At 33.6% G+C, this 57,671-nt stretch carries 51 protein-coding genes and 2 pseudogenes (1 of these 53 cut by a window edge); 36 read left to right on the top strand and 17 right to left on the bottom strand.

Going from position 1 to position 57,671, the window contains the following annotated elements; genetic code table 11:
- Positions 1-856: the 3' portion of a glycosyltransferase family 2 protein gene (locus tag AL499_RS04915; RefSeq protein WP_002459768.1), read on the top strand. Its footprint begins 167 nt before the window's first position; the window shows 856 of its 1,023 coding nt (coding positions 168-1,023); the start codon falls outside the window, past its left edge; its stop codon occupies positions 854-856.
- A 40-nt stretch (positions 857-896) separates the two neighbouring features.
- Here the strand turns inward: AL499_RS04915 and AL499_RS04910 are convergent, their stop codons facing one another.
- From AL499_RS04910 to queC, 4 genes are all read right to left on the bottom strand, one after another.
- The gene (locus AL499_RS04910) at positions 897-1,487 is read right to left on the bottom strand and encodes a hypothetical protein (protein ID WP_002493007.1); all 591 of its coding nucleotides are present in this window, start codon (positions 1,485-1,487) and stop codon (positions 897-899) included.
- Positions 1,488-1,585: 98 nt separating this feature from the next.
- A complete protein-coding gene (queE, locus tag AL499_RS04905; RefSeq protein WP_002459766.1) occupies positions 1,586-2,302 on the bottom strand; it encodes a 7-carboxy-7-deazaguanine synthase QueE in 717 nt (238 codons plus the stop codon).
- Entirely contained in the window at positions 2,302-2,721 is a 420-nt protein-coding gene (gene queD, locus AL499_RS04900; protein WP_002459765.1) for a 6-carboxytetrahydropterin synthase QueD, read from the bottom strand. Before queD ends, queE begins: the two co-directional genes overlap by 1 nt.
- 1 nt (position 2,722) lies before the next feature.
- A complete protein-coding gene (gene queC / locus AL499_RS04895) occupies positions 2,723-3,394 on the bottom strand; it encodes a 7-cyano-7-deazaguanine synthase QueC (RefSeq protein ID WP_002492964.1) in 672 nt (223 codons plus the stop codon).
- 335 nt (positions 3,395-3,729) lie between these two features.
- Between queC and AL499_RS04890 the strand changes: the two genes are divergently transcribed.
- The 7 genes and pseudogenes from AL499_RS04890 to tnpA form a co-directional block, all read left to right on the top strand.
- A complete protein-coding gene (locus tag AL499_RS04890; RefSeq protein ID WP_002479366.1) occupies positions 3,730-4,326 on the top strand; it encodes an anthranilate synthase component II in 597 nt (198 codons plus the stop codon).
- Positions 4,310-5,461: a chorismate-binding protein gene (locus AL499_RS04885; RefSeq protein WP_002459762.1), complete on the top strand. Its 1,152-nt coding sequence runs from the start codon at positions 4,310-4,312 to the stop codon at positions 5,459-5,461. Before AL499_RS04890 ends, AL499_RS04885 begins: the two co-directional genes overlap by 17 nt.
- Positions 5,462-6,067 (top strand): aminotransferase class IV, encoded by a 606-nt coding sequence (locus tag AL499_RS04880; RefSeq protein ID WP_002479365.1) that lies wholly within the window; start codon positions 5,462-5,464, stop codon positions 6,065-6,067.
- 332 nt (positions 6,068-6,399) lie between these two features.
- Positions 6,400-7,122 (top strand): 5-oxoprolinase subunit B family protein, encoded by a 723-nt coding sequence (locus AL499_RS04875; RefSeq protein ID WP_002492970.1) that lies wholly within the window; start codon positions 6,400-6,402, stop codon positions 7,120-7,122.
- Positions 7,104-8,108, top strand: a complete 1,005-nt coding sequence (locus tag AL499_RS04870; RefSeq protein ID WP_002479364.1) for a 5-oxoprolinase subunit C family protein — start codon at positions 7,104-7,106, stop codon at positions 8,106-8,108. Before AL499_RS04875 ends, AL499_RS04870 begins: the two co-directional genes overlap by 19 nt.
- Positions 8,109-8,659: 551 nt before the next feature.
- Complete coding sequence (ltaS, locus tag AL499_RS04865) at positions 8,660-10,597, top strand: polyglycerol-phosphate lipoteichoic acid synthase LtaS (protein WP_002479363.1); 1,938 nt, start codon at positions 8,660-8,662, stop codon at positions 10,595-10,597.
- A gap of 280 nt (positions 10,598-10,877) precedes the next feature.
- A pseudogene (gene tnpA, locus AL499_RS04860) lies at positions 10,878-11,291 on the top strand (IS200/IS605 family transposase); the annotation flags it as partial.
- Between the two features lie 215 nt (positions 11,292-11,506).
- Here the strand turns inward: tnpA and AL499_RS04855 are convergent.
- The gene (locus AL499_RS04855) at positions 11,507-12,322 is read right to left on the bottom strand and encodes a ZIP family metal transporter (protein WP_002479362.1); all 816 of its coding nucleotides are present in this window, start codon (positions 12,320-12,322) and stop codon (positions 11,507-11,509) included.
- Between the two features lie 111 nt (positions 12,323-12,433).
- Here AL499_RS04855 and AL499_RS04850 point away from each other — a divergent pair, with 111 nt between their 5' ends.
- The 7 genes from AL499_RS04850 (at position 12,434) to AL499_RS04820 (ending at position 22,549) form a co-directional block, all read left to right on the top strand.
- Entirely contained in the window at positions 12,434-14,317 is a 1,884-nt protein-coding gene (locus AL499_RS04850; protein ID WP_002492134.1) for an ABC-F family ATP-binding cassette domain-containing protein, read from the top strand.
- Positions 14,318-14,330: 13 nt separating this feature from the next.
- Positions 14,331-16,112, top strand: coding sequence for a DNA helicase RecQ (gene recQ, locus AL499_RS04845; protein ID WP_002459755.1), 1,782 nt, complete (start codon positions 14,331-14,333; stop codon positions 16,110-16,112).
- Positions 16,113-16,328: 216 nt separating this feature from the next.
- On the top strand, positions 16,329-17,297 hold the full coding sequence (locus AL499_RS04840; protein ID WP_002459754.1) for an ABC transporter ATP-binding protein: 969 nt from the start codon (positions 16,329-16,331) through the stop codon (positions 17,295-17,297).
- Positions 17,294-18,808: an ABC transporter permease/substrate-binding protein gene (locus AL499_RS04835; RefSeq protein WP_002492146.1), complete on the top strand. Its 1,515-nt coding sequence runs from the start codon at positions 17,294-17,296 to the stop codon at positions 18,806-18,808. The genes AL499_RS04840 and AL499_RS04835 overlap by 4 nt, the downstream gene beginning before the upstream one ends.
- Before the next feature lie 280 nt (positions 18,809-19,088).
- Positions 19,089-20,603 (top strand): peptide MFS transporter, encoded by a 1,515-nt coding sequence (locus AL499_RS04830; protein WP_002459752.1) that lies wholly within the window; start codon positions 19,089-19,091, stop codon positions 20,601-20,603.
- Positions 20,604-20,725: 122 nt separating this feature from the next.
- Positions 20,726-21,781 carry a histidinol-phosphate transaminase gene (gene hisC / locus AL499_RS04825; protein WP_002459751.1) on the top strand — a complete coding sequence of 352 codons (1,056 nt, stop codon included), beginning with the start codon at positions 20,726-20,728 and terminating at the stop codon, positions 21,779-21,781.
- Positions 21,782-22,018: 237 nt separating this feature from the next.
- Positions 22,019-22,549 (top strand): 5' nucleotidase, NT5C type, encoded by a 531-nt coding sequence (locus AL499_RS04820; RefSeq protein ID WP_002492147.1) that lies wholly within the window; start codon positions 22,019-22,021, stop codon positions 22,547-22,549.
- A gap of 303 nt (positions 22,550-22,852) precedes the next feature.
- On the opposite strand, the gene AL499_RS04815 is transcribed toward AL499_RS04820, so the two are convergent.
- The 4 genes from AL499_RS04815 to AL499_RS04800 all read right to left on the bottom strand — a co-directional run bounded on the left by AL499_RS04815 (position 22,853) and on the right by AL499_RS04800 (position 27,266).
- On the bottom strand, positions 22,853-23,767 hold the full coding sequence (locus AL499_RS04815; protein WP_002492138.1) for a diacylglycerol/lipid kinase family protein: 915 nt from the start codon (positions 23,765-23,767) through the stop codon (positions 22,853-22,855).
- A gap of 326 nt (positions 23,768-24,093) precedes the next feature.
- Positions 24,094-25,599, bottom strand: a complete 1,506-nt coding sequence (locus AL499_RS04810; protein ID WP_002492139.1) for a peptide MFS transporter — start codon at positions 25,597-25,599, stop codon at positions 24,094-24,096.
- A gap of 284 nt (positions 25,600-25,883) precedes the next feature.
- Positions 25,884-26,384: a preQ(1) synthase gene (queF, locus tag AL499_RS04805; protein ID WP_002479355.1), complete on the bottom strand. Its 501-nt coding sequence runs from the start codon at positions 26,382-26,384 to the stop codon at positions 25,884-25,886.
- Between the two features lie 12 nt (positions 26,385-26,396).
- Positions 26,397-27,266, bottom strand: coding sequence for a DMT family transporter (locus AL499_RS04800; RefSeq protein WP_002492137.1), 870 nt, complete (start codon positions 27,264-27,266; stop codon positions 26,397-26,399).
- Between the two features lie 873 nt (positions 27,267-28,139).
- Between AL499_RS04800 and nrdI the strand changes: the two genes are divergently transcribed.
- The 11 genes from nrdI to AL499_RS04745 all read left to right on the top strand — a co-directional run bounded on the left by nrdI (position 28,140) and on the right by AL499_RS04745 (position 40,439).
- Positions 28,140-28,538, top strand: a complete 399-nt coding sequence (gene nrdI, locus AL499_RS04795; protein ID WP_002459743.1) for a class Ib ribonucleoside-diphosphate reductase assembly flavoprotein NrdI — start codon at positions 28,140-28,142, stop codon at positions 28,536-28,538.
- Positions 28,501-30,606, top strand: a complete 2,106-nt coding sequence (nrdE, locus tag AL499_RS04790; protein WP_002459742.1) for a class 1b ribonucleoside-diphosphate reductase subunit alpha — start codon at positions 28,501-28,503, stop codon at positions 30,604-30,606. Before nrdI ends, nrdE begins: the two co-directional genes overlap by 38 nt.
- Before the next feature lie 239 nt (positions 30,607-30,845).
- Positions 30,846-31,814 carry a class 1b ribonucleoside-diphosphate reductase subunit beta gene (nrdF, locus tag AL499_RS04785; protein ID WP_002459741.1) on the top strand — a complete coding sequence of 323 codons (969 nt, stop codon included), beginning with the start codon at positions 30,846-30,848 and terminating at the stop codon, positions 31,812-31,814.
- 368 nt (positions 31,815-32,182) lie between these two features.
- The gene (locus tag AL499_RS04780; RefSeq protein WP_002459740.1) at positions 32,183-33,160 is read left to right on the top strand and encodes an ABC transporter permease; all 978 of its coding nucleotides are present in this window, start codon (positions 32,183-32,185) and stop codon (positions 33,158-33,160) included.
- Positions 33,141-34,100, top strand: coding sequence for an iron chelate uptake ABC transporter family permease subunit (locus tag AL499_RS04775; RefSeq protein WP_002459739.1), 960 nt, complete (start codon positions 33,141-33,143; stop codon positions 34,098-34,100). Before AL499_RS04780 ends, AL499_RS04775 begins: the two co-directional genes overlap by 20 nt.
- Positions 34,097-34,879, top strand: a complete 783-nt coding sequence (locus AL499_RS04770) for an iron ABC transporter ATP-binding protein (RefSeq protein WP_002492145.1) — start codon at positions 34,097-34,099, stop codon at positions 34,877-34,879. Before AL499_RS04775 ends, AL499_RS04770 begins: the two co-directional genes overlap by 4 nt.
- 114 nt (positions 34,880-34,993) lie before the next feature.
- The gene (locus tag AL499_RS04765) at positions 34,994-36,028 is read left to right on the top strand and encodes a ferrated catecholamine ABC transporter substrate-binding lipoprotein SstD (RefSeq protein ID WP_002492141.1); all 1,035 of its coding nucleotides are present in this window, start codon (positions 34,994-34,996) and stop codon (positions 36,026-36,028) included.
- A 560-nt stretch (positions 36,029-36,588) separates the two neighbouring features.
- The gene (locus tag AL499_RS04760; RefSeq protein WP_002492143.1) at positions 36,589-37,566 is read left to right on the top strand and encodes an ABC transporter permease; all 978 of its coding nucleotides are present in this window, start codon (positions 36,589-36,591) and stop codon (positions 37,564-37,566) included.
- A complete protein-coding gene (locus AL499_RS04755; RefSeq protein ID WP_037540663.1) occupies positions 37,547-38,506 on the top strand; it encodes an iron chelate uptake ABC transporter family permease subunit in 960 nt (319 codons plus the stop codon). The genes AL499_RS04760 and AL499_RS04755 overlap by 20 nt, the downstream gene beginning before the upstream one ends.
- Positions 38,503-39,285: an iron ABC transporter ATP-binding protein gene (locus AL499_RS04750; RefSeq protein ID WP_002492142.1), complete on the top strand. Its 783-nt coding sequence runs from the start codon at positions 38,503-38,505 to the stop codon at positions 39,283-39,285. The genes AL499_RS04755 and AL499_RS04750 overlap by 4 nt, the downstream gene beginning before the upstream one ends.
- Positions 39,286-39,398: 113 nt before the next feature.
- Entirely contained in the window at positions 39,399-40,439 is a 1,041-nt protein-coding gene (locus AL499_RS04745; protein ID WP_002492148.1) for a ferrated catecholamine ABC transporter substrate-binding lipoprotein SstD, read from the top strand.
- 496 nt (positions 40,440-40,935) lie between these two features.
- On the opposite strand, the gene AL499_RS04740 is transcribed toward AL499_RS04745, so the two are convergent.
- From AL499_RS04740 to AL499_RS04730, 3 genes are all read right to left on the bottom strand, one after another.
- On the bottom strand, positions 40,936-41,250 hold the full coding sequence (locus tag AL499_RS04740) for a CHY zinc finger protein (RefSeq protein ID WP_002459732.1): 315 nt from the start codon (positions 41,248-41,250) through the stop codon (positions 40,936-40,938).
- Between the two features lie 20 nt (positions 41,251-41,270).
- On the bottom strand, positions 41,271-42,197 hold the full coding sequence (gene murB / locus AL499_RS04735; RefSeq protein ID WP_037540664.1) for a UDP-N-acetylmuramate dehydrogenase: 927 nt from the start codon (positions 42,195-42,197) through the stop codon (positions 41,271-41,273).
- A gap of 115 nt (positions 42,198-42,312) precedes the next feature.
- The gene (locus AL499_RS04730; protein ID WP_002459730.1) at positions 42,313-42,843 is read right to left on the bottom strand and encodes a GrpB family protein; all 531 of its coding nucleotides are present in this window, start codon (positions 42,841-42,843) and stop codon (positions 42,313-42,315) included.
- A 105-nt stretch (positions 42,844-42,948) separates the two neighbouring features.
- On the opposite strand from AL499_RS04730, the gene AL499_RS04725 reads away from it, so the two are divergent.
- From AL499_RS04725 to AL499_RS12480, 4 genes and pseudogenes are all read left to right on the top strand, one after another.
- Positions 42,949-43,821: an EMYY motif lipoprotein gene (locus AL499_RS04725; RefSeq protein ID WP_002492144.1), complete on the top strand. Its 873-nt coding sequence runs from the start codon at positions 42,949-42,951 to the stop codon at positions 43,819-43,821.
- Positions 43,822-43,983: 162 nt separating this feature from the next.
- Entirely contained in the window at positions 43,984-44,304 is a 321-nt protein-coding gene (gene ytxJ, locus AL499_RS04720; protein WP_002459728.1) for a bacillithiol system redox-active protein YtxJ, read from the top strand.
- Positions 44,305-44,530: 226 nt separating this feature from the next.
- Entirely contained in the window at positions 44,531-45,646 is a 1,116-nt protein-coding gene (locus tag AL499_RS04715) for a glycerate kinase (RefSeq protein ID WP_002492140.1), read from the top strand.
- 353 nt (positions 45,647-45,999) lie between these two features.
- Positions 46,000-46,195, top strand: a pseudogene (locus AL499_RS12480) (IS5/IS1182 family transposase); the annotation flags it as partial.
- 126 nt (positions 46,196-46,321) lie between these two features.
- Here the strand turns inward: AL499_RS12480 and pepT are convergent.
- From pepT to gdpS, 4 genes are all read right to left on the bottom strand, one after another.
- Positions 46,322-47,551: a peptidase T gene (gene pepT / locus AL499_RS04705; RefSeq protein WP_002492743.1), complete on the bottom strand. Its 1,230-nt coding sequence runs from the start codon at positions 47,549-47,551 to the stop codon at positions 46,322-46,324.
- Positions 47,552-47,565: 14 nt separating this feature from the next.
- Positions 47,566-48,060: a threonine/serine exporter family protein gene (locus AL499_RS04700; RefSeq protein ID WP_002459724.1), complete on the bottom strand. Its 495-nt coding sequence runs from the start codon at positions 48,058-48,060 to the stop codon at positions 47,566-47,568.
- Between the two features lie 16 nt (positions 48,061-48,076).
- Positions 48,077-48,838 carry a threonine/serine exporter family protein gene (locus AL499_RS04695; RefSeq protein ID WP_002459723.1) on the bottom strand — a complete coding sequence of 254 codons (762 nt, stop codon included), beginning with the start codon at positions 48,836-48,838 and terminating at the stop codon, positions 48,077-48,079.
- A 253-nt stretch (positions 48,839-49,091) separates the two neighbouring features.
- Complete coding sequence (gene gdpS / locus AL499_RS04690) at positions 49,092-50,165, bottom strand: GGDEF domain-containing protein GdpS (RefSeq protein WP_002459722.1); 1,074 nt, start codon at positions 50,163-50,165, stop codon at positions 49,092-49,094.
- 319 nt (positions 50,166-50,484) lie between these two features.
- Between gdpS and AL499_RS04685 the strand changes: the two genes are divergently transcribed.
- Positions 50,485-51,543, top strand: coding sequence for a glycosyltransferase family 4 protein (locus tag AL499_RS04685; protein ID WP_037540533.1), 1,059 nt, complete (start codon positions 50,485-50,487; stop codon positions 51,541-51,543).
- Between the two features lie 52 nt (positions 51,544-51,595).
- Here AL499_RS04685 and AL499_RS04680 read toward each other — a convergent pair whose 3' ends face one another.
- Positions 51,596-52,237, bottom strand: a complete 642-nt coding sequence (locus tag AL499_RS04680; RefSeq protein ID WP_002492755.1) for a YigZ family protein — start codon at positions 52,235-52,237, stop codon at positions 51,596-51,598.
- A 397-nt stretch (positions 52,238-52,634) separates the two neighbouring features.
- On the opposite strand from AL499_RS04680, the gene fakB1 reads away from it, so the two are divergent.
- The 5 genes from fakB1 (at position 52,635) to AL499_RS04655 (ending at position 57,351) form a co-directional block, all read left to right on the top strand.
- Entirely contained in the window at positions 52,635-53,501 is an 867-nt protein-coding gene (gene fakB1 / locus AL499_RS04675) for a fatty acid kinase binding subunit FakB1 (protein ID WP_002459719.1), read from the top strand.
- A gap of 60 nt (positions 53,502-53,561) precedes the next feature.
- Positions 53,562-54,887, top strand: coding sequence for a DNA/RNA helicase (locus AL499_RS04670; protein WP_037540531.1), 1,326 nt, complete (start codon positions 53,562-53,564; stop codon positions 54,885-54,887).
- On the top strand, positions 54,850-55,524 hold the full coding sequence (locus AL499_RS04665) for a ComF family protein (protein ID WP_002459717.1): 675 nt from the start codon (positions 54,850-54,852) through the stop codon (positions 55,522-55,524). The genes AL499_RS04670 and AL499_RS04665 overlap by 38 nt, the downstream gene beginning before the upstream one ends.
- Before the next feature lie 58 nt (positions 55,525-55,582).
- Positions 55,583-56,155 carry a ribosome hibernation-promoting factor, HPF/YfiA family gene (gene hpf / locus AL499_RS04660; protein WP_002479342.1) on the top strand — a complete coding sequence of 191 codons (573 nt, stop codon included), beginning with the start codon at positions 55,583-55,585 and terminating at the stop codon, positions 56,153-56,155.
- A gap of 416 nt (positions 56,156-56,571) precedes the next feature.
- On the top strand, positions 56,572-57,351 hold the full coding sequence (locus AL499_RS04655; RefSeq protein WP_002492749.1) for a peptidoglycan recognition protein family protein: 780 nt from the start codon (positions 56,572-56,574) through the stop codon (positions 57,349-57,351).
- Positions 57,352-57,671 lie beyond the last annotated feature (320 nt).

The raw sequence follows: 57,671 nt of genomic DNA, 5'->3' as shown, positions 1-57,671 counted from the left end.
GCAATTGTCGTTAGAAGATAAACACGTAAAGTTTATTTCATTTAGTAGGAATTTTGGTAAAGAATCAGCGATGATTGCAGGTTTTCACCATAGTGTTGATGTAGACGCTGTCATTATGATAGATGGTGATTTACAGCATCCTCCTGAATTTATACCCAATATGATTGATGGTTATCTAGAGGGTTATGATCAAGTCATTGCCCAACGTGATAGAGAAGGCGAACAGCTATCACGTAAAATAGTGACAAAGATGTATTATAAATTGATTAATGCATTTGTTGAAGATGTCCAGTTTGTCGATGGGGTAGGAGATTTTAGATTGTTGAGTCAACGGGCTGTGTGTGCAATTGCTGAGTTGCAAGAGAACAATCGTTTTTCAAAAGGATTATTTGCTTGGATTGGTTATAATACAAAAGTCTTTTCATATAAAAATGTAGAACGTGAAGCGGGACAATCAAAGTGGAATTTTAGAAAGTTATTTAATTATGGTATTGATGGTTTAATTTCATTTAATAGTAAGCCATTACGGACAATGATTTATTTTGGATTATTTATTTTTGCAATTAGCCTTATCTATATTATTTATTTGTCTATAGGCATTATCGTAAATGGCATTAGTAATCCAGGTTATTTCACGACGATAGCTGCTATTTTGTTACTTGGTGGTATTCAACTTATCTCTATAGGTGTTGTCGGAGAATATATCGGACGGATTTATTATGAAGTGAAGCAAAGACCTAAGTACATTGTACAAGCTTCGAATTTAACCTATGAAAATGGTCATAGTCCCAATGCATATCAATGTAATATAAACCATGAGCATACCGTGAAAGATAAAGAAAAAGAGCATATATAATAAATAACCGAAACACGCCGACAAGTGTGTTCCGGTTATTTTAATAATGTTGAAATACTTTTTGCCAAATAATAAATGCTATAAATAATACATAGATTCCTAAAAATATGTACCAGAATGGTGTTAACATCATCATAACAACAAATGATAATGCAATAATAATTGTTCCTATCATGATAGGGGCTTGTATTCGTTTGAATAATGGCAAGCGATTGCGTTCGGTTGATTTAAATGTACCCGTAAATAAAATGATTGCCCCAATTAGAAAAATAGCTGGTGACAGATAAGGAATGGACATATAGACAGATTGGTCGCTCGAAATATCCATAATAAATGCTGATAAGCTTAAAATAATCGCAAATATGCTGGCAAGAAATTTTTGGTTATTAATTACAAAAGGATGTACCTTATAATTAACATACAGTTGCAGTAATAACCATATGATTAGTAATGCAGTGGTATAAGTTGAAATAAAATTATACTTTTGAATAATAAACATATTTATTGTTGTGTTAATGACAATCGCTAATAGTAGAGAACTAAATTTAAGTTGTTTATATTGCTGCCTATATAAATCAAACCCAACGATAGCCATAACTACAGCAATGTTTAATAGTACGTATATAATCATGATGAACTCCTATCGCAAATACTTCATTGCCATATTATAGCAATTTAACACAACTTAATCATTTCATAACACTTACAAAACATTTTATAGCGATAAATTTAAACACCTTTTTTGTTGCTCCATAATAATGTATGAAGTTGTGGTAAGACATAAGCGCGATTCATATCATTGCTATGCATTACTTTTTCAACCAATTGTTCATATCGTGACAATAGTTTTTCAGTGTGATTTGCTACGTCATCTGCTAAGTATGGGTTGCCTACTTGCAAATAGAAAGGTATGTCTGGATAACGATGATGAATCATTTTGGCAAAAGCATAATCTTCATCATCAAAAACAACCACTTTCAAATTTAAGGATTGTGGCACACATTGTGCAATGACTTGATCTAAAACTTCTAAATTAGGTGTCATTGAAGAGCTAGGTGGTTTAGGACTTATCGTCAAATCATTAATCTGTGTCATCCAAGGTTGGAATTTACTACCTTGTGTTTCTAAAGCAGTTGCGATATGCTCAGTTTCAAATAAATCGACAAGATCTTGTATACCTTTAATTAATGCAGGATTACCTCCTGATATCGTTACATGATCAAAACAATCACCACCAATTTCAATTAACTTTTCATAAATTTCTGTTGCGCTCATTAATTGAATTTGATCTTTTGCACTGCCATCCCAGGTAAATGCGGAATCGCACCAACTACAGCGATAATCACATCCAGCAGTTCGAACAAACATCGTTTTACGTCCAATGACACGGCCTTCACCTTGAATTGTGGGGCCAAAAATTTCTAATACAGGTATTTTAGCAGCCATTAATGTTGCACCTTCGGACGATAAACAACATAACTTGTTGGTGTTTCTCTTAAGTAGACTTGAACACAATGTGGACGATTTGTATATTGCATCAGATGATTTTCAATCATGTTATATATTGTCTGTGCCACAATTTCAGTAGAGGGGCTTTGGTCTTTAAAGTGGGGCAAATCATTCAATAAATAATGATCAAATTGATCGTGAATCAATGCTTTTAACTCTTGGAAATTGATAAGGAAACCATTATGATCAAGCGTGTCACCCGCAATTGTTAAATTTACGAAATACGTATGTCCATGAGTGCGTACGCATTTTCCAGCATCTTTACATGGTATAAAATGTGCTGCAGAAAAATTAAAGTCTTTATTGAGTTCGAATTGGTAAGGATGTGAGACAGACGGGTAAATTTGTTGTAACATATTATTTCGCTCCTTTAGAATTAAGATATTGTTGTAAACCACGTGCTCTTAAGTGACAAGCTGGACATTCTCCGCAGCCATCACCAATGATGCCGTTATAGCATGTTAATGTTTGATGACGGATATAGTCTAAGACACCAAGTTCATCACTTAGCGCCCATGTTTGAGCTTTGTTTAGCCACATGAGGGGTGTATGAATGACAAAATCTTTATCCATAGCTAAACTTAGTGTCACATTCATTGATTTAATAAAGTTATCTCTGCAATCTGGGTAGCCAGAGAAATCTGTTTCACATACACCAGTGATAATATGTTTGGCGTTGAGTTGGTAAGCAAGGGCACCTGCAAATGATAAAAACAATAGATTACGTGCAGGTACGAATGTATTAGGCATACCGTCTTCGTTGGTTTCAATTTTCATATCGTGTTGCGTTAATGCGTTTGGCGTTAATTGTGATAATAGCGACATATCAAGAATGTGATGTGCTAGTCCTTGTTCATGCGCTATGCTTTTGGCTACTTCAATTTCAGTATTATGACGCTGTCCATAATTGAACGTAACAAGTTCGACTTCGTCAAAGTGCTTTTTAGCATAAAATAAGCATGTAGTACTATCTTGACCACCGCTAAATACGACTATGGCTTTGTTATTGTTTAAAGTTGTTTCAGTCATTGTCCATCTCTCCAATTTAAGTGCGTTGAGGGTAATGCAACCTATTTTTAGACATAAAAAAAGCTATCTCTATAAAAAAGATAGACCACAGAATAAGTAAATGCATATGATGATAAGTTACTTTAAATATTGATTGAAACATTCGGTGTCTAGTTTTTTATAGAGGGTTTCGGCTAGGAACCTCTGATTATTTATTTTGAATACGCTAGCTAGAATAATACAGAAACTATGTAAAATCAAGAAATATTTTGGGATAATAGAAACGTAACCCCTTACATATATATTATAATAAAGTGGTAATTTTTACGAATGAAACTAAAGAAGGTAAGCATAAAATGATATTAGTCATAGATAATAACGACTCATTTACATATAACTTGATAGATTATTTTAAAACAGTTACTGATATAGAAATCATTGTTTATCGTATCAATCAAGTCACAATACAATCATTACAACAGCTTAATCCGTCAGCGCTAGTTATTTCCCCAGGCCCGGGTAAGCCTAGTGATTATCCGATAATCGCACAGATTATTGCAGCATTTAAAAAGCGTATTCCCATATTAGGTGTTTGCTTAGGATTTCAATGCATTTACGATTATTTTGGGGGCCGTATTATTCATGGTAAACGACCTGTACACGGCCACACAACAAAGCTTAATCATAATAATAAGGGGATTTTTGCTCAACTGCCACAACATTTTGAAGTGATGCGTTACCATTCTTTGATTGCAGAGCGTCAATCACTGCCGGCACAACTTGAAATTAGTGCTGAAAATGATGAAGGTATTATTATGGCAGTTCAGCATCGACAATGGCCTATTTATGCGGTGCAATATCATCCTGAATCAATTCTCAGTGAACATGGTCATGCACAAATTGAGCTGTTTATTAAAACTTTGGGGGTGAATCAGTGTGACAATACAATTTAATTATAGATATTATTTAGACGATTCACGCTACGAAACGCACCAACTTAAACTCACAGAAAGGTTAGGGCAATATCTAGCATATGAGATGAAAGATGTGGGAGACGTTATCAATTTTGCAGAACAACAGCAGAAAGAAGGGAAATATGTGGCGCTTTATATGACGTATGAAGCGGCACAATACTTTAATCCTGACATGGCTGTGCATCCAACTGCAGACGATGCAATATTAGCAGCGGCTTATAGTTATCAATCGGCACAGCCCATACAACAAGAGACGTCAATAAAGCATTATAATAATAAGCCACAACACCAGTTTGCCTTTCAAGTAAAAGAGGCAACTATGATTCAACATATCAAAGCAGTACAAGCAGCAATTATTGATGGCGAAACTTACCAGGTAAACTATACAACAAGAGTGAGTTCGCCAGTACAAATGCCAATTAAAGACCTGTATGATAAATTAACGCAAACTAAAAATGGCAATTACACCATGTTAATGGATACTGAAGACGTACAAGTCGCTTCTATTTCACCCGAATTATTCTTTCAGAAAGGGCCATTTGATGGTCAAGATAATGTAGTTGTGAGTAAGCCTATGAAAGGCACCATGCCAAGGTCAGATGTCAAACAGCAAGATCAATATAATTATAAATATTTACAACAATCATTAAAGGATAGAGCAGAAAATGTCATGATTGTTGATTTATTGAGAAATGATATTGCTAGAATTGCACGAAAAGGTACGGTACATGTGTATCGTCCGTTTTTTATTGAAACTTATGCCACTGTATATCAAATGACAAGTATGGTTGCAGGTCAACTCTCAAATGCAACATTACCATTAGCAACGTTATTTCATGCGCTATTTCCTTGTGGTTCCATAACAGGTGCACCTAAATTAAACACGATGTCATATATTCACAAATTAGAAGACCAACCGCGTTATATTTACTGTGGTACGCTTGGCATATTGATGCCAGATGACAAGATGATTTTTAATGTACCTATTCGCACAATTGAATATCGTGATAATAAAGCGATATACGGTGTCGGCGCGGGTATTACTATTGATTCTGATCCTGAAAATGAAGTGCAAGAATTTCGTGATAAAGCTAAAATTTTGGAGATGCTATAAATGAAAATATTTGAGACTATGCGGATAGAGCAAGGCGTAATCCCTCGTGTTTATTATCATACAAAACGTATACGTTCTTCTAGTGCAGCTTTAGGATTTTTATTTAACGAAACAGCATGGGAGTCGAAACTTAGCAGCATTCAAGCCACTTATAATCAAGGTATCTATAGACTCAAAATAGAGCTAAGTAAAGATGGCACATTTGAAATTAAAGTTGAACCATTAATGTACAAACCCTATTTCACAGCTAAATTACAGTCGATTGACAATGCGACAGAGACGTCGTTACTTATTAATAAAACATCACAACGACAACATCTAACACATAATCATACGACCGATTTAATCTTATTATATAACGAATATAAAATATTAGAGTTTGATATTGGTAATATCATGATTGAAGAACAAGGGAAATATTACACGCCAAGCTATCAGCATGATTTTTTACCAGGATGTAAAAGACAAGAGATGATTGATCAAGGGAAGCTTTTCGAAAAGGACTACACCGTGGATATGTTAAAAGAAGGTCTTCAAAAGCAAGAAATCAAAATATATTTAATAAACAGCTTGCGTGAGGTTGCCGATGTATCAATTTATCTATAAAATATAAAGGAATAAAGTATTAAAAATATATTTTAAAAAAGTGGGATAACAATGTTGGTAGTATGGTTGATAAGTATAGTGGTGATTGGGATAATAAGTAAATTCATATTTAATCATTATCATAAAACAGAACGCTTGATACGAGCAAAAGTAATAGCGACCGTGTCAATTTGTTGTCAATGTGTATGTGTATACTATTTCTGTCAGTCGCTTATTCCATATGTAGTTCGCATTATGGATGTTTTTTATCATTAATCAAGTAGTTTTGTAGTCAGTATGCCTGCACAATGATTGTCCGAAATTTACAGTCTAAAAATATTAGAGGTGTGTTTATGAAAATATATAGCCAAGGAGATCAAGCTATTATAGTGGCTATCCAAAAAGATGTGTCTAAAGATGTAACACAACAATTATTAATACTGAGAGATTATTTAGTTAAGCAAGACTTACCATTTATTGTTGAGATTGTGCCAACTGAATCTGATATGATGATTGTTTATGATGCCCGCGATATGATTAAACATCATCATATTGAATCCCCCTACCAGCACATGAAACATTTAATAGAACAGATAAGTCAAGCTGATTTAGAACAAACAGCTGCCACACAAACGAAACAAATTTGTGACATACCTGTTGTGTATGGTGGTACTTATGGTCCAGATTTAGAACCATTATTACAAGAATATGGGCTTGATTTTGAGACGTTTGTGAATTTACATACATCTGAAGCGTATTTTGTATCAATGATGGGGTATTCACCAGGTTTTCCTTATTTAAGTGGATTAAATGAAAGCTTATATGTAAATCATACGAGTGCAAACAAGAAAAAAGTACCTGCTGGGTCAGTAATTTTAGAAGGTAAAAAGTGTGGCATTGTGACTACAGACACTTACAATGATTGGCTAGTGATAGGGTATACTCCTCTACAATTATTTTATCCTGACCAAGCCGATTTCACATTAATCAAATTAGGAGATTCAGTAACCTTTAAAGCGATTGCTGAAGATGAGATAGAATTAGGAGCATATGAACCATGTCGATTAAAGTTATAAAAGAAGGACTATTTAGTAGTTTTCAAGATTTTGGACGTCGCGGATACGAGCATGATGGCGTTATTCCAGGCGGTGCTTTAGATGAGCTTGCCCATGAAATTGCCAATCGACTTGTCGCTAATGATAAGAATGAAGCGACACTAGAAATGACACATAAATTGCCAACACTTCAGTTTACTGAACCGACTTTAATTGCACTAACTGGTAGTAATTTTAAAGCACAGACAGAGCACCTTACCATCACACCTTATAAATTATATTTAATTCAAGCGGGCGACACATTAACATTCAATGAAACAAGCCGTACTTCTCGTGTGTATCTTGCAGTAGGTGGAGGCTTTCAATTAGATGAATGGTTGGGCTCTAGTTCTACCGACTTTAATACGCATATTGGTGGTTTTAAAGGAAGAACACTTCAAGCTGGTGATACGATACAATTAAAAAATAACTACTCACATCGACACACCAAGTTATTTGAAAATTTAGCCGAAAGCAATCAAACCGATTGGGGAATAGACGGATACGCATTATCATTTAACTATATTTCAGATGTCTTTCATGTAATTAAAAATAAAGGGACAGAAGATTTTGATGAAGCCACTGTACAGCGCTTTACATTAGGAGATTATAAAGTTACTAGTAAAGCTAATCGCATGGGAATGTATTTACAAGGAGAAAGTATCAAAGCCTATTACGAGGACATGCCGGCACATCAAAGTGTGAAGCGGGGAACCATTCAAGTTAAACGTGACGGTACGCCTATTATTTTACTTAATGATCATTATACGCTAGGAAGTTATCCTCAAATTGGCACAATTGCAAGTTATCATTTATCTAAATTAGCACAAAAACCACAAGGCGCAAGACTAAAATTTCAATTTATCGATGTTGAAACCGCAGAAAAGAATGTTGTCAAATATAGTCATTGGGTTAATCAAATCTTTCATGCGATTGAGTATCGCATGAAATTAGAAATGTTAAAATAACAGAGGTCAGCCTTTAGGCTGATTAAAACTAAAAGAAAAAAAGTTATAATATGGTATTGTCTTGTAGTTTATGCAGTGATATTATTTTCTTTTTACTTGAAAGATGGTCAAATATACTATATATTTATATATTGAACTATGCACTTTTGTTACAATTCAATTACAATGAATGAAATTTCTTAATAAAACATTAACAAAGTTAATGTTTTAAGTAGGGGATTTTTCGCTTATTCATAACTACAGTAAACAACAACGATACTACTATAGATTTGAACGGTCCATTTACAATCGTTATGATACGTTTTACATATAATGGGGTTAAACGCATCATTGATTAACGTGGGCACTGAAACCAGAGGAACACAACGCAATTTTAAAGAAATATTGAAAGTTGAAACAAGCACGATGCGTCTGTGATAGCACATCGTTTCATCTTTTTCCTAACTTTTTTAGCATGGGATAGTGAAGGCGAACGAAAGATAAAGCGCCTATCGCAAGTAATATGTACAGGTCTTTTAAAGTTGGAATAATTATAAACGGAGGAAACACACATGAGCATACGCAAAAAGAAAATAAGTCTTTTTACGTTTTTTATCTTAACTGTGTTAACAGTAACCCTGAAAACGTATTTTTCATACTATGTTGATTTTTCCTTGGGTGTTAAGGGATTAGTTCAGAATTTAATATTATTAATGAATCCATATAGTTTAGTAGCACTTATTTTAAGTGTCTTCCTATTCTTTAAAGGAAAAAAAGCATATTGGTTTATTTTTATCGCTGGTTTTTTATTAACTTTTTTACTTTATGCCAATGTGGTTTACTTCCGATTCTTTACTGACTTTTTAACATTTAGTACGTTGAATCAAGCTAGTAATGTGGAATCTATGGGGGGCGCAGTAACCGCATCGTTTAAATGGTATGATTTTGTATACTTTATTGATACTTTCATCTATTTATTTATCTTGATTTTCAAAAACAATTGGCTAGATAAACGCGTATTTAGTAAGAAGTTTGTACCTGTTGTGATGGCTGCTTCAGTCGCTTTATTTTTCTTAAACTTAGCATTTGCTGAAACAGACAGACCTGAATTATTAACGCGTACATTTGACCATAAATATTTGGTGAAATATTTAGGACCATATAATTTTACGGTTTATGACGGCGTTAAAACAATTCAAAATAATCAACAGAAAGCTTTAGCATCTGAAGATGATTTAACTAAAGTTTTAAACTATACGAAGCAAAAAAGAACTAAAGCAAATCCTGAGTATTTCGGGGTAGCAAAAAAGAAAAATATAATTAAAATTCATTTAGAAAGTTTCCAAACGTTTTTAATCAATAAAAAGGTAAATGGTAAAGAAGTAACACCATTTTTAAATAAACTATCTTCAGGTAAACAGGATTTCAGATATTATCCAAACTTTTTCCATCAAACAGGACAAGGTAAAACATCTGATTCTGAATTTATGATGGATAACAGTTTATATGGTTTACCACAAGGTTCAGCCTTTTCATTAAAAGGAGACAATACGTATCAATCATTGCCAGCGATTTTAGATCAAAAGCAAGGATATACGTCTAACGTGATGCACGGTGATTACAAAACATTCTGGAATCGTGATCAAATCTATCGACACTTTGGTATTGATAAATTTTACGATGCAACATACTATGATATGTCTGAAGATAATGTTGTGAACTTAGGTTTAAAAGATAAAGAGTTCTTTAAAGAATCAGCTGGTTATCAAAAGAAAATGAAAAAACCATTCTATTCACATCTAATCACATTAACGAACCACTATCCGTTTACTTTAGATGATAAAGATGCTGATATAGACAAACCAAATACGGGAGATTCTACAGTAGATGGCTATATTCAAACGGCACATTATTTAGACCAAGCGTTAGAACAGTATGTTAATGACTTGAAAAAAGAAGGTTTATATGACGACTCTGTTATTATGATTTATGGTGACCATTATGGTATTTCTGAAAATCATAATAATGCAATGGAAAAATTATTAGGTGAACAAATTACACCAGCCAAGTTTACAGACTTAAACCGTACGGGATTCTGGTTAAAAATACCAGGCAAAGAAGGTACAGTTGACAAAACATACGCTGGCCAAATGGACGTTATGCCTACGATTTTACATTTAGTTGGTATTGATACGAAGAACTATATTATGATGGGTACCGACTTGTTATCAAAAGAGCATAAAGATGTGATACCATTTAGAAATGGTGATTTCATTACCCAAAATTATAAATATGTTAATGGTAAAATATATTCTAATAAAGACAACAAACTATTAGAAAAGAAACCAAAAGACTTTGATAAGAATAAACAACAAGTTGAAAAAGACCTTGAAATGAGCGATAGTATTCTGAATGGTGATTTATTCAGATTTTACAACAATCCAGATTTCAAAAAAGTCAATCCAGCTAAATATGAATATAAGACGGGACCAAAAGGCAATCAAAAATAATTGGTTCTATAATAAATCGGACTGGTGATTTAAATCACTAGCCCGATTTTTAAATTTTGAATATAAAAATAGCGCAATTACCTCTATAATTATTACCGACCAAACAAAAGGCAGTCTGAACGAATGAAGTCAGACTGCCTTTTTATTGTAAAAAGAAAACCATACGCTATGCGTATGGTTCAGAAAAGGTTCTACCATTGTCACAAAAAATGCATCTCTTCGTACTAGAATTAATATTGGTCAGCCAACCAAAATAATCAACACGAGGAGATGCTATTTAATGTCATCCGACACAAACAGTTTAGCACATACAAAATGGAATTGTAAGTATCATATCGTCTTTGCTCCTAAATACAGAAGACAAGTGATATATGGAAAAATAAAAAAAGATATTGGAATGATTTTGCGTCAATTGTGCGAAAGAAAAGGCGTAGAGATAATTGAAGCAGAGGCATGTAAAGATCATATTCACATGTTAGTTAGTATTCCGCCAAAAATAGGTGTATCATCATTTGTTGGCTATTTAAAAGGAAAAAGTAGTTTAATGATATTTGATAGACATGCCAACTTGAAATATAGATATGGAAATAGAAAGTTTTGGTGCAAAGGATATTATGTAGATACTGTAGGTAGAAACAAAAAAGTAATTGAAAATTATATACGAAACCAATTACAAGAGGATATCGTTGCAGATTAAATCTCAATGGAAGAATACCTAGATCCGTTTACAGGAGAAGAAATTAAAAAAAGAAAGAAAAAATAGTAACCCTTTAGGGTTGCTGGAATAGTAGTGCAGTTGGCTAACTTATCAGTGCCCTTTTAGGGCTGGCCAGTATGAAAGGCTTATAGCCGCAGAACAAACCACCCGTTCACACGGGTGGTTTTGATTGTATTTTAATTCATATAATATTAACTCAAAGCAACATCTAATATCATCATGATTGTAAAGCCAATCATTAAACTCAATGTTGCTAAATCTGTGTTATTACCTGACTGTGAGTCTGGAATGAGTTCTTCCACGACAACGAATATCATTGCCCCAGCAGCAAATGCTAATGCATAGGGAAGAACTGGTGTCATAACTACTATAAGTGCAGCACCAAGTATAGCAAATATGGGTTCAACCAGTGCAGATGCTTGTCCATAATTAAAGGCTTTCCATTTTGAAGCACCAGCAGCACGAATAGGCATTGATAAAGCAGCACCTTCTGGAATGTTTTGAATGCCAATGCCTATAGCTAAGCCCAGTGCACCTAGAAAGGTCGCATGTTCATTACTAGAGGCAATACCTCCGAAGGCAACGCCAATTGATAGACCTTCTGGGATGTTGTGCAATGTGATTGCTAAAACGAGCAAAGTATTCTTATTTAATGACGTTTTTACACCTTCACGATAATGACTTTTATCGCCAATACGTTGATGTATATGAGGAATAATAGCATCTAGCAACCGAATAAATAAGCCACCTAGTAAAAAGCCAATTGCAGCAGGTAACCAAGGTAATGTAGTACCTTCTTTAAATTCAATCGAAGGTTGTAATAATGACCAGAAACTGGCAGCAATCATGATACCAGCTGCAAATCCTTGCATGGAAGCAAGAACTTTCCCGTTTACTTTATTAAAAATAAATACACCAGCTGCACCTAATGCTGTAAGAAGCCAGGTAATTATTCCAGCGATTAGTGCTTGGAAATAGGATGGTAAGCTTCCAAATAATTCTTCCATAAACGTGACTCCTTGTATCATTTACCTGTAAAAAGGTGTATAATATATAGAACTGAATTAAGCTTATCAAAATCATTTTGAAATTTCGATAGTAAAAGAGGAAATCACGTCATGGAAGCATATAAAATAGAACATCTTAATAAGTCATATGCAGATAAAGTTATTTTCGATGACTTGAGTTTAGCGATTTCAAATCATGAAAAAATTGGATTAGTTGGTATCAATGGTACAGGTAAAAGCACGCTACTCAAAGTGATGGGTGGTATAGATGATGATTTTACTGGCGATATCACACATCCTAATCAATATCGTATTCGGTATTCTTCTCAAAAACAAGATTTAGATGGTAATTTATCGGTGTTTGAAGCCGTGCTCAGTTCAGAGACAAGCACATTACAAATCATTAAACACTATGAACAAGCGGTACAACAATATACAGTTGAACAGACCGACCGAAATTTTCAAGCAATGATGGCTGCACAAGAAGCTATGGATCGACATGAAGCATGGGATTATAATGCGGAGATAAAAACGATTTTATCTAAATTAGGTATTCATGACACGACAAAACAAGTCAATTCTTTATCAGGTGGACAACAAAAGCGCGTCGTGTTAGCTAAAACGTTGATTGAACAACCTGATTTATTATTGTTAGATGAACCAACGAACCATTTGGATTTCGAATCGATTAATTGGTTGATTAATTATGTTAAACAATATCCATATACCGTATTATTTGTAACGCATGATAGATATTTTTTAAATGAAGTGTCAACACGCATTGTTGAACTTGACCGTGGAAAATTAACGACATACCCTGGAAATTATGAAGACTATATAGCGATGCGTGCCGAAAAAGAAGTAATTGAACAAAAGCAAAATGATAAACAACGTGCGCTTTATAAACAAGAGTTAGCCTGGATGCGTGCAGGAGCAAAAGCACGTTCTACGAAGCAACAAGCACGTATACATCGCTTCAACGATTTAGAGGCAAATGTAAAGCAGCAACAGACACAAGATAAAGGTGAGTTAAATTTAGCTTATTCTCGTTTAGGCAAACAAGTATATGAGCTTGATAGTCTAACAAAAACAATTAATGGCAGAACGCTATTTCAAGATATAACTCAAATTATACAGAGTGGGCAACGTATTGGTATCGTTGGACCTAATGGTGCAGGAAAGACAACAATGCTCAATATACTTAGCGGCGAAGATCAACAATTTGAGGGAACGTTAAAGATAGGTCAGACTGTTAAGGTGGCTTATTTTAAACAAACTGAAGAAACGTTAAATCGTGATATCCGCATGATTGATTACTTAAGGGAAGAGAGTGAAGTCGCCAAAGAAAAAGATGGAACGACAGTGTCAATCACTCAACTACTTGAGCGATTTCTATTTCCAAGTTCAACACATGGTAAAAAGATTTATAAGTTATCTGGCGGTGAGCAAAAGCGATTATACTTATTGCGCTTGCTTGTGCATCAGCCAAACGTGTTATTACTAGATGAGCCAACAAATGATTTAGATACTGAGACATTGACGATACTTGAAGATTATATTGCTTCGTTTGGCGGTTCAGTAATAACGGTTAGCCATGACCGTTACTTTCTGAATAAGGTTGCTCAGGAATATTGGTTTATTCATGATGGCATGATGGAACGTATTGTTGGTAGTTTTGAAGACTACGAAACATATAAAAAAGAAAAGGATAAACAGCTAGCAATAGAAAAGCAAGCAACCAACACATCAAAAACTCAGATAAAAGAACGTAAAAAAACAGGACTATCGTATAAAGAAAAGCGTGAATACGAGTCATTGATGTCGCGTATAGAAGAGACCGAAATACGCTTGTCAGAAATTGAACAAGAAATGATTGAGGCAAGTGCGGATTACGCTAAAATCAAAGATTTAACTATTGAACAACAACAACTAGAACAGACATATGATGAAGATATAACGAGATGGAGCGAGTTAGAAGAATTAAAAGAGGTATAAGGGGAATGCAGAAATGGAAGCAATATTATCGCATTATTTTGGTTATCAATCTTTTCGACCAGGTCAAAAAGAAATTATAACTAAAATTTTAGCTCATCATAATGTATTAGGTGTATTACCAACAGGCGGGGGAAAATCGATTTGTTATCAAATTCCCGGGCTGAAGTTAGGTGGTACAACTGTTGTTATTAGTCCGCTTATTTCATTGATGAAAGATCAAGTAGATCAACTTAAAGCAATGGGAATTCATGCAGCGTACTTGAACAGTAGTCTAAGTCAAAAGCAACAAAAGCAGATTGAACAGGAGTTGGCTTCTGGTAAAATTCAATTTCTTTACGTGGCACCTGAGCGCTTTGAAAACCAATATTTTTTAAGTATATTGCGTAAGCTGGAGATTCATTTAATTGCATTTGATGAGGCGCATTGTATTTCTAAATGGGGACATGATTTTAGACCGAGTTATCAGAATGTCATTCAAAAAGTAATGACACTACCTCAAGATTTTGTTGTTATTGCGCTTACCGCTACCGCAACAACTGAAGTGCAACGAGATATTATGGATAAACTTTATATTTCTGCAGATAATCGGGTTAAGACAAGTACTAAACGTCGTAATCTTATCTTCAAAGTTAATCCTACGTATCAGCGTCAAAAATTTGTCCTTGATTATGTGCAAGCGCATCGAGATGAAGCAGGTATCATATATTGTTCGACGCGCAAACAAGTTGAAGAACTGCAAGAGGCCATTCAAAGCATCGATCTTGAAGCAGCAATATATCATGCAGGATTGTCAAACAAAGAACGAGAACAAGCACAAAATGATTTTGTTTATGATCGTATTAAAGTTGTTGTAGCAACAAATGCATTTGGTATGGGTATTGATAAATCTAATGTGAGATATGTGATTCATTATAATATGCCTGGTGATTTAGAATCATACTATCAAGAGGCAGGGCGTGCTGGTCGAGATGGGTTAAAAAGTGAATGTATCTTATTATACAGTGAGCGCGATAAAGGTTTACATGAATATTTTATTTCTGTGTCTCAAGCTGATGATGACTACAAAGATAAAATGGGTGAAAAATTAACTAAAATGTTGCAATATACCAAGACTAAAAAATGTCTCGAAGCCACAATTGTGCATTATTTTGAACCCAATGAAAAGTTAGAAGAATGTCAACAATGTAGCAATTGTGTTCAAGAAAATAAAACATATGATATGACCAAAGAAGCCAAAATGATAGTAAGTTGTGTGGCGCGAATGCGACAGCAAGAAAATTATAGTGTCATTATTCAAGTATTAAGAGGAGAGCAAAGCGATTATATTAAATACAATCACTATGATCAGCTATCTACTTATGGCATTATGAAAGCATATACAACGTCAGAATTAAGTCATCTTATTGATGAGTTAAGATTCAAAGGATTTTTAAATGAACATAACGAAATATTGATTTGTGACCAAAGTGTGCAAAGTTTATTAAAGGAAGACGTAACGATATTTACAACGCCATTCAGACAAAAATCTAAAGAAAAGGTTTATATCAATACTGTCGAAGGCGTTGATCGCGCGCTATACAATGAACTTGTTGATGTACGTAAACAATTAAGTAATAAGTTAGGCATTGCACCAGTAAGTATCTTTTCGGATTATACGTTAGAAGAATTTGCTAAACGTAAACCAGCGTCGAAACAAGAAATGATTGCTATAGAAGGTGTAGGTAGTTATAAATTAAAACATTATTGTCCTAACTTTTTAGAACGCATTCAATCTTACAAAGCAAACATATCATAAAAGTAATAGCATACACTTAAAATAAGTAAGATGAGTTTTTGAATGGCAATGGCATTCAAACTCATCTTTTTAATATATAAAAGTAAAATTTTCTAGTATTATCATTAACTTTATGATAAAAGGGAATAACAAAGAAAAATGTACGCGTTGTATTGATGTCAATCTTTTATAAATAACAGACAAAATATTATTAATTTGCGTAATAGAGGTGTAAATGTGATTGAATTTAAAAATGTAACGAAACGTTATGGCCAAAATATTGCGGTTCATGACCTTAGTTTTAAAATCAATGAAGGTGAATTTTTTGTGCTCATTGGTCCTTCAGGTTGTGGGAAGACGACAACGTTAAAAATGATTAATCGACTTATCCCATTAACTGAAGGCTATATTTATTTTAAAGATAAACCAGTAAGTGATTTTCCAGTATATGAAATGAGATGGGACATTGGCTATGTACTACAGCAAATCGCGCTATTCCCCCATATGACAATAAAAGAAAACATTGCACAAGTTCCACAAATGAAAAAATGGAAAGAGAAAGAGATTGACCAGCGCGTAGACGAACTATTAGAAATGGTTGGTTTAGAACCAGATAAATATAAAAATCGCAAGCCTGATGAACTATCTGGTGGACAGCGACAAAGGGTGGGTGTAGTGCGTGCACTGGCAGCAGATCCTCCAGTCATCTTAATGGATGAACCTTTCAGTGCACTTGACCCTATCAGTCGAGAAAAGTTGCAAGACGATTTACTTGCACTCCAAACTAAAATTAACAAAACGATTGTCTTTGTAACACATGATATTCAAGAAGCCATGAAACTTGGTGATCGTATTTGTGTCATGAATCAAGGCCATATTGAACAAATCGATACACCATTAGGATTTAAAACACACCCACAAAGTAAGTTTGTCCAAGAATTTATGGGGAATTATTTACAACAAACATCTGTATCACAACATATTAAGTTGAAAGAATTAGATATCACAACACCGTTAAATGAAATGGCTGCGTCAACAGATTACCCAGTCGTGAGCGCAGACCAGTATATTGATGACTTATTTGATATGTTAAGCAAACATGAAGCATTGTTAGTAGAAAATCATGATACTCATGTTCAGTCACTTCTTACCAGAGAAGATGTCTTTGAATATTTAGCACAAGGGCAAAGAGGTGAAACAGCATGAATGAGTTTATTACTACATTAAACGCGCGTAAAGAAGAATTATTGGCTACTTTAATAGAGCATATCCAAATTTCTTTTATTGCGTTACTTATTGCTATTTTGATTGCTGTACCGTTAGGCATTGTATTAACAAAAGCAAAACGTATTTCTGAAATCGTGATGAATATCGCTGCTGTCCTACAAACTATTCCATCTCTAGCATTACTAGGTTTAATGATTCCATTGTTTGGTATAGGCCGTGTGCCTGCCATTATTGCTTTAGTGGTCTATGCATTATTACCAATATTACGCAATACATATACCGGAATTAAAGAAGTAGATCCATCGTTAATTGAAGCAGCAAAAGGGATTGGGATGAAACCATTTCGTCGCTTAACGAAAGTTGAATTACCGATTGCCATGCCGGTGATTATGGCAGGTATTCGTACAGCAATGGTTCTAATTATTGGTACAGCTACACTTGCTGCGCTCATTGGTGCAGGTGGCTTAGGAGATCTGATTCTCTTGGGTATTGACCGTAACAATCCATCGCTTATCTTAATTGGTGCCATTCCTGCTGCGTTACTGGCTATTATTTTTGATGTTATTTTAAGATTAATGGCAAAATTATCTTATAAAAAATTAATGCTGGCAACGGGTGCCATCTTATTAGTTATCATTATTGCGATTGTTGCACCATTGCTTAGTCATAAAGGGGATACGATTACGCTTGCAGGGAAATTAGGATCAGAACCATCTATTATTACGAATATGTATAAGATTTTAATAGAAGAAGAAACGGATGATACTGTCGAAGTGAAAGATGGTATGGGTAAGACAGCATTTCTATTCAACGCCTTAAAATCCGATGATATAGATGGCTATTTAGAATTTACTGGTACAGTGTTAGGAGAATTGACAAAAGAAGATTTAAAATCTAAAAAAGAGGCAGCAGTTTATCAACAAGCTAAAGATAGCTTACAATCAAAATATGATATGACGATGCTTAAGCCAATGAAGTATAATAATACTTATGCTTTAGCAGTTAAACGGGATTTTGCTCAAAAGCATCATCTTAAAACAATTGAAGATTTAGCCAAGGTTACTGACCAATTGAAACCAGGATTTACATTAGAATTTAACGATCGTCCAGATGGTTTTAAAGCAGTCAAAAAGGCTTACAACTTAAATATTAACAATGTAAAAACGATGGAGCCCAAATTGCGTTATTCTGCTATAGAAAAGGGAGATATCAACTTAATTGATGCCTACTCAACTGACGCAGAACTGAAACAATATGACATGGTTGTGCTCAAAGATAATAAACATGTCTTTCCACCATATCAAGGTGCGCCAATGTTTAAAGAAAAATTCTTAAATGAACATAAGGAAATTAAAGCACCATTGAATCGATTAGCAGGTAAAATTTCAGATGAAGAAATGCAAGAAATGAATTATAAAGTTACAGTGAAAAATGAAGATCCATATCAAGTTGCTAAAGCGTTTCTCAAAAAAGAAGGGCTTATAAAATAGCACTGTATACTTCATAAGATAAAATGCCTCCATATTGAACTGAAGACGCGGAAAACAACGATTAAATCAAGTTGTTCTCTGCGTCTTTTTTAGCGTGAGAAGCATGGATATATAGGCGTATGATAAAGGAATATAAGAAGAAATATATTCAAATGATAAATTGTAATAATAAAACTTTAGTAGCATATTGTAACTAAATTTAATTGTGTTTCTTTTGATTTTACTTGTGATTAATTCATATGAAGTATAAAATTGAGGGTATTACGAATGAGGTGGGGAAATGAATAACAAGAATTATACACGTCAAGAAATCGTTAGTAGTGTGCCACAAAAAGGTTTCTTTGGGCATCCAAAAGGATTAAGCACACTGTTTTTTACTGAATTTTGGGAACGTTTTAGTTATTATGGGATGAAAGCTATTTTAGCGTATTATTTATATTACGCTGTAACGGATGGCGGTTTTGGGTTAAGCCAAGCAACAGGCTTGCAAATTGTCTCAATATATGGTGCGTTAATCTACATGTCAGGATCTATAGGTGGCTGGATTGCAGACAGGATTATAGGTACAAGACACGCGCTGTTTTATGGTGGTATTTTAATCATGTTTGGGCATATCCTGTTGGCAATACCAGGTAACTTTACATTAGTGCTTATTGCATTATTATTATTAATTACCGGTACCGGATTATTAAAGCCTAATATATCTACCACTGTAGGCGATTTATATTCACATGATGATGTACGTTTGGACGGTGCCTTTACAATATTTTATATGGGTATCAACCTTGGAAGCTTACTTGCGCCATTTATAACTGGATATTTACAAACACGTCTTGGTTTCCATGTTGGTTTTGCGGCAGCAGCTGTAGGTATGTTCCTTGGTCTTGTGGTCTATGTGGTTACCAATAAAAGATTTTTAGGGTTAGCTGGACTCAGTGTTCCCAATCCATTAAAAAAAGAAGAAATTAAACGATTAAGTTTAATGGTGGGTAGTGCAATTATTATGTTTGCAATTATCTTAATTGTCTTACAATTTACCGGGTTACTTAGTCTTGAAAGTTTTACCTTAATAGTAACTATTATTGGTATCGTTTTACCTATATATATTTTTATTTATATGATTACGAATAAAAAAACAAATGAAGTTGAACGTAAGCGTATTTATAGTTATATTCCTTTATTTATAACATCAGTCGCATTTTGGATGATTCAAGAACAAGGATCAACCGTGTTAGCTAATTTTGCAGATCAAAACACTCAACTCAGTATGAGCAAGCTGACAAATGGACTGATTGATTTTCAAATACCAGCAGCTTGGGCCCAATCACTTAATCCAATATTTATTGTTGTGTTGGCTCCGGTATTTGCTAACTTATGGACAAGGCTGGGTAAACATAATCCAAGCACAGTGCACAAATTTGCACTTGGTGCAATCTTTGCCGGACTATCCTATTTAGTGATGATGATTCCTTTGATGAGTTCTACAGAATTAACACACCCGTTGTGGTTAGCACTTAGCTTTTTATTTATTACTGTCGGAGAACTTTGTATTTCTCCAGTAGGTTTATCCGTAACATCTAAATTAGCACCTAAACATTTATCTGCACAAATGATGGCGCTATGGATGCTAAGCAATGCCACAGCACAAAGTATTAATAGCCAAACAGTCGTATTTTTCAAACGCATTTCAGAACAACAATTCTTCATGTATTCAGGGTTGTTTACCTTAATTATTGGTGTATTATTATTTTTAATTTCACCTATAGTGATTCGAGCAATGCGTGGTGTACATTAATAGGAAGCCTGATTTTCGACGCTGATTGTCATATAATGAACTTGATATGTAACTAGGAAACACGTTATAATTAGTATTAAGTTTTTTAAAATTTCAGACAATTATCGGAGGAGTGGTTAACTTTGAAAAAGCAACTAGATCAATTATCTGCATACCAACCTGGATTATCCCCTAGAGCATTGAAACAGCAGTTTGGTATTGAGGGAGAACTATATAAGTTAGCATCTAATGAAAACTTGTATGGGCCCTCTCCGAAAGTCAAACAAGCCATAACAGATCATTTAGATGAATTGTATTATTATCCAGAAACTGGTTCACCTTCATTAAGAAAAGCGATTAGTGCTCACCTACATATAGATGAGTCACGCATCTTATTTGGTGCTGGTCTTGATGAAGTCATTTTAATGATTTCTAGGGCGGTATTAACGCCTGGCGATAAGATTGTTACAAGTGAAGCAACCTTTGGACAATATTATCATAATGCGATCGTTGAATCTGCAGATGTGGTTCAAGTACCACTTAAAAATGGCGGCTTTGATTTAGAAGGTATTTTAAATGAAGTTGATGAACAAACGGCATTAGTATGGTTGTGTAATCCTAATAATCCAACAGGGACGTATTTTACACATGAAAAATTGCATGACTTTTTATCACGTGTTCCAAGTCACGTCCCAGTATTAATTGATGAGGCGTATTTTGAATTTGTGACGGCTGAAGATTATCCAGATACTTTGAAGTTACAAGAAGAATTTGATAATGCATTTTTACTGCGTACGTTTTCTAAAGCATATGGTTTGGCTGGTTTACGTGTTGGTTATGTTATTGCAACGAATGAAGCAATTGATAAATGGAATATTATTCGTCCGCCATTTAATGTGACGCGTATTTCAGAATATGCAGCAATCGCAGCATTGGAAGATCAAGATTATTTACATGATATTACACAAAAAAATGCACAAGAGCGCCAAAAATTTTATGCGATTCCACAAAGTAAGCACTTCTTACCTAGTCAAACGAATTTTATTTTTGTAGTGACAGATAAAGTTCAGGAATTATATCAACAATTACTACAGGTAGGATGCATTACAAGACCATTCCCAACAGGTGTGCGTATCACTATTGGTTTTCCAGAACAAAACGATAAAATGATTGAAGTCTTACAACAATTTGATTATTAAAATTGAAACGATAAGACATAATAAATATATAAGCAAAGTCATGCTATTTACTTTTTAAGTAAGAGTATGACTTTTTAATTTACAAATAAACAGATTTGTACCAAGTGCAAATGAGCAAGACAAACGCATGATAATGAAATGAAAAAGCATTTGGCTACAGTCTGAAAGTATAACAAAATTTTGCTATACTCATACTGTATAACTACACAAACAAATAGAAACGGAGCGATCAAAGGAATGACCCGACAAAAAATTGCGATAGATATGGATGAAGTATTAGCCGATACTTTGGGAGCTATTATTGAAGCGGTGAATAAACAAACGAATTTGGGAATAACGATGGAAGGCTTAAATGGGAAAAAATTAAAGCACATGATACCTGAACATGATGGCTTAGTTAGGGAGATTTTAAATGCGCCTGGCTTCTTTAGACAGTTACCAGTATTACCAGCTGCACAAGAAGTTGTCGAAAAATTAGCGGCACAGTACGATGTATATATTGCTACGGCTGCGATGGATGTTCCAACATCATTTCATGATAAATATAAATGGTTATTACAACACTTTCCATTTTTAGATCCTCAACACTTTGTGTTTTGTGGACGAAAAAATATCGTGAAAGCTGATTATTTAATTGATGATAACCCACGTCAATTAGCTATTTTTGAAGGCGAACCCATTATATACACTGCAGCGCATAATGTAAACGAAACACGCTTTACACGTGTAAATGGTTGGAAAGAAGTGGAAGCATATTTTTTAAATTAATATTAGCTTAGTAGTAAGACAAAAAGATGCTGGGACATAAATGTCAGAAAAACAGCAGTAAGATCATTTTCAATTAGAAAATATCTTGCTGCTGTTTTCTATTTTCACAATGTTTCGTATTGAATGGCTTCGCTTTCCTAGGGTGCCGTCTCAGCCACCCCAACTTGCTTTGCTTGGTGAAATGCTTTTCGCATTTCTCTTTGTTGGGGCCCCTGTCTTCGACTGGCACTGCTCCCTCGGGAGTCTCGCCATAAATACTACGTATTAACATGTAATATTTATGTCCCAAATTGTTTATCAATTTTATGTAGGGATGGTTAATAATTTTAATGCTTTGGGCAACACTTTAATATCAAGCGGCGTTTCTAGTCGAATTTCACCATCTATATCTACTTTCATGATCGGTTTTGTATCAATGCGAATATCCTTACCTGAGATATGGTCAATACCTTGAGTGATTTCATTCCAGTTCATGCTATCTCTTTTTTTGAAAATATCATTTAATATGCTGAAACTTTGCTCGTCAAAAATAAATGTATTCAATTTACCATCTTGTGGTGATAAATCTGTGAGCGGAATACGACTACCTCCAATATTAGGACCATTCGCAATAAGCAGCATTGAAGTATTGCCAGTTGTTTTTTCACCATCAATTGTTAAAGTAAAATCAAAGTTACTCGGATCCATTAATGTTTTTACGGTTGAACCGATATAACTTAATTTACCAAATATATCTTTCGCACCGTTTTGCACATTTTCTGCATTTTGCACAATCAAACCTAGCCCAACGAAATTAAGGGCGAATTCTTTATTCACTTGAATGACATCATACTGACCAATTTGTGCATATTTAAGTTGTTCACTAGCTTGTTTAAAGTTAGGATGAATGTTAAGCGTTTTTGTAAAATCATTAAACGTACCACCTGGGATAATACCAATAGGCAAATCTAGCTGATGTTTCATCACGCCGTTAACCATTTCATTAACGGTGCCATCCCCACCTAAAATAAATAAAATATCAATTTTTTGACCATAATCACCTTGCTTAATCTTCTGACAATATTTAATAATGTCTCCTTCGTTTTCACTCAATTGAATGGATAGCTGTTTACATATTGAACTTAATGCTTTTGTCACTTCACCTAAACCATTATATATATCCTTTAAACCACTGTGTTCATGATAAAATAATACGCCATGATTGTATTTGTCTGTCATAATTATGCCTTCTTTCTAAAAGGTATCACTTTAAATACTTACCCTTAATTTTAAGATTTAGTGTATGGTAATACAAAAAATATGAGAGCGGGACAGAATTCATTATAAATTCGTAGTCCCGCCCCGACAAGGTTGACTAGGATTGAAAAAAGCTTGGTATAAGCGTATTTTCAATCCAGTCAACTACTGTAAATATTTAATTCATAGTTTAAAACATAATTATGTCCCAGGCTCTATAACTATAAAAAATAGCTATGAAAAAATCTATCGTCATAGATTTCTTCATAGCTAATCTTAGTATGTTTTTACTTGTTATAAGAATGTGATTAATGAATACCTTTCATGGCTTTCTTAATGATTGATGTGAAGGCAAGAACAATAAGCGTTACGACAACAGCAATACTACCGAGAAGGATAAAGTATGTAGTTTGACCTAAGTCATCAATATACTTCACGACTGTACCGTTAATTGCTTGCGCTGATGCATTAGTAAGCAACCACACGCTCATCATTTGTGCATTGAATGATTTTGGTGCGAGTTTAACAGCAGCACTGTTACCAGTAGGTGATAAACAAAGTTCCCCAACTACACAAATGACATAAGATAAAATAACCCAGTTGACACTAAATGTTGTTGATCCATAAGAAACGCCAATTAAGCCCATAATTAAATATGATAGTCCAGCTAAAAATGTACCAAGAGCGAATTTAACTGGCAATGAAGGTTGCTTTTTACCCATTTTCATCCACATTAATGAAATAAGTGGTGCAAATAATAGGATAAACAAAGGGTTAATAGATTGGAACCAAGCTTCTCCAAAACGAGTTGTCCAACCGAATATATTTAAATGCATATCTGATTTTTCTAGTCCGTAAATATTCAAGACATTAGAACCCTGTTCTTGAATAGACCAGAAAATCATACCTAGAATAAATAAAGGAATAAAGGCTTTCACACGTGAACGTTCAGTATCATCGACATCTTTACTGTATATCATAGTTGCAAAATAGATAATTGGTAAAACAATACCAAGTACGAGTACGGTATTACTTACTAAGTTAAATGACAATGTATTTGTCAAGTAAGTGACAATTAATACAGCTGTAATCACAGCAACTATAGCAACGATAATAAATGTGTATTTTTTCTTTTCTTCAGCAGTAAGCGGGTTAGTCGGTTGCATGCCGACTTGGCCTAATGTTTTACGGTTAAATAAAATATACCAAACTAATCCCAAAGCCATACCAATAGCTGCAATTAAGAAACCACCGTGGAAGTTATTCACATCTAAGAAATTTTGTAAAATAATAGGTGAGATGAGTGCGCCTAAGTTAACTGACATGTAGAAAATAACAAACCCAGCGTCAATTCGAACATCATTTTCTGGGTATAGACGACCAACAATATTTGAAATATTTGGTTTCATTAAGCCAGAACCAACAATAATAAAGAACATTGATGCAAATAATCCAAACATTTGGAAAGGTAAACTCAAACATACGTGACCTATAATAATTAAGACGGCGCCAATCAATGTCGCACCACGTGTTCCAGTGATACGGTCAGCAATCCAGGCACCTGGAATAGATGACATGTAAATTAATGCACCATATACGGACATAATAGACATGGCAGTTGCTTTATCAATGCCTAATCCGCCTTGATTGATAGCATAGTACATATAAAAAATAAGCATTGCACGCATGCCGTAGTAACTAAAACGTTCCCAAAACTCTACGAAGAACAATACGCCCAAGCCTTTAGGGTGTCCAAAGAAACCTTTCTGTGGAATTTTTTCAACTGCTAATTCATGGGAATTGTGTGATGCCATAACATCCCAACCTTTCTGTACTTTCAATTTGAAACTCAGTAAATAAATTTTACTATTCTGACAATTTATTAGCAATATTATTTTGAAATGATTAAATATTAAGAATATTCAGCAAAATAGAATTCAATCAACATACGCAATGCTTACTGAATTTCAATGATATTAATAAAATACGCTTTTATTAATAAATATGCAAGAACATTTTGTAAAATATTTTGTAAATAAAAAAAGATCACCACTAAGTTGTCACAATTAGTGGTGATGGATAACTTTAAATAATCAAACTAGCGGTTGTCAATTTTTTCTGGATACATATCATGATTCATCAGACGATGTTCGGCCATGCGTGCATATTTAGTATCTGGACGACCATAATTTGTATATGGATCTATAGATATACCACCTCGAGGCGTGAATTTACCCCATACTTCAATATAGTGAGGGTCCATTAACTCAATAAGATCGTTCATAATAATATTCATACAATCTTCATGAAAATCACCGTGATTTCTAAAGCTAAACAAATATAGTTTTAGTGACTTAGACTCAACCATTTTAACATTCGGGATATATGAGATATAGATTGTAGCAAAGTCGGGTTGACCTGTGATAGGGCAGAGTGACGTAAATTCTGGACAGTTAAATTTAACGAAATAGTCTCTCCCTTGATGTTTGTTAACAAATGTTTCTAATACATCTGGACGGTAATCAAATTGATAATTGTTATTTTGGTTACCTAATAATGTAATGTCTTTCATTTCCTCTTCTTGACGTCCTTGAGTCATATTACCGCTCCTTTAATGTGATTGTTGTGTATTTGATTCACGTCGTGCTTGGTCAAACATATAGTAACTTGCACTAATGATAATAATATAGCCGACTATAGCATACATATCTGGTGTTTCGCCAAATAAAATAAAACCAAATAGTGCAGTAAAAATGATAGAAGCATACGTGAATATTGAAATATCTTTCGCCGCAGCAAAACTATAAGCTAATGTGATACCTATTTGACCTACAGCTGCTGCAAGCCCTGCACCTAAAAGATATAATATTTGGGTTGTTGTCATTGGCTCAAATGTTGCGATGGAAAACGGGATCAACACAATCACGGAAAATAATGAAAAGTAAAAAACAATCGTGTAAGGTTGTTCACGTCTGCTTAGTGCGCGCACACATGTATAAGCTGATGCAGCAAATATTCCTGAAAATAATCCTGCTAATGATGGAAGCATTTCAGAAGAAAATTCGGGCTTAACTATAAGCAACATACCCATAATGGCAATGATCATCGCAGATATTTGATATTTTCGCACTTTTTCATGTAAGAATAGTAAACTTAATAGGATAGTCCAAAATGGATTAAGTTTCATTAGTGTGTCGGCATCACTTAACACCATATGATCTATGGCAAAGATGTTGAGTAATACGCCAATCAACCCAAGGGTAGACCGTCCAATCAATAATGGTTGATTACGAAGTTTACCGAACATTGGCTGTTTATATTTATAAATAAAAAATAAGGGTATAAACATAGCAACAAAATTTCGTGCTAACGACTTTTGAAAGACAGGTAAATCACCGGCAAGTCTAAAAAAAACTGACATAAAACTAAAGCCAATAGCAGAAATGAGGATAGCAATAATACCTTTCACTTTTGGATTCACTGTTAATCGCCCCAATAATAAATTTTAACTTATATATGATAGCATAAAAAAGCAATCTATGCATTGGAACTTGAAATGTATAATGCAATCGTTTATAATTAAAAAACGAACATACGTTCTATTTGGAAATAAATTAAATATCCGGAATATTTGTATAAAATTTTAAATTAAGATTGTATACCATATTTTTATGTTTGAATTAATAGCTTCAAAAATGACGCCAACCCGGACGATAAAGCTATTTAAGAAAAATTTTATAAATGCAAGCATTAATGCTCACAAAAATGTAAAATATTTTTTTGAGCTATTTTAAACTTACAGTGACGCACGTTTATTCGAAATTCCGAACGTTAAGGAGCAATCTCAAACTTTTAATAATTAAGGATATTATGTATAATGAAACACAGAATGTTGTGTTGGTTTTTGAAAACCAACACAATATATAGTGTTTACTTCTAAAATAGAATGCAATAAAAAAGTCAATATTTAAGCAAAATAACACTAAATAAGGCTAATTTCTCACCATATTCGTTATGCATTAGAGAAATTTTACTATTATACATATAGTTCGTTTTTGCTTTATACACAAGATGTAGTGTTTATATGAGGCATTGAACAACTATAAAATGGATGACTGACATAAATGATAGTCTAATGATGTTTCATCAGCACAGAAAAAATGAGCGATAGCGTTTAATTTGTTATGACGTATTTTAAAACATAACATGAATTTATACTAAACAACATACTACGCAGTAACAAATGAACATGTTATAAACAACACGACACATATCCATGCAATACTAGTGCAATTCGGTTTCTAGCAAGAAATCTTTATTTTTTAATACAAGATTGATGAAAGAAGGCGATTAAATGAAAGTTATTTATTTTTCATTTTCAGGAAATGTTCAACGATTTATTAAAAGAACCGAATTATCAGATGTTATGGAAATAACAGAAGATAATTGTCAAGAAGAAGTAAATGAGCCTTATATTTTAGTAACAGGGACAATTGGCTTTGGTGAAGTGCCACAAGAAGTACAGCAATTTCTACAAGTCAATCATCAGCACTTGCAAGCAGTTGCTGCAAGCGGCAATCGCAACTGGGGACAAAACTTTGCGAAGGCTGGACAGACGATTTCTGAACAATATAACGTGCCATTACTAATGAAATTTGAGGTTCAAGGATCAAACAGTGACGTGAAAGAATTTAAGGACAAGGTGGGTCAATTTAATGAAAATTATGAACGAGAAAAAATACAATCATATTGAACTAAATAATGAAGTAACCAAACGTAAAGAGAGTGGTTTCTTTAATTTAGAGAAAGATCAAGAAGCATTAAAGGTTTATCTTGAAGAGATTCACGATAAAACAATTTACTTTGATGACGAAATTGAGCGCTTACATTATTTAGTAGACCATGATTTTTATTTTAATGTGTTCGATAAATATAGTGAGATAGACTTACGTGAGATAACTGATTTTGCCAAGTCAATTGAATTTAACTTTGCAAGTTATATGTCAGCAAGTAAGTTTTATAAAGATTACGCGTTAAAAACGAATGATAAATCACAATATTTGGAAGATTATAATCAGCACGTGACAATCGTAGCACTGTATTTAGCTAATGGTAATAAAGCACAAGCAAAACAATTTATCTCAGCCATGGTAGAACAACGTTATCAACCAGCGACGCCGACATTTTTAAACGCAGGTCGCGCTCGACGTGGTGAATTAGTCTCATGCTTTTTATTAGAAGTAGATGATAGTTTAAATTCTATTAACTTTATTGATTCAACAGCAAAACAATTAAGTAAAATCGGTGGCGGTGTAGCCATTAATTTATCTAAATTACGTGCTCGTGGTGAAGCAATTAAAGGAATTAAAGGTGTGGCTAAAGGGGTATTACCAGTCGCAAAATCACTAGAAGGTGGATTTAGTTATGCAGACCAACTAGGACAACGTCCAGGTGCAGGTGCTGTATATTTAAATATATTCCACTATGATGTTGAAGAATTTTTAGATACTAAAAAGGTTAATGCTGACGAGGATTTACGTCTATCAACGATTTCAACAGGCTTAATTGTGCCATCAAAATTCTTTGATTTAGCTAAAGAAGGAAAAGATTTTTATATGTTTGCGCCACACACAGTTAAACAAGAGTATGGTGTAACACTTGATGATATCGATTTAGAGCAGTATTACGATGATATGGTTGCCAATCCTAATATAATCAAGAAGAAAAAAGATGCACGTGAAATGTTGAATACAATTGCACAAACACAATTACAATCAGGTTATCCATATTTAATGTTTAAAGATAATGCGAACAAAGTACACGCTAATTCTAATATTGGTCAAATTAAAATGAGCAATCTGTGTACAGAAATTTTCCAATTACAAGAGACATCAATTATTAACGACTATGGTATTGATGATGAAATTAAACGTGATATCTCATGTAATTTAGGTTCTTTAAATATTGTTAATGTGATGGAGACAGGTAAGTTTAGAGATTCTGTATTTACAGGTATGGATGCGTTAACTGTTGTAAGTGATGAAGCGAATATTCAAAATGCACCAGGTGTGCGCAAAGCTAATAGTGAGTTACATTCAGTAGGTCTCGGTGTAATGAACCTACATGGTTATTTTGCAAAAAATAAAATTGGTTATGAGTCTGAAGAGGCAAAAGATTTTGCGAATGTCTTCTTTATGATGATGAACTATTATTCACTTGAGCGCTCAATGCAAATTGCTAAGGAACGTGGCCAAGTATATCAAGATTTTGAACAATCAGATTATGCAAATGGAAAATACTTTAGTTTTTACACGGCACAAGATATCACACCACGTTTCGCTAAAGTTCAACAGTTATTCGAAGGAATAGAAATTCCTACTGCTGAAGATTGGAAAGCTTTACAGCAACAAGTTGAAGCACATGGTTTATATCATGCTTATCGCTTAGCTATCGCACCGACACAAAGTATTTCATATGTACAGAATGCAACAAGCTCTGTTATGCCTATCGTTGATCAAATAGAACGCCGTACATATGGAAATGCTGAAACATTTTATCCTATGCCTTTCTTATCACCTGAAACAATGTGGTACTATAAATCAGCATTTAATACTGATCAAATGAAGTTAATCGATTTAATTGCAACAATTCAAACGCATATTGACCAAGGAATCTCAACAATTTTATATGTAAATTCAGAGATTTCTACACGTGAATTATCACGTCTATATGTGTATGCCCATTATAAAGGACTTAAATCGTTATATTACACACGTAACAAACTATTAAGTGTAGAAGAATGTACAAGCTGTGCAATTTAAACAATACACGTGACTCTGTTTAAAGAGAAAACCGGGGTCTTAGCAATGAGAAATGCAATCTGCATTTTAACGAGTAAAGCAAGCTGGACCCCATATAAAGTAATACAGTAAACAAGATAGGTTAGGTATGTCATCAATTCGCAAACGCTTTGCAGAAATGCTTTTGCTTTTTGTGCACATATACGCCAATTGTTAATATGAATGACTTATAAACAAACGATAGGAGGAATTATCATTATATGAAGGCAGTCAATTGGAATACACAAGAAGATATGACAAATATGTTTTGGCGTCAAAACATCTCACAAATGTGGGTGGAAACAGAGTTTAAAGTGTCAAAAGATATCGCAAGTTGGAAGACGTTAACGGATGATGAGAGAAATACATTTAAGAGAGCACTAGCTGGATTGACTGGACTAGACACACATCAAGCAGATGATGGTATGCCATTGATTATGCTACATACAACTGATTTACGTAAAAAAGCAGTTTATTCATTTATGGCCATGATGGAACAAATTCATGCTAAAAGCTACTCTCATATTTTTACGACGCTTTTGCCATCTAGTGAAACAAACTATTTATTAGATACATGGGTAATTGAAGAACCACACCTAAAATATAAAGCAGATAAAATTATCGAAAACTATCATAAGCTTTGGGGTAAAGAAGCTTCAATTTATGATCAATATATTGCTCGGGTATCAAGCGTATTTTTAGAGACATTCTTATTTTATTCTGGTTTTTACTACCCACTTTATCTTGCTGGACAAGGTAAAATGACAACGTCGGGCGAAATTATCCGTAAAATTCTTCTAGATGAATCAATTCATGGTGTCTTTACTGGTATTGATGCACAAAGTTTACGCAATGAATTATCTGAAAATGAAAAACAACAAGCGGATAAAGAAATGTATGTACTGTTAGAAGATTTATATAGTAATGAAGTCTCTTATACACATATGCTTTACGATGACATTGGTTTAACTGAAGATGTATTGAACTACGTGAAATACAATGGTAATAAAGCATTATCAAACTTGGGATTTGATCCTTACTTTGAGGAAAAAGATTTTAATCCAATTATTGAAAATGCCTTAGACACAACGACTAAAAATCATGACTTCTTCTCAGTTAAAGGTGATGGCTACACATTAGCATTAAATGTTGAAGCGTTACGTGACGAAGATTTCATTTTTGAAAATTAAAAGATAATAGCAAATAAGATATGCTAATGAACAAACCTGACTAATCGTTGGGTTTGTTTTTTTATGTGAAGCTTCAATACCATGACAATTTGTCAGTTGCATATTAACGTCTAATCAAAACAATCCGCTACTATGGCTGCCAATCATTAATCATAATTTACTCAGCTATTTAAATATCATAATTGTTATAACAAAATAACTAATAGATTTAACCAATTTATCTGTAGTTTTGATTAATATCAAAAATAAAAAAACATATTGAAAAACATATTTATAAACGATAAGATAGTAATAAATGATAATGATTATCATTGTCGAAGGATTTATCTTCGCGAGCATTTGTAGATTATTGAAGGAGCATGTAGGAAATGAAATTGCTATTAAAAGGCTATACACTGCTTATTTGTTTAGTGATAATGTCAATCATTTCATTGTTTGTTGGCGTTAGCCAATTATCAATTACTGATATCTTTCATTTAACAAAAGAACAGTTAAACATACTGCTTTCGAGCCGTATACCTCGGACAGTAAGTATACTGATTTCTGGTAGTACATTAGCATTAGCTGGCTTAATTATGCAGCAAATGATGCAAAATAAATTTGTTAGTCCCACAACTGCAGGTACGATGGAGTGGGCAAAGCTAGGTATACTTATCTCTCTCGTTTGCTTTCCTCAAGGACATATCTTACTGAAACTTGCTTTTGCCGTTTTATGTAGCCTTTTTGGAACTTTTTTATTTGTAAAATTAATCGAGATGATAAGAGTGAAGGAAGTTATATTTGTACCTTTACTTGGTATTATGTTGGGTGGCATAGTGTCTAGTTTTACGACATTTATTGCTTTAAGAACAAACGCAGTACAGAGCATTGGTAACTGGCTTAATGGGAATTTTGCCATTATCACGAGTGGGCGCTATGAAATTTTATATTTAAGCATTCCACTATTAATCATTACATATATCTTTGCCAATCATTTTACCATTGCTGGTATGGGTAAGGACTTTAGCCACAATTTAGGTGTGAATTATGAACAGATTGTTCGAATTGCATTATTTATTACGGCTAGTATTACAGCACTTGTAGTTGTTACAGTGGGAACACTACCTTTTCTTGGACTTATTGTTCCCAATATCATCTCAATATATCGCGGGGATCATTTGAAAAACGCGCTCCCACATACAATGATGTTAGGCGCATGTTTTGTGTTGTTTTCAGATATCATAGGACGACTGATTGTTTATCCATTTGAAATAAATATTGGCTTAACGATTGGCGTCTTTGGCACAGTGATTTTCCTTGTCTTATTAATGAAAGGTAGGAAAAATTATGCAAATGACTTTGAATAAAAAGCTGTGCGCACTTATTGGTGTCACAGTAATTGCGGCTTTATTCTATTTATTTGTTGGTCTAGATTATGAGATTTTTGACTATCAGTTTCAAAGTCGTTTTCGTAAATTTATTTTAATTATTTTGGTAGGTGGTGCGATTGGTACGTCAGTAGTTGTCTTTCAAGCAATTACGAGAAATCGCTTGTTGACACCTTCAATTATGGGACTGGATAGTGTCTACTTATTTGCCAAAGTTATACCAATCTTTTTATTAGGTGCACAATCACAATTTGTGACGAATATTTATTTAAACTTTGCACTCACTCTCGTGGGAATGGTGTTATTTGCCTTAATCTTGTTTCAGTTTATGTTTAAAGTGGGCAATTTCTCAGTTTATTTTATTCTGCTAGTTGGCGTTATTTTAGGGACATTTTTTAGAAGTATTACAAGCTTTATTCAGTTAATTATGGATCCTGATTCATTTTTAGCAGTACAAAGTGCGATGTTTGCAAATTTTGATGCATCTAATTCTAATTTAGTCATTGGCTCAGCTATTTTATTGTGCACGCTTGTCATTGTTATCATTGTTATTTTACCTTATTTAGATGTCTTACTGCTTGGCAGGGCACAAGCAATGAACTTAGGTGTAAATTATTCAAGGGTAACACGATTGTTGCTTATTCTAGTGGCTTTATTAGTTTCTATATCTACGGCTCTTGTTGGTCCTATTACTTTTCTAGGATTACTAACGGTAAATTTGGCACATGAATTTATGAAAACTTTTCAACATAAATATATTTTACCAGCTACCATATTGATGGGGTGGATAAGCTTGTTTGTTGCACAATGGATAGTTGAAAACTTATTTGAAGCGACTACTGAAGTCAGTCTTATCATCGATCTCATTGGAGGTAGTTATTTTATCTACTTATTAATAAAAAGGAGAAATACAAATTGATCCGGATAAAAAATATGACGCAATCGATTCAAGGTAAAGCAATATTAAAAGATATATCAGTTGATATTAAAAAAGGCCGTCTAACATCACTTATCGGACCTAATGGTGCTGGAAAAAGCACCTTGTTATCAGCGATTAGTCGAATTATCGAACACGATAGCGGTGTAATAGAATTAGAGGATATTGATATTGCTGCATATAGAAAAAATCTTTTAGCACAGAAATTAAGTATATTAAAGCAAACAAACCATACTGACATGAACATCACTGTAGAACAACTTGTCAATTTTGGACGATTTCCATATTCAAAAGGTCGAATGAAAGAAGATGACTATGAACAAGTCGATTATGCAATAAATTTATTACATTTAGAAGATATACGTCAGCGAGATTTAAAAACATTATCTGGTGGACAACGACAACGTGCATATATTGCAATGACCATTGCTCAAAATACTGACTACATATTATTAGATGAACCTTTAAATAATTTGGATATGAAACACTCAGTACAAATAATGCAAACACTGCGTAGGTTATGTCGTGAATTAAATAAGACGATTGTTATTGTCCTACATGATATTAACTTTGCCTCTTGCTATTCTGATAACATTATTGCCTTAAAAGATGGTGAATTAGTTAAAGCTGATGAAAAGGATGCCGTAATTCAAAAAGAGGTATTACAAGAACTTTATGATATGAATGTTGCGATTGAAAGTATTAAAGGACAACGAATTTGTCTTTATTTTGATGAACAATTAGTAGAAGATGTCACTTAATTATCAATACTAGAGCAAAATAAGGAGGGGATACCATTGAAGTATTAAGCTTTAATCATTAAAAATAGCTTTATAATTCAACAATAAATATTAAAACGTTAGGAGTTATATATAATGAAAAAAACAGTTTTATTTTTAATCTTAAGTTTAGTCTTAGTGCTAGCTGCATGTGGTAATCAATCTAAAGATTCAGAAACAAAGAGTGGCGAATCAAAAGGCACAGTGAAAATTAATAATAATTTTGAAGCACAAGGCGATAAAAGAGATGGTAGTGACGCTAAAAAAGTAAAAAACACAGTAAAAGTTCCTAAAAATCCTAAAAAAGCTATTGTTTTAGATTACGGTGCGCTCGATACATTAAAAGAATTTGGTGTAGAAGATCAAATTAAAGGTTTGCCGAAAGGTGAAAATAATGCTTCATTACCAAAATTTTTAGATGAATTTAAATCAGATAAATACGAGAATACAGGTAACTTAAAAGAAGTTAATTTTGATAAAATTGCTGCGGCTAAACCAGATGTCATTTATATTTCAGGAAGAACAGCAAGCCAAAAGAATTTAGATGAATTTAAAAAGGCAGCACCAAAAGCAAAAGTTGTTTATGTTGGTGCTAGTGAGAAAAATTATGTGAATGACATGAAAAAAGTAACAACAAATTTAGGTAAAATCTACAATAAAGAAGACAAAGCAAAAGATTTAAACAAGAAATTAGACGATAAGATTGCTGACGTCAAAACTAAAGCAAAAAAAGTAAATAAATCAACAATGTATTTATTAGTAAATGAGGGAGAGTTATCAACATTCGGCCCTGGTGGACGTTTTGGTGGCTTAGTCTTTGACACATTAGGATTTAAACCAGCAGATAAAGATGTTAAACCAAGCCCACATGGTCAAAATGTAAATAATGAATATATAACTAAGAAAGATCCTGAAATTATTTTAGCGATGGATAGAGGTTCTGTTGTTGGTGGTAAATCAACTGCTAAACAAGTGTTAGGTAATGATGTCATTAAAGATGTTAAAGCAGTCAAAGAAGATAATGTCTTTGAATTAGATCCAAAATTATGGTACTTCAGTTCTGGTTCAACTTCTACAACAATTAAACAAATTGATGGGCTAAATAAAGTATTAGATAAAGCACAAAAATAATTATCCATAATGGTTGAAGTGGGGATATCATTCCTAGAAAAATTAGCCAGTAAATGAGTTTTCTTATAAATTCATTTACTGGCTGTTCTATTTACAATAATTTGTAATATTGGTTTGCTTTCTTACGAGTCTATACCTTCAGCTAATCTTGAATATCATGTGCTTTGTCACATGAGTCGTAACAATTTGTCCAGACGTTGTATCATAGCGTCCTAAAATGCTTATATATCTACATTCATTCTGAATTTACTCAATCTGAGTTGATGAGTGATATTTTGACTTTTGCTCGAGTGTCAGTTTGATGAATAAACAAGGGGCAGGAGGACTTGACTTAGTCATAATAGGTCTTAATTTAAGAAAAATAATAAAGTGGGCAGACAATTGGTTGAAGGCATTTACGTCCACTTTTTTAATTAAATACAACAGGTTTTCTATAAATATAAGTATAAATTTCAGAATATTCTAAAATAAGTATTGCCAAATAAGGTAGTGGGCGATAATATAATAAATGATAATGATTATCATTATCGCATTCAATATATACGTTGGGGTTAATGAAAATGAAATTTTTATTGAAAAGCTATGTGTTAGTGACCCTTGTCATCATCTTAACTATCGTGTCGTTATTTGTCGGTGTGAGTAAACTTGCTTTAACGGATATTTTTCATCTGTCTTCAGAACAGATAAATATTTTGATTTCAAGTCGTATACCACGAACCGTGAGTATTTTAATCTCTGGTAGTTCTATAGCACTAGCAGGTTTAATGATGCAACATATGATGCAAAATAAATTTGTGAGTCCAACGACGGCCGGAACTATGGAATGGGCAAAATTAGGTATTTTAATCTCACTTACTGTCTTTCCTGAAAGTCCAATTATGTTAAAACTATTGTTTGCAGTAGGTTGCAGCTTAATTGGTACTGCTTTGTTTGTAAAATTAGTATCCCTTATACAGGTGAAAGAAGTTATTTTTATACCGTTGCTTGGCATTATGTTAGGTGGTATTGTGTCTAGTTTTACAACGTTTATTGCGTTAAGGACCAATGCGGTACAAAGTATAGGTAATTGGCTAAATGGTAATTTTGCCATTATTACAAGTGGACGTTATGAAGTGTTATATTTAAGTATTCCACTTTTAATAGTGACTTATGCGTTTGCACAGTATTTTACAATTGTCGGTATGGGTAAAGAATTTAGTCATAATTTGGGAGTGAATTATGAATTAATGGTTAATATCGCGCTTTTTATTACTGCAACGATGACTGCCTTAGTCGTTGTAACTGTCGGTACGTTACCATTTTTAGGCTTAATCGTTCCTAATATTATCTCTATTTATAGAGGAGATCATTTAAAGAATACCTTGCCACATACGATGTTATTAGGCGCTTGTTTTGTGCTTATTTCTGATATTATTGGTCGTTTAATCGTTTTTCCATATGAAATCAATATTGGGTTAACAATAGGTGTCTTTGGAACCATTATCTTTTTAATCCTATTAATGAAAGGTAGGAAAAATTATGCTAATGAGCTTGAATAAAAAATTAATCCTACTGATTGGAATTTCGATAATTGCTGCAATATTTTATTTGTTTGTTGGTTTAGACCCTGATATTTTTGATTATCAACTTCAAAGTCGTTTACGTAAAGCGCTTTTAATTTTATTGGTTGGTGGTTCAATTGGTACAGCAGTGGTATTATTTCAAGCAATTACGCGAAATCGTTTATTAACACCTTCAATCATGGGTTTAGATTCTGTATATCTATTTGTCAAAGTTTTACCAGTATTTTTATTTGGTATACAATCTGAGATTCAAACAAACATCTATATTAACTTTGCGATCACACTCATGACAATGGTTGTGTTTTCATTAATATTATTTGAAGGTATTTTCAAGTTAGGTCACTTTTCAGTTTATTTCATTCTGTTGGTTGGCTTTGTTTTAGGAACCTTTTTCCGTAGTATTACGAATTTTATTCAACTAATCATGGATCCTGATGCATTTTTAGCTGTTCAAAGTGCGATGTTCGCTAATTTTAATGGTTCTAATACGACATTAGTTTGGCTATCAGGCGTCTTTCTTATTGTGCTTGTAGTAGTTGCGTATAGAAGTGCAGCATACTTAGATGTACTACTTCTAGGTAGAGCACAAGCAATTAACCTAGGTATTAATTATGAACGTGTGATCCGTGGTGTACTCATTTTGGTATGTATGTTGGTATCTATTTCAACTGCATTAGTTGGACCAATCACTTTTTTAGGTCTATTAACAGTAAACCTTGCACATGAATATATGCGTACTTACAAACATAAAATATTGATTCCAGTAACAATATGTTTAAGTTGGATTGGCTTATTCGTTGCAGAATGGATCGTTGAAAACTTATTTGATGCTACGTCAGAAGTCAGCATTATTATTGATTTAGTTGGTGGTAGTTACTTTATTTATCTTTTAATGAAAAGGAGACAGTCGTCATGATTGAAGTGAGAAACGTAACGCAATCTATACAAGGGAAAGAGATTTTACATGATATTACAGTGACAATTCAACGTGGAAAATTAACTTCATTAATCGGTCCCAATGGCGCTGGGAAAAGTACATTATTATCAGCGATAAGTCGAATTGTTAAGCATGATCAAGGTGAAATTGTCATAGAAGGTCATGCAATTAAAGACTTTAATCATAACGACTTAGCAAAAAAGTTAAGCATATTAAAGCAATCAAACCATACGGATATGAATATTACAGTTGAGCAGTTAGTTCAGTTTGGACGTTTTCCGTATTGTAAAGGGCGCTTAAATAAAGACGATATGGAGCATGTGGAATCAGCCATTAAATTATTAAATTTACAACACATTCGAGACCGTAATATAAAAGCATTGTCAGGTGGGCAACGACAACGTGCCTATATCGCAATGACAATTGCTCAAGACACGGATTATATTTTATTAGATGAACCACTTAATAACTTAGATATGAAACATTCAGTACAAATTATGCAAACGTTAAAACGCCTATGCCGTGATTTTAATAAAACAATCGTCATCGTCTTACATGACATTAATTTTGCATCATGTTATTCAGATTATATTATTGCATTGAAAGATGGTTATGTAATAAAAGAGGGCGTTAAAGATCAAGTTATCGACAGCCATATATTGAATCGATTATATGATATGTCAGTTGCGATTGAAGAAATTAGAGGACAAAAAATTTGTCTTTATTTTAATAATGATGACTTACTTTCTAAAATATAGTAATCATAAAATTTATAGTGGGAGGGGTACTTATGACTTAATCTAATAGAACTAAAGACGACAGAATGCAAACAAGACGTGAAATTTATTGTATTAAAAGGAGAAATACAGCTATGAGAAAAAGCATCTTATTTTTAATTTTGAGTATTGTCTTAGTATTAGCGGCATGTGGTAAAGATAGTGGAAATAATAGCTCAGATGATAAGTCATCAAATACAAAAGACACTGTTAAAATAGTTAACAATTATAAAGCACGCGGAGAGAAACAAGATGGTAGTGATGCTAAAACAATTAAAGACACAGTAGAAGTGCCTAAAAATCCAAAACGTGCAGTTGTATTTGATTATGCTGCAGTGGATTTGATGAAAGCATTTGGTGTGCAAGATACGATTAAAGCGTTACCTAAAGGTGAAGGTGTGTCATCAGTACCACAATTTTTATCAGAATTTAAAGATGATAAATACATCAACACTGGTAAAATGAAAGAAGTTAATTTTGATAGAGTCGCACAAGCAAAACCAGATGTCATTTATATTTCTGGACGTACGGCAAGTCAAAAAAACTTAGATGAATTTAAAAAAGCAGCGCCGAATGCCAAAATTGTTTATGTAGGTTCTAGTGAAAAAAATTATTTACAAGATATGAAAAAAGTAACTACAGATTTAGGTAAAATTTACGGTAAAGAAGATAAAGCCAAAGCATTAAATGACGAATTGGATAAAAAAATTGCAGATACGAAAAAACGTACAGCAAAAACAGATAAATCATTGATGTATCTATTAGTAAATGAAGGTGAATTATCAACATTTGGTCCAGGTGGACGCTTTGGTGATTTACTATTTAACACATTAGGATTTAAACCGGCAGATCAACATGTTAAAGCAAGTCCACATGGTCAAAATATTAATAATGAATATATAACTTCAAAAGATCCTGATATTATTTTAGCTATGGATAGAGGTTCAGTTGTTAGCGGTAAATCATCAGCCAAACAGGTACTAAAAAATGATGTTATTAAACATGTTAAAGCTATCAAATCAGGTCATGTATATGAAGTTGATCCTAAATTATGGTACTTTAGTGCTGGTGGTACAACAACAACCATTAAACAAATCGAGGCCTTAAACCATATATTAGATCAAGTAGAAAAATAAAAATGACTATAAAGGTATCCTAAATTTCAAGACATCTTGTTTAGCTAATGTATAACCAAATAATATCTGGAATTTAAATCAATTCCAATTTAAACAAAAACGACAATTTCTATTGAAATAAAATAGAGATTGCCGTTTTTTGTTATTGATGCCATCATTTTTTGTAAAATTAAGATTGTCTTGTTATGTGATTTTAAATTTTCATTCTCGCTTACATTGAGTATTTATAAAATGATGCGATTGATTTGTATGAAAGTACTTTGTTAATTTGATTAAGTGATAAATGGGGAGCGGGACAACATTTATAATGAATTCATAGTCCCGCCTTGGCAAGGTTGACTAGGATTGAAATAAACTTGGTATCAGCGTATTTTCAATCCAGTCAACTATGGCCAATATTTAGTTCATAGCTTAAAACTTAATAATGTCCCAGATTCTTATCTGAGTGATACAGTTTTAATATTCAATTTGTTAAGCAACAGAGGGATATAAAGCCTTATATTACGAAATACAAATGATAATGAAATTTACAACGATTATTAAAGTGGGCGCTACATTGTGGACAGTTTTCAATCAACATATATTTATTAATTGTCATTTCATGCCGACACACGCCACACATTACTGCCTTAATATCAAATTCGTGTTCAGGCCAGCGTTCAATTTCATGAAGCTCATGCTCATTATGGCATTGATAGCACGGGTAATATTTTTGGCAGCATTTGAATTTAATTGCAATAATGTCTAATTGTGTATGATAGTGAATGCATCTTGTTTCATGATCTACAATTGAACCGTATACAATTGGCATAATAAGGTCACCTCGACATTTTAATGTTTGTCAGGAGGATCACCAATAATACGTACTTCACGGTGCAACTCTACATCAAATTTTTCTTTGACCACTTGTTGAACATGATGAATTAAATTTTCATAATCTGTGGCAGTGCCATTATCTACGTTAACCATAAAGCCAGCGTGTTTTTTAGACACTTCAACACCACCAATTCTATGACCTTGAAGATTAGAATCTTGGATCAACTTACCAGCAAAATGTCCAGGTGGACGTTGGAAAACACTGCCGCAAGAAGGATATTCTAATGGCTGTTTACTTTCACGACGTTCAGTTAAATCGTCCATTTTAGCTTGTATATCATCTAATTGTCCTGGCGCTAAAGTAAAAGCAGCTTCTAGTACAACTAAATGTTGTTGTTGCACAATACTGTTTCGATAATCAAGTTCTAATTCTTGGTTGGTAAATTTAAGTAAATCACCCTGCTCATTTACACATAGAGCGTAATCGATGCAATCTTTAACTTCCCCACCATAAGCACCAGCGTTCATATAGACAGCGCCGCCAATGGAACCAGGAATACCGCAAGCAAATTCTAGACCAGTTAGAGCATGATCTCTTGCAGCTTTAGATACATCAATAATCGCTGCACCACTACCAGCAATAATGGCATCATCAGAAACAGCAATATGGTTTAATGACAACAAACTAATGACAATGCCACGAATACCTCCTTCACGAATGATAATGTTTGAACCATTACCTAAATATGTAACTGGAATATCATGCTGTCTTGCATAGCGGACTATGGCTTGAACTTCTTCGTTCTTAGTTGGAGATAAATAAAAATCAGCATTACCGCCCGTTTTAGTATAAGTGTAATGCTTAAGTGGCTCGTTTATTTTGATAATGTCACGTGGTACGAGCTTCTGTAAATCCGTTAAGATGTCTTCCTGACTCAAAATAAGTACATCCTTTCCTTACTTCTATAATCTAATGTTTATTATAGCAACTTTATAATTGAATTGCTTGAAAAATAGACGCTACTTTTAGCATATAATTACAGAAATCTACCTACACTTATAACTTGTAATTTCTATGTTGAGTCATATGTATAAAAAATGCCTCTTTTTGCGCTTCATAACTTCTAATGCTTGTTTGTTGTGAGATAATCTGTTCTTTATAGCTAGCAAATTGTGTTGCAAATGAAATATCTGTCTCTAATAAATGGTCAATTGTTTGATATTGCTTAAAAATAGGGTGAGACATCTGAATAATATGTAGACGACTGATTTGTTTTAATTCAGTCAAATTATTAAATTGAGCCATCATCACTTTTTTATGATAAGCATGATGCAAACGATAGAATCCAACATAGTTTAATCTTTTTTCATCTAAAGCAGTAATTTGATGTAAATTTTCAACGCCTACTAAAATATCTAAAATAGGTTCAGTAGGGTACTTCATATGGCGTGTGCCACCAATATGCTGTGTGAATTGAACGGGTGAATCAAGTAATTGAAATAATATTTCTTTCGTTTGTTTGTACCGATGAGCAAAATCGTTTAACATTTGAGTATCTTGTATGAATGGTTGGACTTGTGCGTACATGGCGAGCTCCCCTGGCTTGTAAAGTCAAATTCTGCCATAATATAACATAATTTATTTTCTTTATAAATAGCTTTCTGTATAATGTTTGTTGATAGGAGTGCAAATATGAGAAAATTTACCGTTATTTCTATTATCTTATGCTGTTTATTGCTCGTTTCATGTAGCAACGATAAACAATCTGCAGCCAAGCAATTTGAAAAAGACTTAGCACCTGCAGAAGCTAAACAAGAAGATGTTGAAAAAGTGATGGATAGCATCCAATTAAAACAAATCGAACAATTAAGTAATACTGATACAACCGATAAAAATAAAAAGGATTTTGAAATATTACAAAAAGATATGCATCGACATCTTTTGCCTACATTTGAAAAATATGAAAAATTAGCGAAATCCACCCCAGCAAAGACGAAAGAAGCCAAAGCATTAAAGAAAGATTACTTAGCGACAGTTAAACAGAAGCGCGCTAAAATAAATGAATTAATGGATTTCATAGAATTGTGTAATAAATCTATAAAAGCCAATGAAGAGATTTTAGACTATACAAAAGTATTTGAGAAGAAACGTTCTAACGTTGAAGAAGATATAAAAAATGCTCAAAATCAAGAAGATGCCAAGCAATTAACGCTAAAACTAGAAAATAACAACGAGGACTTAAAGAATGCTGCCAAAAAATATTTGAATAATAGTCAAAAAGCACACCCAGAAGACGAGGTAGATCGTCATATTATTCCATTAATTAAAAAGCAAATTCTAGATATTAATCAAACGAATATTACTGACAAAAATGTCAATAGTGCACGTAAAAATGCCATTGAAATGTATTATAGTTTACAAAATTACTACGAAACGCGTGTCACTACAATTAAGTTAAGTAATCAAATTAAAAAAATTAATGTTGAGCAACTGCCGAAAGAGGGTAAAGACCTAAGTAAACTTGATGACGACTTTTATCAAAGATTAAAGCAGAAACAGCATTAAGTTGTTATATTACATTATTAATATATGCAAATTAATAAATATTGGTTAACAACATCTTATATAATGTGTATAATTGAACCCACTGAGTAGTTTAATCGAGTAATTAATGAAAATGAAATCAATGAACTTACACAAAATGATAAAATTTTAGAGGTGAATAGAATGGCTATAAAGCTGAGTTCGATTGACCAGTTTGAGCAGGTACTAGAAGACAATAAATACGTATTTGTATTGAAACACAGTAACACATGTCCAATATCTGCAAATGCTTATGATCAGTTCAATAAGTTTTTATATGAAAGAGATATGGACGGTTATTATTTAATTGTGCAAGAAGAAAGAAAATTATCTGATTATATTGCTGACAAAACACAAGTGAAACACGAATCACCACAAGCGTTTTATTTTGTTGATGGCAAAGCGGTGTGGAATGCGAGTCATCGAGATATTAACGTGTCCTCTTTAGCTCAAGCAGAAGAATAATAAATTTGAAGTTATAGCAATCTAAAATGTAGTTAAACGATAAAAATGATACTTCGGGGCGGGAAGATAAAGTCATAACCGACTTTTACCCGCTCTTTTTCTTATAATATGAAAAAAGATGGTATGCTATGTATAATGGACGTTGATAATAAATATTAATCATGTTAGATGAGAAACGAAAGTGATTGACATACAGATTTTGAAAGAATTAATGAGGTGATTGTTGATGAGAGTATTAGTAGCTATGGATGAATTTAAAGATATCATTTCAAGTTATCAGGCAAACCGTTATGTAGAAGAAGCGGTTGCCAGTGAAATTAGTGATGCAGATATTGTACAAGTCCCATTATTTAATGGACGTCATGAACTTATGGACTCGGTTTTTTTATGGCAATCAGGCACTAAATATCGACTTAATGTACACGATGCGGATATGAATGTGGTTGAAAGTGTATATGGGCAAACAGAGCAAGGAACGACAGTTATAGAAGGTAGCTTATTTGTAAAAGGGAAAAAGCCAATTACTGCACGAACAAGTTATGGGCTCGGTGAAATGATAAATACTGCGCTAGATAATGGCTCAAAACATCTTGTTATCTCACTAGGAGGACTCGATTGCTTTGATGGTGGCATCGGCATGCTTCAAGCGTTAGGGGCAACGTTTTATGATGATGAGGCACAGCCGCTTGATGCAACAAAAGGTGCACAAATAATTAAATATATTAGACATATGGATTTGACAGCTGTTAATGATAAACTTGCAGAAGTAAACATTCAAGTTATGTCTGATTTTTCAAGCAGACTATATGGTAAGAATAGTGAAATGATGCAATCATATCAAACACTAGGAATCTCTAGAGAAACAGCAGTTGAAGTGGATAATTTGATTTGGTACTTAGGGGAACTTATTAAAAATGAATTAAAAATAGCAATTGGCCCAATAGAACGTGGTGGTGCCGGAGGAGGGATAGCTGGTATCTTGAAAGGTTTATATGATGCCGAAATTGTAACGAGTCACGAACTTGTTGATCAAATTACACATTTAGATCAGTTAATTGAGCAAGCAGACTTAATTATTTTTGGAGAAGGCTTGAAAGAAGAAGATCGTCTAATGGAAACTACAACGATTCGTATTGCAGAACTTGCAGAAAAGCATCAAAAACCAGCGATAGCTATTTGTGCAACAAGCGATAAATTTGATTTATTTGCGAACTATCATGTGACAGCCATGTTTAACACATTTATAGATATGCCTGAAACGGTTACAGATTTTAAAATGGGTGTTCAGCTACGTCACTACGTCGTACAGGCATTAAAATTGTTAAAAGTTCAGTTAAATTAAACATAATAGATAAAAATTGAGAGAGGCTGGGACATAAATCTCAGAAAAACAGCAGTAAGATCATTTTCAATTAGAAAATATCTTGTTGCTGTTCTCTATTTTCACAATACTTCGTATTGAATGGCTTCGCTTTCCTAGGGTGCCGTCTCAGCCACCCCAACTTGCTTTGATCGACGAAATACTTTTCGTATTTCTCTCTGTTGGGGCCCCTGTCTTCGACTGGCACTGTTCCCTCAGGAGTCTCGCCATAAATACTGCGTATTAACATGTAATTTTACCTTTAAATGCTTTAAAAATAAGGCACTTTCGTGTCATTTAATAAACTTTACTAAACTAAATGAACGAGGTGCCTTATGTATAAAGCTTATAACATGACTCAACTTACACTATACACTACCAATGGAAACTTCAATTCTTATTCCTACAAATAATATTTCTCGATATGTAAATGAAATTGTTGAAACAATCCCAGATAATGAATTCAATGAATTCAAACACCATCGTGGGGCTACATCTTATCCCCCTAAAATGATAACGAGCTGTATATTATCTAATACATAAGAGAAAAGACAATTTCTATCAAATAATTTTAATAGAAATTGTCTTTTTTACATTGTTTAAGAACTTAATGTCCCAGATTCGATTTTCTTATAATTGCAATTTTGTTAGCACGTATTATTTGTTATAATGTGTGACTTCTTCGACTATGCCTAACACCACTTGTACTGCTTTTTCCATAACGTCTATAGATGCAAACTCAAATGGACCATGGAAATTACCGCATCCAGTGAAGATATTAGGTGTTGGAAGGCCCATAAATGATAATTGTGAACCGTCTGTACCACCACGAATAGGAGCAGTGTTTGGCGTTATTCCTAAATCACTAAACACTTTTTTAGGAATATCAATTACATGAGGTAAAGGTTTAATTTTTTCTGCCATATTGTAATACTGATCTTCGATATCTACTTTGACTGGGAAATCTTCATAATGCGCATTTATATTGTCTCGAATTTCAAGTAATTTCTTCTTACGTAATTCAAAGTTTTTGCGATCATGATCACGAATAATATACTGAAGGGTTGCTTTTTCTACATTGCCGTTAAAATGCATTAAATGGTAAAAACCTTCGTAATTTTCTGTGCGTTCTGGCACCTCTTGAGGAGGCAATAAGCTATTAAATTGTTGGCCGAGTAAAATCGCATTAACCATGACATTTTTTGCAGAACCAGGGTGAACATTTACGCCATGGCAGGTAATCGTTGCTTCCGCTGCATTAAAACTTTCAAATTGCAACTCGCCATATTGACTGCCATCCATTGTATATGCAAAATCAGCATTAAAGAGTGCAACATCAAAATGGTGAGGGCCTTTACCAATTTCTTCATCAGGAGTAAAAGCGATACGAATACGGCCATGCTTAATTTCAGGATGGTCTACTAAATATGTTACAGCTTCCATGATTTCAACCACACCGGCTTTATCATCAGCCCCAAGTAATGATGTGCCATCAGTAATCATCAATGTGTGTCCTTCTAAGCCTTGTAATTCAGGAAATACCTCTGGATCAAGCACTCGAGATGTTTGGCCTAATTTAATCGGTTGACCATCAAATGATGAGATAATTTGAGGTTTGACATGACTGGCATTAAAATCAGGAGATGTATCTACATGGGCCAAGAAGCCAACTGTAGGCACATCATGCGCAATGTTACTCTCGATAGTAGCGAAAAGATAACCGTTATCGTCGAGTTCAGTTGCTAGACCTAAAGCATCAAGCTCTCTTTGTAAAAGATTTAATAAATCCCATTGTTTAGCTGTAGAGGGTGTAGTTTGTGAGTTTGAATCTGATTGTGTATCTATTTTGACATATCTTGTTAATCTATCAATAATTTGTGCTTTCATCGTTATTCAACCCCTTAAACTCTATTGTTCATATTATAAGATTTTTTATAAGATTTCCCTTTAATTTTCCCAAAAAACTGTTTGATTCGCGTATAAAGATAATATAAAATTTCGGCAACAAGAATACCAAAGGCAATCGCGCCAGAAATAAGTGTCACTTCTAAAAATGTATTTACAGCATGTGTGTAATCATTTGATACTAAGAAACGGGTTGCTTCATATGCAGCACCACCAGGGACAAGTGGAATAATTCCAGGAACAATAAAAATAATGACCGGACGTTTGTATCGTCTACTCATAACGTGACTTAGCAATCCTAAAATAAGGCTCCCAGAAAATGCAGCACCTACTTTACCTAAATCTAAATCAACGGTGTATTGATAAATCGTCCAAGCAACAGCGCCTACGAAACCACATGCCACGAGTAATCTTTTAGGTGCATTGAAAATAATTGAGAAAAGCACTGTAGAAATAAAACTAATTGTAAAATGAAATAAATAAAATAGCATTTATAAACAGCCTTTCTTAGAATAGTAATAAAACAATTGCGACACCAGCACCAATGGCAAACGCAGTTAAAGCGGCTTCTACACCACGAGACATACCAGCTAGCAACTCTCCTGCCATCAAATCACGAATCGCGTTACATATTAAAATCCCAGGTACTAAAGGCATCACGCTGGCAATAGTAATAATGTTTTGATTTGTTGCAATGCCCATCTTAGTGAAAAACACTGCAATACTAATTACCACAGCTGAAGCTACAAATTCTGAGAAAAATTTAATTTGTATATAGCGCTGAACAAAGCTAAATGTTAAAAATGCAGCACCCCCAGCCAATATTGCGATCCAGCAGTCTGATGCTACGCCACCAAACATAAATAAGAAAAATCCACATGCAATGGCTGCCGCTAAGAAATTAGTTAGAAATGAAAATTGCAATGACGCTTGACGTAGATGAATTAATTCGTTTTTGGCTTCATCGATTGTCAACTGATTATTGGCAATTTTTCTACTAAGACTGTTGGTTAATGCAATTTTTTCTAAATCGGTAGTTCTTTCTCTAATCCTAATGAGCCGTGTACTTGTGCGATCATTTAGTGAAAAAATAATCGCGGTTGAGGTCACAAAACTATATGTATCATGTAAACCATAGCTATGCGCAATTCTATTCATCGTATCTTCAACACGGTAAGTTTCTGCACCAGCTTCAAGTAAAATTCGACCTGCAATTAAAACCACATCAATCACTTTATTTTCATCTATAATAGTGATTGAATCAGACATAACGCGACACCTCCAAGGTGGAATAAAAATATATAGTCATAAAAAATTTAACGTTGCCTTTTTTGTATATCTATGGTGTTCAACGTACAAGTTATATAACTTCTATATTGCACTATTATAATAGAAGTTTTAACTAAAATGAATAATGAGTCAAGATAAACTTAAAATCATGAGCTATTCATACAAAAAACACTATCATTCAGATACTGTCTTGTACAGAATGATAGTGTAATACGGAAAGTGATATTGTACTTTATAATTTGATAATTGGATTAAACATAACTTGATTTCGTCCTTCATTTTTAGCCACATGTACCATATCATCAGCATCTTTAAATACTTTTCGTTGGGATTTGTGATCATCTTTAGTTAAATAACCTACACCAATGGACACTGATAATTTAATAACTTCTTTATTTGGTAAATGAAATGATGATTTTTCTACACCTAGACGGATATTTTCAGCAAGTTTAACGCTTTGGTCTAAGGAATAATCGCGTATAACTACAGAAAACTCTTCGCCACCATTTCTAAAAATTTTAAATTTCTTAGGTACATAATTCTTTAATAATTGGGACATTTGCTTTAATACAGCATCGCCTGATTTATGTGAATACGAATCATTGACGTCTTTAAATCCATCTATATCAATTAATAACAATGCAAGGCTTTCGTGATGTTCTTCAGCTTGTTGAGAAATATGATTAAGATGACGGTCAAATTCTTTAACGTTACCTAAACCAGTTAAATAATCATATTTATCTTCATTTTCGTAGCGATTGACAAGTGAAAAGAAACGCCAAATATCTACGAACGTTACTGCTGAAGCAATAGTTAAGACAAATGATACAGGTATCAATATAATTAATTCTTTAATGTCATATATCGGGCTGAAAATTGATAAAATAGCTAAAATAATGATACTAATTAAATTTAAGATGAGTAGTGACACGATATCATTTTGTTTTAAAAATGGACCAATTGCACTTACAATGCCTGCTATGACAAGTAATGTCACACCATATAATATTGAATTCCCATAGGCAAAGATATCAACCAATGCGACAATTGTGGCTGCAGCAAGGGTATAAGGCATATGGGTATAACGTCCTAAAAACAACAATGGTACAAACGTTAAATGTACTAAAAATTCATCGTTATATGATGGGATTGGATAAGCAGCTAATAATAGTGCAACAAGGGTCATTAAAACTGTAACATAGCCTTTAGAGAAAGTTACCCGTTTATTCTCAGAATATTGTAATCTGTGGAATAAATAGATACCTGCAACCATGACAGAAATATTATAAATGATTGCTTCCAACATGTATTTACCGACTCCTTTATTTCTCCACTAGTAATTGTAAGTGAAAACTTACAATTTGTCATTAACTCTGGAAAGAAATTTATGCTAAATTACAGTCTTTCATGTTAAAATAAAATTTTCCATGGTATGATAAGAAAAAACATTTTCTTCTTATTTATTATACTGTATAGACAACATGTGTTAACATACACCACAATTATATAGTGTATTTATGTCACAGTGCGTATAGAGAACCTTTATGACTGATGATATTGACGTCTTAACAAATAAAAAATATAAGGCGCTAAAAATAAGAAATATATCTATTGAAGGTGAACGGATGCTTACATTATTGCTCATAGTGATTACGATGTTGATTAGTTTAATGATTACACCAATCGTTATCGCTATTTCTAAAAAGCTCAATATTGTTGATAAACCGAACTTTAGAAAAGTTCATACTCAACCAGTTTCGGTTCTTGGTGGCACCGTGATACTTTTCTCTTTCCTTATTGGGATTTGGATTAGTCATCCTATGGAAAGAGAAATAAAACCCTTAATCATAGGTGCTTTTATTATGTACGTAGTAGGACTTATTGATGACATATGTGATTTAAAACCACTACTTAAACTTTTGGGGCAAGTCGTCGCAGCGAGTGTGATTGTGTTCTATGGCATTACGATTGACTTTATTTCGTTTCCAATGGGACCAACTATTCATTTTGGGTTTTTAAGTATTCCAATTACAATCATTTGGATTGTAGCCATTACAAATGCAATTAATCTTATTGATGGTTTAGACGGTTTAGCGTCAGGTGTTTCTATCATTGCTTTGTTAACAATAGCATTTATTGCTATTTTGCAAGGGAATATCTTTATAACGATGATTTGTAGCGTATTGATTGGTTCACTGCTAGGCTTTTTATTCTTTAATTTTCATCCAGCAAAGATCTTTCTGGGCGATAGTGGTGCATTAATGATTGGTTTTATTATTGGCTTTGTTTCGTTACTAGGCTTTAAAAATATTACGTTTATTTCATTATTTTTCCCGATCATTATACTTGCAGTTCCATTTATCGATACTTTATTTGCAATGATACGTCGTGTGAAGAAAGGGCAACATATTATGCAAGCAGATAAGTCACATTTACATCATAAATTGTTGGCTTTGGGTTATTCACATAGACAAACGGTGTTATTGATTTATTCAATTGCCATTTTATTCAGTCTATCAAGTATCATTTTGTACTTATCACAACCATTAGGTGTTGTCTTGATGTTTATCTTGATTTTAATTACGATTGAGATGATTGTTGAATTTACCGGATTAATTGATGATAATTATCGACCTTTATTAAAGTTAATTGCCAAGAAGAACCATCACCATGAACATAAATAAAAAATAAGCTATTCAGCCTGATATATAATATTGTTTCAGGCTGAGTAGCTTTTTAATTTGTAGAAATATCGAAAGGTAACTTTTTCGTTTTTTCAGTGGTTAATGTGTAATTGCCAGCAGTATGTTGATTTAAAAATGCGATGAAAGCATCATAGTCGTCTGCGATTACATCTATATGATAACTGACTTTATCAAGGTAAGTAGTATCGCGAAGCATATAGGATGTTGATGCTAACTCATATTCGAATTTACCAGTTAAATCGTAAGCAACTGTTACAATAACGGGAATGGCATCGCGTAATTCTACACGTCCTACCGCAAAAATAACATCACGCACGGCACCACTATATGCACGTATCAAACCGCCACCACCAAGTTTAATGCCTCCAAAATAGCGCGTCACAACTACACAAACATTATGAACATCGAGTTTTTTCAAAATATCCAACATCGGCACACCAGCTGTACCAGTAGGCTCTCCATCATCATTTGCTTTTTGAATATTCATGTGTGCTCCCACTGTATAGGCAGAACAATGATGTGTTGCATCTTTATGACGCTGCTTGATATCGGCAATAAATTGTTTAGCCTCATCTTCACTATTTACTGGTTTAATATGGGCGATAAATCTAGATTTGTGTATGACATTTTCAATAATATGTTCTTTTTTTATTGTAATAATGGGTTCGCTCATTAAAATTGATTCCCCCTATAGCGTATCGATTAATTTAACTATACAGCATGATATCAAAACAATAAAGCACTGTTTTAATCTGCTTAAAAATTTATCTTGTGTGTCATATGTCATGTGTGACGAATGATGATATTGCAAATTGTGATTTATTTTTTAAGAAGAGCAGGGAGCGGGACAGAATTCATTATGAATTCGTAGGCCCGCCCCGGCAAGGTTGACTAGGATTGAAAAAAGCTGGGTATAAGCGTATTTTCAATCCAGTCAACTACTGCCAATATAGAGCTCAGAACCTAAAATTTAATTATGTGCCAGACTCGTTGTTAAAGAGGGGATAGTTGTTTGCTTTTAAGTTAAATTATTTTATAATGAGAATTAAGTATAATTGAGGAGGACTACTATGAAGATTGCTGTAATGACTGATTCTACAAGCTATCTCTCACAAGAGTTACTAGATAAATACCAAATTCCAGTTGCACCTCTTAGTGTCATCTTTGACGACGGAGAAACATTTGTTGAATCAAATGATGTTGACATGGAACAGTTTTACCATAAAATGCTATCATCGAAAACACCACCAACTACAAGTCAACCTGCTATTGGAGAGTGGATTCAACGCTATGAAGCACTGCGAGATCAAGGTTACACAGATATCATTGTTATATGTTTATCAAGCGGTATCAGCGGTAGCTACCAATCTGCAACACAAGCTGGAGAAATGGTCGAAGGCGTTAATGTGCATTCATTTGATAGCAAATTAGCTGCAATGATGGAAGGGTCATATGTGTTACATGCAATAAACTTAGTGGACAAAGGTTTTTCACCTGACGACATTATTCAAGAATTAAGCGCAATTCGTGAACATACAACTGCGTATTTATTTGTAGATGATTTGAAAAACCTACAAAAAAGTGGCCGTATTACCGGTGCACAAGCTTGGGTTGGTACGATGTTGAAGATGAAACCTGTATTACGCTTTGAAGATGGGAAAATAGTACCGGAAGAAAAAGTGCGTACTAAGAAAAGAGCTTATAAGTCATTAGAAGAGAATATTATGCGCATTGCTAGTGAGCTTGATGAAGTGACGATATTTGTGATAAATGGAGATAAAATTGAAGAAGGTAAGGCATTTTACCGAGAATTGAAAGAAAAGTATCCGGAATCCTATAATATTCATTATTCCGAATTTGGACCAGTTGTTGCTACACATCTTGGTTCAGGTGGATTAGGATTAGGGTGTTTTGGTAAAAAGATTTCTATAGAATAATGCATTTCGAGGGAGGCATGAATCAACAATGATTCATGTCTTTTTTTACATTAAAAAGAGGTGACTAGAATCATACGCTATGGTCAATTAATACCTGCATCTCATGTTCAAGATAATGAGCCAGTAGCATCGAAACAAAAAGGAATTTACAACGATAACAAAGGAATAGTATGTCTGCAATGTGGCAATAGAGATATGCTATATTTTCATAAATATATAAGTAATCATCAGGAAGAGATTGTTTATTGCCGTAACTGTCTTCAATTGGGAAGAGTAGATAATATGACAGATTATGTATTAATAGAATCGAAGAGAAATAAGACTACCGCTTCGTACACATTGCCATTTAATTTGTCTGATCAACAATGTTATGCCAGTAATAAAATGATTTATGCTATACAGCACCACCAAAAATTATTACTCTATGCAGTAACGGGTGCTGGTAAGACGGAAATGATGTTTCCTGGTATTCAGTATGCCAGACAAAAGGGGTACAATGTTGCTATTGTATCTCCAAGAGTAGATGTTGTTTTAGAAATTAGTCAGCGTATTCTGGATGCTTTTCAAGGTGAACAGATTGATGTATTGCATCAGCAATCGAGACAACAATTTAACGGTCATTTTGTCATTGCAACGATTCATCAGTTGTATCGTTTTAAAAATCATTTTGACCTTATTTTTGTTGACGAAGTAGATGCTTTTCCATTAGCTATGGAATCATCATTATTTATTGCAATTCAGATGGCAGCCTGTAGACAAGCTTCAATTATTTATATGACTGCGACGCCACCTAAAGCGTTATTAGCGCAATTTGATCATGAACAAATCATATATTTACCAGCTAGATTTCATCGACATCCACTTCCTGTACCACGCTTTAAATATTTTAAGTTGAAGTGCAATCGACAACAACAAACTTTAGTGCGCATTTTGCAAAATCAACTAAATAAACGACGAATAACTTTAGTGTTTTTTCATCATATAGAAACGATGTTAGCTGCCTATCATCGATATCAAGCTGTTTTGTCGTCACTCACCTACGTATATAGTGAAGATGTCTTACGTTTTGAAAAGGTTGAAGCGCTCAGACAAGGGAACTACGAAATTGTTTTTACGACAACAATTTTAGAAAGAGGCTTCACAATGGCACATTTAGATGTCATTGTTATCGATGCACAAACATTTAGCAAGGCAGCATTGATACAGATTGCTGGTCGAGTTGGGAGAAAAGCACATGCACCTGATGGCATGGTATTGTATTTACATCAAGGCGTAAGTTTAAGCATGATTGCTGCTAGACGTGAGGTGCAATCTATGAATCGTTTGGCAAGAGAAAAAGGGTGGTTAGATGAGAAGATGCCTCCAATGTCTTCAACCCATCCATGAACCATTAACGGCTATAAATATATACAAGCCGCCTAAACTTATATGTTCACAATGTGAAAGTTTGTGGCAAGCTTGTCGTATTAAAGACAAAAAACAACGTTGTTCGAGATGTCTAAATCAATGTGGTCATTCAACGCAACAGTGTTTAGACTGTCAGTTTTTAGCAAATCGGTTTCAATTAATGACGCAGCTATATTGTGATTATCAGTACACAGGAATTATCAAAGCGCTCATCCATCAATACAAATTTATGAAAGATCACTATTTAGCGCAAGTGTTGGCATATCAACTGAAGCTACCTCAAATTAAATATGACTACGTTGTGCCAATTCCGTCCCCGAAAGTAAGAGATGATGCAAGAACCTTTAATCCTGTAACCACAGTGTTAGCTTATAAAGGTATTCAATATATTAATCTTTTATCTACGGATTTGCGTCCTAAGCAATCAAAATTATCAAAAATAGAGCGTGCTGAAGCATCTAATCCATTTTATATTTCTTTAGATATCGACTTGACAAATAAAGAAATATTACTCGTAGATGATATTTATACTACTGGATTAACCATACATCATGCGGGGTGTAAATTGTTAGAAAATAAAGTCAGAAAATTCAGTGTGTATACGTTTGCACGGTAGTCCGAACGTGGTATGATATAAGTAAGAATTACCAATAGAGGTTAAAGGAGAGATTACTATGATTAGATTTGAAATTCATGGAGATAACCTCACTATTACAGATGCAATCCGCAACTATATTGAGGACAAAATTGGTAAATTAGAACGCTATTTTAATAACGTTCCAAATGCAGTAGCACATGTTAAAGTTAAAACGTATGCTAATTCTGCAACTAAAATTGAAGTAACAATTCCACTCAAAAATGTCACACTTAGAGCGGAGGAACGACACGATGATTTATATGCAGCTATTGACTTAGTTAATGACAAATTAGAGCGTCAAGTACGTAAATATAAAACACGTGTCAACAGAAAAAATCGAGATCATGGGGATCAAGAAGTATTCGTGGCAGAAGTAGCTGAAGCTACTCCAGAACCATCTGAATTAGAAGTCGAAACAAATGATAGCGACATTGAAATTATTCGTTCTAAACATTTCAGCTTAAAACCTATGGATTCTGAAGAAGCTGTATTACAAATGAATTTGCTAGGACATGATTTCTTTGTGTTTGCTGATAGAGAAACAGAAGGAACAAGTATTGTATACCGACGCAAAGACGGTAAATATGGTTTAATCGAAACAACAGAATAAAAATTTTGAGTCATTGTGCTTATAGCCACAATGTCTTGAGTGATTTTCTAGAGAATGGGACAGAAATATCATTTGCAAAAAATAATTTCATTGTCCCTCACTGGCAAGGCTGACTAAGATTGAAAGAAGCTTGATACAAGCATATTTTCAATACAGTTAGCCACTGCCAATATTTTAAAATATATTTGGATAATGAAAAGAGTAGCTGAACAAGCTACTCTTTTTTTATTAAATATTTTTTAAAAGATAATTGTTAAGAAACATATTTTTTTAAAAAAACTTAACAAGATACACAAATATTTCACTTTTGATGAAAATAACCACTTGATTTTAATTTGTTATTAGATTAATAATATAAGTGTAATTATTAAATATTAATTTTAATAATTAAAACAATATCAAAGGAGTGTGATTTTATGTCAAAAATGTTAGTTCTTTTTTCTACATGTATTCTTTTAATGTCGATGTCGTTAATTTTTATGCCTGTTAGTCATGCGCAAGGTTTATCCTCTAAGCAAGCAACGTTGTATCAGCAGAATCCAAAAGATACTAATACCCAAGCTTCAGGAAAACTGAATAATTCGAAAGAAACAAAAGCAAATGATACAGCAACCTTATTTGCAAACTCTAAAGTCAATCAATATATTATCGACAATCATCTTCAGCATTCGCCAGTAGTAAAAGATCCACGTATGGATACACTTCCTAAATTAGAATATAAAAACGGCACTTACATGGGTGTTGTTATTCACGAAGTGGGCGAAGACAATCGTCCTTTACAAGTATGGGTAGATCGCATGTATGAAACTTATACTAGAGCATTTGTACACGCATTCGTTGATAATAACGAAATACATCTTACTGCACCTGCAGAATATTATGTGTGGGGAGCTGGTCCTAAAGCTAATCCATACTTTTATCAAATCGAATTAGTAAGAATGTATAATTTTGAAGACTTTGCAAAATCAGTTAATAATCAAGCTTGGCTTGCAGCCTATATGTTAAAGCAAAATGGAATTACGCCAACACTTGCTGATGATAACGCTGGTAAAGGTTCTGTCATTAGCCACAATGCAGTAGGTAAATATTGGGGCGGTACAGATCACGTAGATCCAATCGAATACTATGGAAGATGGGGATACGATATGCATCAAATGTTTGATTTAATTAAATACTACTATGATAATATGGCGTAAATTAAAAATGCTTTAATACATGTAGTAGCAAGACTAGGAATCTGTTATTTAGATTCCTAGTCTTGTTCGCGTGTTTTTTACAAACTTTAATAATCCCATTATCAACATTGAGGTTCATGATTAAGAATTTGTACATACTTTAGTTTTTAAGAAGCAAATGTTTAATCAATGGACACATATCTTAGGTTATGCTAATGTAATTTGACGATTCTAAAATTGTATTATTTCATCTTCAGTTTCTCAAAGTACGTTTTTAAAATACGCTTTTATTAATATATTCGAAAATTATTTATTTATGACGAGAAAAAGTTGTTTCTATC

Origin of the sequence: Staphylococcus lugdunensis, assembly GCF_001558775.1 — a bacterium.
Taxonomy (GTDB): domain Bacteria; phylum Bacillota; class Bacilli; order Staphylococcales; family Staphylococcaceae; genus Staphylococcus; species Staphylococcus lugdunensis.
The sequence above is the reverse complement of the archived record's forward strand: the minus strand, read 5'-3'. Positions and strand labels throughout refer to the sequence as shown.

Bases quoted from the DNA above. Each gene is read 5' to 3' on its own strand.
- AL499_RS04910 (WP_002493007.1), bottom strand. From the start codon at position 1,487: ATGATTATATACGTACTATTAAACATTGCTGTAGTTATGGCTATCGTT.
- queE (WP_002459766.1), bottom strand. From the start codon at position 2,302: ATGGCTGCTAAAATACCTGTATTAGAAATTTTTGGCCCCACAATTCAA.
- queD (WP_002459765.1), bottom strand. From the start codon at position 2,721: ATGTTACAACAAATTTACCCGTCTGTCTCACATCCTTACCAATTCGAA.
- queC (WP_002492964.1), bottom strand. From the start codon at position 3,394: ATGACTGAAACAACTTTAAACAATAACAAAGCCATAGTCGTATTTAGC.
- AL499_RS04890 (WP_002479366.1), top strand. From the start codon at position 3,730: ATGATATTAGTCATAGATAATAACGACTCATTTACATATAACTTGATA.
- AL499_RS04880 (WP_002479365.1), top strand. From the start codon at position 5,462: ATGAAAATATTTGAGACTATGCGGATAGAGCAAGGCGTAATCCCTCGT.
- AL499_RS04875 (WP_002492970.1), top strand. From the start codon at position 6,400: ATGAAAATATATAGCCAAGGAGATCAAGCTATTATAGTGGCTATCCAA.
- AL499_RS04870 (WP_002479364.1), top strand. From the start codon at position 7,104: ATGTCGATTAAAGTTATAAAAGAAGGACTATTTAGTAGTTTTCAAGAT.
- ltaS (WP_002479363.1), top strand. From the start codon at position 8,660: ATGAGCATACGCAAAAAGAAAATAAGTCTTTTTACGTTTTTTATCTTA.
- AL499_RS04855 (WP_002479362.1), bottom strand. From the start codon at position 12,322: ATGGAAGAATTATTTGGAAGCTTACCATCCTATTTCCAAGCACTAATC.
- AL499_RS04850 (WP_002492134.1), top strand. From the start codon at position 12,434: ATGGAAGCATATAAAATAGAACATCTTAATAAGTCATATGCAGATAAA.
- recQ (WP_002459755.1), top strand. From the start codon at position 14,331: ATGGAAGCAATATTATCGCATTATTTTGGTTATCAATCTTTTCGACCA.
- AL499_RS04835 (WP_002492146.1), top strand. From the start codon at position 17,294: ATGAATGAGTTTATTACTACATTAAACGCGCGTAAAGAAGAATTATTG.
- AL499_RS04830 (WP_002459752.1), top strand. From the start codon at position 19,089: ATGAATAACAAGAATTATACACGTCAAGAAATCGTTAGTAGTGTGCCA.
- AL499_RS04820 (WP_002492147.1), top strand. From the start codon at position 22,019: ATGACCCGACAAAAAATTGCGATAGATATGGATGAAGTATTAGCCGAT.
- AL499_RS04815 (WP_002492138.1), bottom strand. From the start codon at position 23,767: ATGACAGACAAATACAATCATGGCGTATTATTTTATCATGAACACAGT.
- AL499_RS04810 (WP_002492139.1), bottom strand. From the start codon at position 25,599: ATGGCATCACACAATTCCCATGAATTAGCAGTTGAAAAAATTCCACAG.
- queF (WP_002479355.1), bottom strand. From the start codon at position 26,384: ATGACTCAAGGACGTCAAGAAGAGGAAATGAAAGACATTACATTATTA.
- nrdI (WP_002459743.1), top strand. From the start codon at position 28,140: ATGAAAGTTATTTATTTTTCATTTTCAGGAAATGTTCAACGATTTATT.
- nrdE (WP_002459742.1), top strand. From the start codon at position 28,501: ATGAAAATTATGAACGAGAAAAAATACAATCATATTGAACTAAATAAT.
- nrdF (WP_002459741.1), top strand. From the start codon at position 30,846: ATGAAGGCAGTCAATTGGAATACACAAGAAGATATGACAAATATGTTT.
- AL499_RS04780 (WP_002459740.1), top strand. From the start codon at position 32,183: ATGAAATTGCTATTAAAAGGCTATACACTGCTTATTTGTTTAGTGATA.
- AL499_RS04775 (WP_002459739.1), top strand. From the start codon at position 33,141: ATGCAAATGACTTTGAATAAAAAGCTGTGCGCACTTATTGGTGTCACA.
- AL499_RS04765 (WP_002492141.1), top strand. From the start codon at position 34,994: ATGAAAAAAACAGTTTTATTTTTAATCTTAAGTTTAGTCTTAGTGCTA.
- AL499_RS04760 (WP_002492143.1), top strand. From the start codon at position 36,589: ATGAAATTTTTATTGAAAAGCTATGTGTTAGTGACCCTTGTCATCATC.
- AL499_RS04755 (WP_037540663.1), top strand. From the start codon at position 37,547: ATGCTAATGAGCTTGAATAAAAAATTAATCCTACTGATTGGAATTTCG.
- AL499_RS04750 (WP_002492142.1), top strand. From the start codon at position 38,503: ATGATTGAAGTGAGAAACGTAACGCAATCTATACAAGGGAAAGAGATT.
- AL499_RS04745 (WP_002492148.1), top strand. From the start codon at position 39,399: ATGAGAAAAAGCATCTTATTTTTAATTTTGAGTATTGTCTTAGTATTA.
- AL499_RS04740 (WP_002459732.1), bottom strand. From the start codon at position 41,250: ATGCCAATTGTATACGGTTCAATTGTAGATCATGAAACAAGATGCATT.
- AL499_RS04730 (WP_002459730.1), bottom strand. From the start codon at position 42,843: ATGTACGCACAAGTCCAACCATTCATACAAGATACTCAAATGTTAAAC.
- AL499_RS04725 (WP_002492144.1), top strand. From the start codon at position 42,949: ATGAGAAAATTTACCGTTATTTCTATTATCTTATGCTGTTTATTGCTC.
- ytxJ (WP_002459728.1), top strand. From the start codon at position 43,984: ATGGCTATAAAGCTGAGTTCGATTGACCAGTTTGAGCAGGTACTAGAA.
- AL499_RS04715 (WP_002492140.1), top strand. From the start codon at position 44,531: ATGAGAGTATTAGTAGCTATGGATGAATTTAAAGATATCATTTCAAGT.
- pepT (WP_002492743.1), bottom strand. From the start codon at position 47,551: ATGAAAGCACAAATTATTGATAGATTAACAAGATATGTCAAAATAGAT.
- AL499_RS04700 (WP_002459724.1), bottom strand. From the start codon at position 48,060: ATGCTATTTTATTTATTTCATTTTACAATTAGTTTTATTTCTACAGTG.
- AL499_RS04695 (WP_002459723.1), bottom strand. From the start codon at position 48,838: ATGTCTGATTCAATCACTATTATAGATGAAAATAAAGTGATTGATGTG.
- gdpS (WP_002459722.1), bottom strand. From the start codon at position 50,165: ATGTTGGAAGCAATCATTTATAATATTTCTGTCATGGTTGCAGGTATC.
- AL499_RS04685 (WP_037540533.1), top strand. From the start codon at position 50,485: ATGCTTACATTATTGCTCATAGTGATTACGATGTTGATTAGTTTAATG.
- AL499_RS04680 (WP_002492755.1), bottom strand. From the start codon at position 52,237: ATGAGCGAACCCATTATTACAATAAAAAAAGAACATATTATTGAAAAT.
- fakB1 (WP_002459719.1), top strand. From the start codon at position 52,635: ATGAAGATTGCTGTAATGACTGATTCTACAAGCTATCTCTCACAAGAG.
- AL499_RS04665 (WP_002459717.1), top strand. From the start codon at position 54,850: ATGAGAAGATGCCTCCAATGTCTTCAACCCATCCATGAACCATTAACG.
- hpf (WP_002479342.1), top strand. From the start codon at position 55,583: ATGATTAGATTTGAAATTCATGGAGATAACCTCACTATTACAGATGCA.
- AL499_RS04655 (WP_002492749.1), top strand. From the start codon at position 56,572: ATGTCAAAAATGTTAGTTCTTTTTTCTACATGTATTCTTTTAATGTCG.